The sequence below is a fragment of the Paenibacillus mesophilus genome, from assembly GCF_005938385.1.
Classification (GTDB): Bacteria; Bacillota; Bacilli; order Paenibacillales; family NBRC-103111; genus Paenibacillus_AB; species Paenibacillus_AB mesophilus.
On sequence record NZ_VCRA01000011.1, the window covers coordinates 1 to 57,671 of the forward strand.

Sequence of the window (57,671 nt, forward strand, 5' to 3'; positions counted from 1 at the left end):
CTGTGACTGATTCGTTCGATCTCTTCCGGACTCATTTTCATCAGTGGTCCCCTTTTCCATTTGAACTCGGTTACCCATTATTAACCAAGTTTTCTACGTTTGAAAAGGGGGGACCTAAGTAGTAACACCCCATTTCACTATTACCAAACTTAAGTTCAGTAATAGTTACTCTAGGTTCATAGTTCCTCCAATTACCGAGAAGTGGAGCCAAATAACGCAGAGAAGTTCACTAATAAACAAATTTGGTTCATTGAATGACGAAAGGGTCTTTGGAGTAGAAGTCATTACGAAATAGCCCCACTCCCAACGCGCTAACGTATGGGGTTGCACTCAAAAGGACCGTCCGGGAACCGGACGGTTTTTCTTAGGTGAGTTCGTTGCCGCAACTGAACGGTAGGCTACTGACCGAGATCGGCTTTTATTTTGAGAACGATTTCTTCATCCGCTTCCCGCAGAGCGGAGTTCAAATCTTTTCGGCCCGAGATCACGTCGGCGAATTTCTTTTTCAGCACGGCTCCCGCATCATTCTCATACTTGGAGACGCGCCGAACGCTGACTATACCCCCGATTGCCCTCAATACTTCTTGCGGGTGTTTGCCCGTTTTCGGCAATGCGAAAAAATGCCCTGTCGGCAAAACGGGCTCGTTCGCTGCCGGCTCTTCGAACGTCGGGAGCGTCACTCTGCCGCCGACAAACAACTGCTGCGGAAGGGGCGGGTAGATGAAGTTGCCGGCCCACATCGCCGTATCCTTCTTTTGAATAAATCTGGTCTTGCTCGTATCCCGACTTTCGCTTTCCGCTTCCCCTCCGGGTATTTCGTAAAACGGCTGGAGAACCGAGAGCCATCTGGCCCACTCCCGAAGTTGGTCCGATTCGTCAACGGATTGACATACGGCAATTGAAGGGACAGTTTGTCTAGAATAAAAGAGCGGTCCGCGAGAAAACCGCGATATTGCACGCTTCCCTCGACGCGCGACATGCGAACGGCCAAATCCATCGTCCGACTCCAGGATATCCCTTCCTGAGGGTAAGGGACGGCGAATTTGTCGAACAAGTCTTTATTGTAGTAAAGCGAGGCGCCTCCTCCCGGCGGCAGCAATCCGTAGACACCCGTCGTTCCCAGCAGCTTTTCCGCACCGTTCAGCGGGTCCGGGATCGCCTTGGGAAGGCGGCCGGCGCGGATCATCGCTGCAATTTCATCATCGATCATCTGTTTCATAACCGGCTGAACATCCGTCAAAACTTCCATATCGAGAATGGCCTCGAGCTCTGTCAGCGGAGCAAATATCAAATCGGCATGCTCGGTTGCAATCAATTTGTCCCATTCGGCATTAGCGGGATATGGAAGCGCTTCCACAACCAGATGAGGGTGCCGCTTAAGGACAGGCTCGGAGACAACCGCTCGGAACGTATCCGCTGACATGCGGCTCATATCCAGAACACGCAGCTTTAACGGTTCCCGGTTGCCAGGCTCCGTGCCCGGTGTCTCAGAGGATTCGTTGCCGAACACGTTTTGCCCATCCCGTTTCACCGTCTCGGTGCAGCCTGTTGCAAGCACGGCAAACAGAAGACTATATGCCAATAATGTGAAGCGCGCTTTATACGCTTTTCCGGGTATGGACGATTGCCTTGTCAAACCATTTTCCCCCTTTTATGTCAGTTCGTTGTTATCAACTTAGACGACGGGAGGGGGAAAATAGTTTTACCGCACATTAGTAAATCAGCTTCCACAGCAGCAGACTGAGCAAACAGCATATCCACGAGACAAGGCCGAAGACGATGACGATGCGGTTTTCCGACCAGCCGTATTTCAGACTGTAATGGTAATGGATCGGCGCCATCCGGAATATGCGGAGCTTGGTCCGCTTGTAATACCAGACTTGCAGGATGACGGACAGCTGCTCGGCGAAATAGACGAGAAACAGCAGCGGAATCAAAATCTCGACCTTCTCGATCATGGCAAGGAAGGCCAGCGAGCCGCCTATGGCCAGCGACCCGGTATCGCCCATGAACGCTTTCGCCGGATAGATGTTGTAGATGAGCAGCCCGAGCAGGCAGGCGATCATGGTCAAGCAGAACAGCTTGACTTCCGGATAATCGGATATGACGAAGAAGAAAAAATAAGTCGGGATCGCCACGACGATCAGCAAGCCGTCCAAGCCGTCCGTAAAGTTGATGGCGTTGGCCGAGCCGACGATGAACAGCGACATGACGGCCAAATAAACGACGGGCGCAAGCGCAAGTTTCCAATCCCCGAAGACGACGATATCCGTATGGATCGGCACGATTTGAAACAAGACGGCGATTAACGCGAACGTGAACAAAAACTGCAGCACCAGCTTCATTTTGCCCGATGCGCCGCGCGGGTCCTGATAAGCCGCTTTCTTGAAATCGTCGAGGAAGCCGACGAGTCCGAACAAAATAAATACGGCGCACAAGTACAGGCTGAGCGGACTGGGCGAGAATAGGCTTATGATCAGCACCCCGAGCAGAAAAATGAGTCCGGCCATGAGCGGCGTTCCTTTTTTGGCCTGATGGTCCGCAGGCAATTCGGCCCGGATCGGCTGCGTCAGCCTGAGTGTCCGCAGTCCCCGGATGAGGACGGGCGTAAGCAGGGCGACGGAAGCGAAGGAAAGGGCGGAGATGCCCAGATGGGTCATTTCCATTTTCGGTTTGCTCCTTTTCGATGGTTTGTACCAGTATAGTTGCGGTCTAAGGACAAATATGACAGCTTCCCGGATTAAAGGGGAAAAGGCCGCCCGGCAAAGATGGAGCTTTTGCGGTCAGCCTTGCGTGTCGTTACTGCACAATCGTCAAAATTTCATCCACTTCTTTGCGGGCGAGCCTACCGGGCTGCTCCGACGGATGCCCGAGGGCGATGACCATGTTGATTTGGCGGCTATCGTCAATGCCGAGATAGTCGCGGAGGCGATGCTGCGCAAGCAGCACCGGACCGGTCATCGGGCAAGTCGCGAGACCGCGCGCGTGCGCCGCGAGCATCAAGTTTTGCGCGGCCAGACAGCTGCTCTTGATGCCCTCTTCGGCCCAAACCGCATCTTCAACGAGCGCGATCGGGTCGAATATTCTTTCGCGGAATTTGGAGTTGTACGGCGTAGCCAGCAGCACGATGAGCACCGGAGCGTCCGAGAAAGCCGTGGCATACGGGCCGAACGATTTCGTAAGCAGCCGCGCTTCCCTGCCGAGACCTTTCCCTTCGGCTTCCGCCGCGCGCTTGTGCAGCTCGTCCCATGTCATTTGCTCGATGTCCTTGATCTTATCCCGGTTCATGACCGCGACGAATTCCCAAGTTTGCGAGTTCGTATCGCTAGGCGCGTATCTTGCGCAGTCGATCAGTTCTTTGATGTCCTCGACGGAGACGTCTTGATCCGTAAATTTGCGGACGCTGCGCCGGTCGAGTACGATTTGTTTGAAAGCTTCGTAGTTCATTAACAATTCCGCCTTTATCACGTAATCGGTCGCATGGAAGTGATTAGCCCAATAGTTTAAGACCAGGTACTAATTCCTTTACCATTATAGCCGATCGATCCGCCACTGTCACCCCGCAACGTCCCTTTTGCGAAAAATTGTCCAAGCTAGCGCGATGAAGACGGCGTAATAAAGGATCAACATCGTAATGGAAAAGCCGAGCGTCATGCCCTCGAACGGAGGCTTGCGACTGCCGAAATACATGCCCAGATCGGTGTTGGCGAACAGGATGTACTTCGCCCACTCCTTCTTCAAGGCGATCAATATGGTCATGACCGAGCTCGAAGCGAACATGATGACGAAGGCGAGCGAGATGGCGAGTGCGCTGGAACGGAAGACGGTCGAGATCATGAAGGCGAACGTGACGTTGATCGTCAATTCGACGAGCCGAAAGCCGTATTCCCGCAGCACTCCGCCCATCGTTAACGGAATATCCTTGTTCCCGGCCGTCCCGAAAAGAAGAAATCCGATGACGAGCGAAGAAACGAACAGAAGCGCGAGAAGCGCAAGCATGAACAGCAGTACGGCGATATATTTGGACAGCAGCACCTTCGAACGTCCGACCGGCCGGATCAGCAGAAGCTTGATCGTTCCCCATGTAAATTCCCCCGCGACGATATCGGCTGCGATCACGACGGAGAATATGAACACGAGCATTGTCAGAGAAGACACATTGCTCATATAGGTCAAGGCGGAGATGGAACCGTCCGGCCCAAACGACTTCATTAGAACGGCGAACGTGATCGTGACGGCAAGCAGCAGCGCAGCCATAACCCAGGTGCGGGGGCGGCGGTAAATTTTCATATTTTCGTTCTGGATCAGATTCACCATGTTAGACAATTTGACCACCTCTCGTCAGTTCGAGGAATTGATCCTCGAGCGTCTTGGAAGCCGCTTTGACTCCGTACACCCGAACACCGTCCTGTACGAGTTTGCCGACGAGAACGGGTATATCCTCGTAGGCGACGGTTACGGTAAAACCTCCCGCCTGCACATTCAGCACGGCGTCAGGCATCGCATCGGCCGCCACCTTGGCGGCGCGGTCCGCCGGTTCGGCGACGAACGACACTTCCACGGCACCTTCGGAAGGTGCGACCATATCCCGGACTTGGCGCACGTCTACGAGCTTGCCGTTCTGGATGACGGCGACGCGGTCGCACATCAGCTCCATCTCGGACAGCAAATGGCTCGATACGATGACGGCCGTTCCTTCCTCTCTGGACAACCGGCGCAAATAATCGCGCAGCTCGCGGATGCCTTCCGGATCGAGACCGTTCGTAGGCTCGTCCAGAATAAGCACGTCAGGCTTGTGCAATATGGCTTGCGCGACGCCCAGCCTCTGGCGCATGCCGAGAGAATACGTCTTGACTTTGTCGTGGATCCGGTTCTCCAGCTTGACGAGCGAGACGACTTCGTCGATTCTTTCGCGGGTGACGCCGGGAATCATTCTGGCGAAATGGATCAGGTTCTGGTACCCGCTCAAAAATTTATACAGCTCGGGATTCTCGACGATCGCTCCGACATGCTTCATCGCTTGCTCGAAATGTTTGTTCACGCTGATTCCGTTGACGAGCACTTCGCCCTCGCTCATCGACATTAGACCGACCATCATGCGGATCGTCGTCGTTTTGCCCGCCCCGTTCGGTCCGAGGAAGCCGAACACTTCTCCTCTCGGGACATCGAACGTTAGCCGGTCGACGAGCGTTTTGCCGCCTATTCGTTTCGTTACGCTGCGCAGCTGCACAACGGGTTGTTGTGACATGATTCATCCTCCCGATAATGTGGGTAGGCAAATTATACCATACGACCGACTCCGCACCAAAACAGGTCGACGACATCGGAGGGGGCGACAGGCGAGAAGAGCGGGGCGGATGAGGCGTCCCCGGCACTCCGGCCGCCGAGCATCATAATCGCCGAGAAGGCGTATGCGTATAGAAGAGGATCGCCGGAACGGATCGCGCCGGCCTCGATCTCCAGGCGAAACGCTTCGGCCAATACGACGTGCACCGAATGTTCCGCCTCGCGGATTGCCGCCGTTTGTGCGGCCGTCAAAGAGGATGCCGCCTCGCGCATCAAGCTTTCGAAATCGACGTGAGGGGTTCTCATATGAGCTTCCGCCACGGCCGTCAGCCTCTCTCTCATGGAGCCGGGGGCGGCGAGAATACTTTGCGTGATGCCGGCGATATTCTTCATCATCCGAATGACCGCGGCCGTGAACAGCTCCGCTTTATTCGGGAAATAGTAGTAAACGGAAGCTTTTGTCACGCCGCTGTCCGCCGATATTTGTTCCATGGATACGCTGTCGTAGCCGTACTGCATAAACAGAGCGGAGGCGGTCTGCAATATCGTGGCTTTGACGACGGAGGGCTCGCTTGTTTTGGGGCGTCCGGGCTTTTTCTTGACGTTTGGCGGGGTCGGTTTCATCGAACGTCCGCTCCTTTGCATTAACGTTTTGTGAACTCTTTTAAATGTCGGTTGTGAAATTAACCGTTCGGTATATATAATTGACTTATACTTTGAATGTATCCGAATAGCGGTGAAATGTCGAGTCCGTACAACCCGGGGAGGTCCGAGAATGAGCAAGACGTTGGAGAAGTATGGGAAAAGCGTGACGGGTCCGCGAGGCAAGTGGATTACGCTGGTTTTATGGATCGTCATTACCGGCGCACTGAGCGTGCTGCTGCCTACGGTCAATTCTCAGGAGAATAACAATGCGGCCAATTTGCCGGACTCCTACCCGTCGGTTCAGGCCGAGGCGGTAGCCGAGCGCGAATTTCCGAATGCGGATGGAATACCCGCGCTTATCGTCTGGCATCGCGAGAGCGGGATTACGGACGACGATTTGAAAATGGTTCAGAACATGGCCGAAACGTTCACCGCCAAGCCGCTGCCCGAACAAACGGCATTGCCTCCTTATCATCAAATGCCGCTTCCGGCGCTGAAAGGTCAGCTGTCCGACAACAAGAAAACGCTCGTGACGCCGATCCTATTCTCGAAGCAGGCCGAGTCCGACCGGTTAAAGGAAAACTTCGCGGCGATTCGGCAGCAGGCAGCAGGGCAAGCCGGCTACGATCCGTTCGCCGAGGAGCTGTCTTCGCAGAGGCTGATCGCCAGAGTGTCCGGCCCGGCCGGCATATCGGTCGATGCGACCGCATTGTTCAAAAACGCGGACGTTTCGCTCTTGATCGCCACGGTACTGATCGTGCTTGTGCTGCTGCTTGCCATTTACCGTTCGCCGATTCTGGCGTTCATTCCGCTCATTGCGGTAGGCTTCGCTTACGGCGTAACCGGCCCGATTCTCGGCTTCATGGCCAAGGAAGGGTGGATCGAAGTCGATTCCCAAGCGATCTCGATCATGACCGTGCTGCTGTTCGGCGCCGGTACCGACTATTGCTTGTTCCTGGTCGCGCGGTTCCGTCAGCTGTTGACCGCAGAACCGGACAAATGGACCGCCTTGAAGCAGGCGATCTCCGGCTCGTCGGGAGCGATCGCCATGAGCGGCTTTACGGTCGTGCTGTCGCTTGCCGCTCTGCTGCTGGCCGATTACGGCGCCGTCAAACGTTTCGCCGTTCCGTTCAGTCTCGCCATTCTGATTATGGCGATCGCAAGCTTGACGCTCGTTCCGGCGATGCTCGCCATACTCGGACGCGGATCGTTCTACCCTTTCGTGCCGCGTACGGCCGAAATGATCCGCGAGCGTGCGGTGAAGAAGGGAAAGCCGGTTCCGCAGCCGCGCAACCGGAGAACGATCGGCGCCCGCTTCGCCGACCTGGTCGTCCGCAAGCCGTGGACGGTTATCGTCGTCACGGTGCTCGTGCTCGGAGGGGCGGCCTCGTTCGCGCCGAGCGTCAATTATACGTACGATCTGCTTTCCTCTTTTCCCAAAAATATGCCTTCCCGGGAAGGGTTCGCGCTGATAGGCGAATCGTTCTCTCCGGGCAGCCTGGCTCCCGTGAAGGTGATGGCCGATGCGGAAGGAAAAACGGCCGAGTGGCAAGGAGCGCTCAGGAAGCTGCCGTATGTCGACGAAGTGTCCGCTCCGCAGAAAGGGAAGCAAAACCCGAACATCGTAGCCATGGACGTGCAGCTGAACGTGAACCCTTACGATAACGAAGCGATGGAGCATATCCCCGAGCTGCGGGCCGCCATGGAGGCCGCTTTATCGGATGCAGGCGTATCGGGCGTGCATGATCGCGTGTGGATCGGAGGCCAAACGGCGGAGCAGCACGATACGAAGCGGGCGGGAGACCGCGACGAACTGCTGATCATCCCGGTCGTCATCGGCTTGATCGCGCTGCTGCTGCTGGCCTATCTGCGCTCCGTCGTCGCCATGCTGTATCTGATCGCGACCGTCGTGCTGTCCTACGGTTCCGCGCTCGGCCTCGGCTGGATCGTGCTGCATTTCTTCATGGGAGCGGACGCCGTGGCGGGAGCGATTCCGCTGTACGCATTCGTGTTCTTGGTCGCGCTGGGCGAAGATTACAACATCTTCATGATTTCGAGCATATGGAAGAAACGCAAGGAGAAGCCGATAACGGAAGCGATCCGCCAAGGCGTCAGCGAGACGGGCGGCGTCATTACGTCGGCCGGACTCATCCTGGCGGGGACATTCGCGGTGCTCGCGACGCTGCCGATTCAAGTGCTGCTCCAATTCGGCATCATTACCGCCATCGGCGTCCTGCTCGATACGTTTATTGTCCGCCCGTTTCTCGTTCCGGCTCTTACGACCGTCCTGGGACGCGCCGCTTTCTGGCCGGGAGCGGGTGCGACGCGTACCGCGGATGGGCGGCGGGAAATGGCGTAAACGCGCATCATATCGACCGAACCGAACAAGCCGTCCCCCGTGGGCGGTTTTTTGTCGTACAAAATTGGAGTAATGAGCGTTCGGTGCAAGTTCGAATGTACGGACCGGGAACCAAAATTTACAAAATCTTATTTTGAATAGAAATATCCATATCTATTATGATGAAGCGGTGGAAAAATCCAGTTTTGTCAAATCATCAGGAGGAACCCGTATGAAAATTCATTTCCTTGGTACGGCTGCCGCGGAAGGGTGGCCAGGCGTATTTTGCCGCTGCGAGCATTGTGCCAAAGCACGGAGGCTTGGCGGGAAAAATATCCGTACAAGGTCGTCGGCGATCATTGACGATTGGATCAAGATCGATTTTCCGCCGGATACGTACTATCACGTATTGCGCGACAATCTCGATCTGGCGGCCATCGAGCACTTGTTTATTACCCACACCCATTCTGATCATCTGATGGCCGACGATTTGGAGAAACGGACGCCGGTTTGCGCGCACGGGGTGGAGCAGCCGCTGCATATTTACGGCCACGACCTCGCTCTGCACAGTATTGCAAATGCGATCAATATGAGATCGAAGTTGTACGAGCTTCACCTCGTTCATCCTTTCCAAACGGTGCGGATCGATGCCGATACGCGAGTGACGCCTTTATTGGCTGATCACGACAAGCGCAAACTGCAAACATGTCTGCTGTATTTCATCGAAAGGAACGGAAAGTCGCTGCTGTATGGCCACGACTCGGGCTGGTTTCCGCAGGTGACATGGAGCTGGCTGGAGCGGCAAACGTTCGACGGAGCGGTATTGGATTGCACGAACGGACCTCTGCCGGGTCGCAGCAATCATCTGAACATTGAAGCCGTGTTGGAAATACAAGAGATTTTCCGCAAGAAAGGAATGCTGCGCGACAGCGGGAAAGTAATCGCCACTCATTTCTCCCACAATGGCGGTTTGCTTCACGATGACTTGGAGCAAGTGTTCTCGCCCCACGGAATCATTGTCGCATACGACGGCATGGTGCTTCATTTGTAACGTTCGTACGTCTTTTGAATGGAAATGTAAGTGCATACTAGGAGGCGAGTGTATGTCATTCGAACAACTTGAAAAAGTACCTCTCAGCCGGCGGACATCGACCTTACGGTCGTGTACGGCTCTATCCCTCGTGTCGCTTCTGCTCGTCGCGGGCTGCGGAAAGGCGGCGGCTCCTGCCGCTTCCGTCCCGCCTGCGGAAGAGAAGCATGACCCGGTAAAGGTGACGATCGGAATCAAAGCTTCCGGTTATTTGACCGAAGCGGAATTCAAACGATACATAACGGACCCGGTTCAAAAAAAATATCCGTGGATTACGACGGAAAGAGTCATCTACACAAATAACAATTTGACCGAGATCGTCGCCAGAGGAGACACTCCGGATTTGATCGTGTCGAACAACATCAACGGGTTTCCGCAATTGGCCGAGCTGGGGCTGCTCGATTCGATGGACGATTTGATCAAAAAGCACGGGCTCGATCTTAAACGGTTCGAGGACGGGGCGCTGGACGCGATCAAGCTGGGCTCGAAGCGCCAGGAGCTCGTGGCGCTGCCTTACTCAAGGAGCTTTGCGGTATTGTACTATAGCAAAGAAATATTCGACAAATTCGCCGTGGCGTACCCGAAAGACGGCATGACCTGGCAGCAAGCGGCCGAGCTGGCCAAGAAAGTGACCCGGCTCGATAACGGCGTCCAATACCGCGGCCTTGATCCGAACGTCGCGGAGCGTCTCGGCGCCCAGCTGTCGCTCGCGATGGTCGATTCCAAGACGAATCGCACGCTCATTAATACGGATCCGTGGAAAAAGGTCGTCAGCCTGATGGGCGATATTTACAGCATTCCCGGCAACGGCTCCATTACCGTCAAAAGCGCGGGCGCCGAGCTGCTCGGCAAGAAGAAGACGCTGGCGATGCTCCCGGAAGGAAACATTTTGTTCGGCTTCGGCTTGGACGAGTCGCCGGACATGTGGGATATGGTTACGATTCCCGTCTGGCCGGAAGCCCCGAAGATCGGCATGAGCCCCGACGAGCAAATTATGGTGCTGTCCAAGACGAGCAAGCATAGAGACGATGCGATGCGCGTGCTGTCGGTCGTTCTCTCCGACGAAGTGCAAACCGATATGTCCAAGAACGGCAGGACAAGCATTATGAAGGACCCGGAAATTCAAGCCGCCTTCGCTCAAGATTTAGCGTTCATGAAAGGCAAAAACATTCAGGCGATATTCAAGACGCAGATGGCCAACTACGAGGCGACGCTTTACGATACGGCCGCCAACAACGGACTGGCCGCGGCCGTGAAAAGCATCGTAACCCAAGGGAAAGATGTCAACACCGCCCTCAGGGAAGCGGAAGAATCGGTCAACAAAAAAATTGACGAAACGCTTCGCAAATAAGGACGGTACATCGTATGGAAGTAATGGAAGCGTGCATGATTTCCAAAACGGGAGACCCGCAAACGTGCGAAGACCGCTATTGCGTTACGGAGCATTATGCGTGCGTGATCGACGGAGCGACCGACGTGTCGGGGAAACGGTATGGCGGATTAACTTCCGGCCGGATTATTTCCGGAGGGATCGCGGAAGCGATTCCCACACTGCCCCCGGATGCGGAGCTTGAAACGGCCATGCGGACGATCAATGATCATCTGATCCGTTTGTACAAGGAACGGGACATGTACGACGCGATATGCGAGAATGCTTTCTCGATTCCGTCGGCGGCCATGGCACTGTACAGCCGTAATCGCCGTACCGTGTGGATGGTCGGAGATTGCCAGTGCATGATTGACAAGGAACTGTATACGAATCCGAAGATCATAGACGAGATTACCGCCAATGCTAGGTCGTTATTTCTGGAGGCGGAGCTTCAGCAAGGCAAGACGGTCGAGCAGCTGCTTATGAAGGATACCGGCTTCGAGGCGGTCCGCCCGTTGATCGCGATGCAATATTACATGCAGAACGCCAAGAAGGAGACGCCGTACGGCTATGCCGCCGTTACCGGCTTCGACTTCGAACTGGGCATGGTCAAGACGGTTCGCGTGAAGGAGGAAACCGAGTTTCTCGTGCTCGCTTCCGATGGGTACCCGAAGGCGAGAGCGACGCTTTCGCAGTCGGAAGACGAGCTGCGCTACATTTTGGACAACGATCCGCTCTGCTTTCGCGAATATAAGCTGGCAAAAGGGTTGGTGGCCGGCAACGTCTCGTTCGACGACCGGACTTACTTGAAGCTGAAATTGACTTGATGATAAAACGGCAGCCCTTTCCTCGGTTTTCCGGGAAAGGGCTGCCCTGTGTTCATCGGCGATTTATCATCGCTAATCCCTTAAAGCAACCCAGCTGTCGTATTCATGAATGGCATACCCTGCATAAGAAGGATGGCCCGAGAGAGTTTGAACGACCGTATTCAGCTCGCTCATCAGCTGCGCTCTGCCTTTGTCGTAGAAGCTGGTGTTCGCTTCGTAGTTGTTCATCGTCTCCATTCCGATGATGACCGGCTTGCCCGCCGCTTGGTGCAGCTCTTTCTCGACGGCTTTGATGATGCCATCAGCGTTGTCGATGTAAGCCATCAGCGTAATTTGATCGAGTCTTCCGTAGAACCAGTCTATAAGCGTCGTCGTGCCGCCATTGCCGTCCGGTACGAGGAACCAGTCGAGCCACACCGGGAAGTCGGCGCCGGTCGTCAAGTACGAATCCGACTTCACTTCCTCGACGAAGCCGCTAAGCGTATCCATCCAATACCCGATCATCGTTTCCTGATCGGTGTTCCACTGGGGAAGCACATACGGCTCCACGTCCAGATGGATGCCGCTGAACCGTTCCGCGGAACGGGAGCTGTTATTGTAAGCCTTCACCCAATAAATAAACTTGTAAAGCTCACCTTGCCTGTCCGGAAGCGCCCAATAAGGCTTACCGCCCAGCGCGTGGATTTCGATGCCGCGGCTGCCCGCTTCTTTAATAAACGTGCGGTACACATCGACGGGAATTTCCTCATCGACCTGGAGATATACGAGATTGACGCCGTTCTGGGTCAAATAATCGAGCGTCTTGTCTTTGTCTCTCCAGATGGCGTACGTATTCCACATCCACGTCGCAACGGTGGAACGTTCCTCGGCAGTCGCCGTTTTCGAGCCGCCGGCTTGTGGGGGGAGGAATACGAGAGCTTGTACGATCGCCAAGCATAACAGCAAAGCTTTTGTGCCGAAGCGGGTTGTTTTCATGGTCACAGATGTCTTCTCCTCTTTTCTGAACAAATAGTTCCGCCGGCAAAGGATCGACCTTGCCGGCTTAGTCAGTTACCGTGTGCAAACAAACGTACCGGAATCGATCAGCTCCATCTTCGTATCACATTTCGGCTCCTCCTTTACCTCGGTATACTCGATGCCGTACTCCTTCAGCCGGTTTTTGTTGGAGAACGCGTAAGAGAAATGGGCGGTCACCGGCTGCGCCGCTTGCTTCAGCGCCTGCAGCTGGCCTTTCAAAGCTTTGTTCGACTCGGACTGCAGATCGAAGTAGGAGTACGACACCATGGCGACATTGACGAACAGAACGGCTACCATCAGCCAGCTGACGCCCCGGATCACTTTCCGTTCCTCGAAACTGAAGCCGAGCAGCGCGATGATGAAAGGCAGCAGCCACAAGTGCGGGACGTAGCGCGCCCACCAGGCCGCGTAGTTGATAAATACGGAAGCGAACAGGATGACGAGCAGCCCCAGCACGACCACCGTTCGCGGAATGTTGAACAGAAACGCCATGATCAGGATCAGTAAGGAAAGCACAAGCACGCCGCTGAAAAGCGGACCGAAACCGCCTATCGCTGTATCGGGAATCCCGTAATATTTCAGCTCTTCCATGCTGAACGTAAAAGGCAGCTTCAGCGTCGTCGCGTCCCGCTTCGTACTGTTTCCTTCCGACTGCGAGAAATAGGAGACGGCCGCCTCTTCGAACCGGTTCATCGTCATGAAGCTGGTCGGGGTGAACGCGGCGACTACGTCTTTGGCGTCTTCGCCCGCCAGCGGATAGAACGGATTGTGATACTTCATCGTATTGGTCACATACGGATTGAAGCCGAGAATGGCGACGGCGATAATCGTGCTGGCTGTCATCGCGATCAGCATTTTTTTCAGCAGTCCGTGCTTCTGCGTAATGTACAGCGCCGCTACGAGTCCGATGCACATAATCCCGACATAGGCGATCGCCGTAAATTTGTTGTTGATGGTAAGCATCATGCAGAACGAATAAGCGGCGATCAAATAATGGTTGTACCGGATATAAATCAAGACACTGAGGGCGACCAGGCAGATGAGCAGCGAGCCGAGCTGTCCGTCGACGTAGAAGCTCAAACTTTGGTAAATGCTGACCGGGTTGCAGGCGAGCAGCAGTGCAAATATGGCGGCGAGCCCCCGTTTCTTCGGGAGGCACGCGGCCAGGGCGGCAAAGCTCAGGAAGAACGAGCCTGCGATAAGCAGGAAGTTGAACACTTTGCTCAGCTCGATATGGCCGGTTACCGCATACAGCGCTGCCGCCGTAGTCTCGCCGGCTTTCGCATAGTGGTCGATCCAGATCGCGTAAGGTACCCCTTGTTCTCCCAGCGTCTGGTAGAAAGGATTCCAACCGTCGGCCATCCGGAGAATTCCTTCCTGGTGATACGTTTGTCCGTCATAGCTCAAGTCGTAGAAGGAGCCGCTCACGGCAAGAAATATAAAAAACAACGCGGAAGCGGTAATAAAGCTGATGCCGAAATAAAGCGGGCGGTGATCCGGGAAATAAGCTTTCGCCGCAAACCAGACGAACGCCGCCGTCACGGCCAACGCGATAAACAGATTGGCGGCGGTAATCTCGACATGCACGAGAAACAACAGCGCGGTTACCGCAAAAGTCGCGGCAGTAAAGACCAATAGGGATAAACCCGCGAGCAAGCTTGTGTTCTGTATTCGGTCATTCATCTCTATCTCTCCTTACTCCTAGAAAAAGTTATTGCACCCCCAAGGATGCGATCCAGGCAACGAGCGTTCCGACGGCCAACCCGCCGGCGATTTCGATTCTCGAGTGCCCTTGCTTTTCTCTCAGCTTCGCCGCCTCGCCTCCCGGAGTCCGACTCGACAACACGTTGATCCATCGCGAATTTTCTCCGACCGCCCGTCGCACGCCTGTAGCATCGATCACGACGATCATCGTGACGGCAACGCCCAAGCCGAACATCGGACTGTCCCACCCGGCGGCGAAGCCGATCAGCATCGTGACGGATGAGACGACGGAAGTGTGCGTGCTCGGAAATCCGCCGTTACCGATATGCTCCCGCGCCTTCTTGCCGTGCCTGATGGAATTTATCGCAAATTTCAAGCATCCGGAGACGACCCAGGCGATCATCGGAACGACGGCGAATAAGTAGCTGTAAACCTGCTGCATCATGCGTTTTCCCCCGTCTTCGGTTCATGGTTCAAGTTCTCGATATGAATACGACTCCCAGCAGCACGAAGCCGATTCCCACCCATTTCCCGGCCGTTATCGTTTCGCTGAACAAATAGTAACCGGCGAAAGCAACGACCACATAGCCGAGGCTGACCATCGGGTAGGCTACGCTGATGTTCATTTGTTTTAACGTGAGCAGCCAGAACAAGGAGCTTAGCGCGTAGGAGAACAGTCCCGCCAGCACGGGCCAGGAGCTGAACATCGTTACTAGGCTCGGCCCTTGGTTCCACAGCGGCTTCGGGTTCATGAGCCCCCATTTCATCAATAGCTGTCCGGCGACGCCCAGCAGAACGGACGACAGCAGCCACACGAATTTCATCAACATTCCTCCGTAATACAAAAGTTGAACTTCAGCTTCATCTCGGTTTTTTGGGGATTACTCCAAATAAATCAGAATAACGACAACGGAAAAGGCGTACAGCATAACCGTTACGAGAATGTGGCGGTCCTCGAACAGCACCTTCTCCGGCTTGCCGCCTTTGTTCTCCATATGGATCAAGTACAAGTAACGGAACACCCCGTACAGCACGAACACCAAAGTCCACATCAGATGAATCGTATGGCCGGAAGTGAAGGTGAACAGGGCGTAGCTCATAATCGTCGCCGTCGTCACGATGCTGTTGAGCTGGTTAAGCAGCTCGATCGAATAGAAATCGAGCACTTTCCGGTGCGCTCCTTTGTCGTTTTGCAGCGCATGCACCTCGTGTCTCCTTTTGCTGATGGCGAGGAAGATGGAGAGCAGCAGCGTACAGATCAAAAACCAAGGCGTAAGCGAGACGCCGATCACAAGACCGCCGCCGATGGCGCGCAGCACAAACCCGGAAGCGACGATCAGCACGTCGACGATAACCACATGCTTCAATTTGAACGAGTAGCCGACGTTCAGCACAAAGTAGACGAGCAGCAGCAGGCTGAACAGAGGGCTGAGCGTTAACGCCGTCGTCAAGGAGAAGACGAGCAGCACGGCGCCGAGCAGCAAAGCGGCATAAGGATTAATGGCGCCCGAAGCCATCGGCCGGCGGCACTTCTCGGGATGCTGCCGGTCCGCTTCGCGATCGACGAAGTCGTTCAAAATATAGACGCAGCTCGATACGAAGCAGAACAGGAAGAAGCCCACGATCGAATGGAACAGCATGTCCATATCGGATTTCTTGATCGAGAAAATAAGCGCTGCGAATACGAGCAAGTTTTTGGTCCATTGCCGGGGGCGAAGCTGGATGAAGTACATGTACAAGGAGTAGGGAAAGGGACTCGCTTTTTTCCCTTTGGCGCCCACGTTCGAATTCGGCATGTTCATCAGTCAACCATCCTTTTCTCTCAAATAAAAGCTGGGATACTCCTCTCCGACATAGTCCTCTCTAGTATTGGGATTGAACTCAATAAAGAACACCACGTTTGATTATATAGAACAAATCGTTCTTTATAAAGCACTAATGTAAGGAGGAAACGTGCATTTTCAGCAGGAAAATGGGGGATATCGTTCTTTTTATAGAATTTTGTCGAGATTTTGCTGTTTTTGTTTTTGCGAAATTTGGGTTATACTCATAATTGGTTCTTAACTGAGAACGATTTGCCGGATCGACTCTATCGGCGAACACCCTTCGAAGGGAAAATCTCTTATAAGGATGTCATGAGGGAATGATAGGGAAGCGAGTGAAACAGCTGCGCCTCGAGAGGGGCATCTCATTGTCGGAATTGGCGGAGTGTGCCGGAGTGGCCAAGTCTTACCTGAGCATGATCGAAAGAGATATCCAAACGAACCCATCGATTCATTTTCTTGAGAAGATCGCGAAAGTGCTGAGAGTGAACGTACAATTTTTGCTTTTATCCGAAAGGGGGGATAATCCGCACAGGTTGCCGGAAGAGAAGGAGTCGCTGCCTTCCGAATGGATTCAACTGATTCGCAGTGCGATCCGATCGGGGGTGAGCAAATCGTCGATGGAGGAATTCATCGCATGTCAGCAGAGGGAAATGAGGAGCAAGCATACGACATAAACGCCGGCCAGGGCGAAAATCGGGTTGTGCAGATGACCCGGAAAAAAAGAGATAGATAGATGATTCGGACTAGGAGGGAAACCGTATGACCGAGAACGCTTCGGACATTATCGTTCTGGCCTATATTTTGGTTGTGCTGATCGTCCTCGTCTTTCTCGTATTATTCGGTCTAAGAACGAGGGCGATTTGGCTGGAACGTCAAACCGTACTGTATTTGCACAAGCATCAAGATTACTTTGACTATATCAAATCGCATTTGCATGAGGAGGCCCCGCTGCGGAAGCCGTCCGGAGAGCTTACGAGAACCGAGCTCAAAGTGATTCAAAGCAAGCTGTTCGAATGGATGGAGAAGATCGTCGGAGCCGAGCGGGACAAATTGACCGATCTGTGCAGCGATCTCGGCCTCGTAAAGTTGAATATGCGGCGGCTGCGCAGCGAAATTCATTGGATCCGCTTGGACGCGGCTTATAATCTCGGCGTCATGCAGGCGAAGGAGTCGGTTCCGATGCTGCAGCAGCTTCTTGCAGAGGAGAAATACGGTTCGCCCGCTTTCGTTATCGCCCGCGCCATATCCAAATGCGCCCAAAGCGAGGAAGATGTGGACCGGATGGTCCGCTGCCTGGCCCGCTTCCGCAAGCAGTCGCACCGGCTCGTCGCCGAGGTGCTGGCTTTGTCCCGGATGGAATGCACCCCGCTGCTCATGAGCTACTTGCAGGAGGAGGACGAGGAGCTGGTCAAAATTGCTTTGACCGGCCTGCAAAATCGCACGATTCCCGGCGCTTACGACGTATTGTCGCGGTTCGTGCATGCGGGCGACCCCGAGCTCCGGTTATTGTCCGTACAGGCGCTCGTCAGCCAAGGAACGCAAATGACCGCCGAGCAGATGAGAGAGCTGATGCGGCATGAGGACGACGATGTGCGCGCCGCGGTCGCCGAAGCTTTCGGCCGGCTCCGGATGGTCCATACGGTCGATCTGTTGAAGGAGGGCTTGGCGGATTCCGACCGCCGCGTACAGGTTGCCAGTGCGAGAAGTCTCATTCAGCTGGAGGATACGGGGTTCCGGGCATTGTGCGAGGTGGCCGTGCACGGAGAGCAAACGATGCAGGCCAGCTTGGCTGATGAAGTCATCCAGGAGGAATTGGCGAAAGGCGCGCTCTATTACGACGATTTCGAGCAGGCGGTTTGGCACAACCGCAGGCTTCGCATTTACCGGCAGTTTTTCGGCGGCCCCCCTCCCGCGGAAGTTGCACTCGGCTTCTCGAAAGGAGATACGGCATGAAACAATTGCTGCTGGGCTATGCGCTGTTTTCGCTATATTCGGTTATTGCCGTGTACGTGTTTTATTTGATCATCATGCTGCTCTCGCATAAACGGATCATCGGCATCATCAAGGGGGTCAAATACGCCAGGTACCGCGAGCTGTCCGGTTCCGAGCAGGTGCCTCCGGTATCGATTCTGGTGCCTTCCTATAACGAGGAGCTGACGATCATCGAGAGCGTCCGATCGCTTCTGAACTTGGGATATCCGACCTATGAAGTGATCGTGATCAACGACGGATCGAAGGACGCTACGCTGCAGGTGCTGATAGACGAATTCAATCTGATCCGCAAGACGAACTATATCGCCAGGCAAGAGCTCGAAGCGATGCCGATCAAAGGCGTTTATTATAATCCCCGCTATCCCAAGCTCTACGTCGTCGACAAGGAAAACGGCGGCAAGGCCGACGCTCTGAACGTAGGCGTCAACGTATCGCATTATCCGCTCGTGGCGACGATCGATGCGGATTCGCTGCTGGAGAAGGACGCCTTGATCCGACTTGCCTCCGTCTATATGGAGAACCCCGAGGAAACGATCGCGATCGGGGGCAACGTGCGGGTGGCGAACGGATGCAAGATCGAGAACGGCAGCGTGACGGAAGTGAATTTGCCGCGCAAGCTGCTTCCTATGTTCCAGAACATCGAATATTTGAAGTCGTTCCTCGCCGGCCGGATCGGCTGGAGCGCCATCAACGGGCTCATTATCGTATCCGGCGCCTTCGGCTTGTTCCGCAAAGACTATTTGATCAAGGTCGACGGCTACCGGGACGGGTTTCCGGGCGAAGACATGAATATTATCATCAAGCTTCACAAGCATATGCTCGACCATAACCTCCCGTACCGGATCGCGTATTGTCCGGACGCGGTATGCTGGACGCAGGCGCCGGAATCGATGCGCATTTTGCAAAGCCAGCGCAAGCGGTGGTCGCGGGGCAATATCAAAAATATTTTCAAATACAGCAGCATGATGTTCGTTCCCAAATATAGGGCGGTCGGACTGCTGTCCATGCCCTATACGTTGATTTTCGAAACGCTCGGACCTTATTTGCGAATTACCGGCTACTTGGCGCTGTTCGCGTACATCTCGCTCAATATGGCCGACTACAAGATGATGCTGCTCATTATCGGCGTAAGCCTGCTCGTCGAAATTTTGTTCAGCTGCGGCGCTTTGCTGATCGAGGAAATGGCGTTCAGACGGTATCCGAAGTTCAAGGATCTTGTCAAAATGATGTTCTACTCGCTGCTCATGACGCTCGGCTACAACCAGATTAACGTGTATTGGAAAATTCTCGGACATATCGATTATATCCGCAATGACGACTCCTGGGGAGTCATGGTCCGGACAAGCTGGAAAACCGAAATAGCCGGAACCGGCAACAGCCCGAAGCTTCCGCAGACGAACCCGCAATAACCAAATCCGTTTAAGAGGTGACTAAAGTCATGTCCATGCAACTGCTGCAAGAAAAGATGGAAACCGCACCTTTGTTTTATCGCCTTAGCCGGGTGCTGGTGGAATCGGCCGAGACGGCATGCGGCCTAATTTTCGCGAAGTGTACGTTAAGCGAAGCCCGGCTTGCACGGTTGAAGGAGAAAATTTCCGGCCCGGACCCCGAAGCGCAGTTTTACTACGCCTCGAATTACGGGAGGCTGGCCATCCTGCTGCCGGACAAGAAGCTGAGCTATACGCACTATGTTTCGTTGTCGGTCAAACAGTATCTGCAGGACGGGAACATTCCGGGCGGCGGCCTGCTCATCACGAGCTTTCCGGAATGCGGAGTCCCCAAGGAAGCGGATGTGCAGGCGATGCACGATATGATCGCGGATGAAGCGGACAACGACAACCCGATTCTGATCTACAATCAGCCGGAAGCGAAGACGAAGCAATCGACCATTCTCATCATCGACGAGGACGCCACCGTTGGCGAATTGCTCCATTCGCGGCTCCGGATGAAAGGTTACGAAGTATACACGGCTGATAACGGTCTGGACGGGCTGCGCCTGTTCAAATCGCTGTCGCCGGATCTCGTCATAACGGAGCTGTCGCTGCCCGTATACGACGGCTACGAGCTGATCCGCAGCATACGCGGGGAAAAAGAGCAATACGTTGACTGCAGCATTATGGTGCTGTCGGACAAAAGGATGGAACGGGATATTAGCGCCTGCTTCGAGATGGGCGTGGCCGACTACATGACGAAGCCCTATTCCCCGGTGGAGCTGGAAGCGAGAATTCGCCGACTCCTGCAATAGCGGATTAACGACGACGATACAGGCTTTGCCGTGCAAGGCCGATAGGAGGAGGAATGGGATCTTGAAAGCAACGGAAAGAAGCGGGGATTTGACCGGTCTTCGCCAGGAACTTCTGCACTTTATTTCGGAAGCCCAGAGCAATCGCCACAATCCGTCCGGGTCGCTTGCCAGCTATGTGGGAGAATTGAGAGACATTTTGTTGAAGCATATCGACGCCGGAGTGTATGAAACGTGAAAAAATTCGACGACTATCCGAAAGCATTCAAGAAGATGGTCCGGTACATCCGGCAGGAAGCGACAATCGAACAAATCCGCGGCATGGAGACGATTTTCACCGACACGGTCGCTTGGCGCAAGCTGGCGCTGACGCCGGACGGCGAGGCACGGGACCGCAATTGGAGCAGGAAGCCGCGATAAGTAAGGAGAAAAGTTGCCATTATGAAAAGGAACATAAAGCTGCGCCTAAGCTTGACGATCGTCGCCGTTCTGCTTGCCGGTTATTTCGGCTGGCAGCAATTTCGGCCCCTCAGCGCCGGGAGCGCCTCCGTAGAGAGCGCGAAGCAGGATAACGGAATGAACGTCAAATTCCGCACGCAGGGCGATCAGATCGAAATATTCGAGGGCCAGAAGTGGCAGTCTTTCTTCGCCAAAGGAGTTAATGTCGGGGCTACGGTGCCCGGCCACGACCCGGGGGAGCTCGCGATCGACAAAAAAACGTTTTTGCGCTGGTTTGACGAGATCAAGCAGCTGGGCGCCAACGTCATCCGGGTGTATACGATCCATGAGCCGGTGTTCTATGAAGCTTTGGTCGAATACAACGAGGCGCATGCCGATTCGCCGCTCTATTTCATCCAGGGAGTATGGTCGCCCGAGGCGCAAATGATCAAGACCCATGACGCTCTAAGCCCCCTTGCCACGAAAGAGTTCAAGAAAGAGATCATTTACGCGGTCGGGGCCGTATACGGAGATGTCAGCATTACGAAGGAGAGAGGGAAGGCAGACGGCAAATACAGAGCGAATGCCGGACCTTATTTGCTCGGCTGGAGTATCGGTACGGAATGGGATCCGCCGATCGTGGAGGCGACGGACAAGGCGAACGCGGGGATGGAGCCGTTCCGGGGCGCCCATTTCAAGGCGAAGGACGGGGCGACGCCGTTCGAGAATATGCTGGCGGAGATGCTCGATACGCTGGCCGCGTTCGAGAGCAAGCAGGGCTGGCAGCATCCGCTGGCGTTTACGAACTGGGTATCGACCGACCCGCTTGAGCATCCGGGGGAAATCGACCGCGCCGAGGATCTGGTCGGCGTCGATCCGATGCATATCGAGCCGGTGGATTGGCCGGCGGGTTATTTCGCATCGTACCATGCTTATCCGTATTATCCGGAGTTTTTCCGCAGCGACGAGACGCTGAAAAACATCAAAAACGACAAAGGCGAAATCGACACGTATAAAGCTTACCTCCGTCTGCTGAAGCGACATCATGACGGCATTCCGATTATGGTTACGGAGTTCGGCGTTCCCGCCTCGCTCGGAATCGGGCATATTACCGGCCTCGGCCGGAATCAGGGCGGACATACGGAGGAGGAGCAGGGCAAAATCAATGCCGATCTGCTGCACGAAATCGTTCAGGAAAACTATGCCGGCGCGATCCTGTTCATGTGGCAGGACGAATGGTTCAAGCGGACGTGGAATACGCAAGATTTCGAGCAGCCGGTCGACCGGCGCAAATATTGGCTGAACGTGCTGACGAACGAGAAATTGTTCGGCATTACCGGAATGTATTCGAGCAAGGACGGTCCGCTCTTGATCGACGGCAGCTTGGACGACTGGGAGAAGCTCAAGGACAAGAAGAAGTTCGATCCCGGCGTACCCGGCTGGAACAACATGTGGGTAACGCATGACGAAGCTTACGTATACATTGCCGGCGAGCTCGAGCAAGAGTTCGATCCGGAGAGGCATCTATTGTATATCGGAGCGGACACGCTGGAGGGCGGGAACCGGCATTCGAAGGAATTGGGCAACCGGACGCTGAGCGAAGGCTTAGAGACGCTCGTCACGATCGGCAAAACGTTGGAAAGCCAAGTGAGCATCGCCTCGAATTACGACTTGACGACCCGGCTGTGGGGCGGAATTAACGGGATGGCTCCCGTAGTCGAAGAGGAGTTGATCGACGACTCGGGGGTGTTTAAACCGTGGAAGCTGATCCTCGACATGGAATTCAGCCCGCCGGCAGCCAAGTACTACCGCCCGTACAAGGATGTTGCGGCAGGCCAGCTGAGACGCGGTACGACGGACCCGTCTTCTCCGGATTACAATTCGCTCGCGATGTGGCAGGCGAAAGGGAACGTCATCGAGATGCGAATTCCGTGGATGCTGTTCGGCTTCGCGGACCCGAGCTCCTTGCTGGCGGTCAATTACGAAGAGAAGGGCGGCAAGCTGCAAACCCAGAAGGTGGACGGAATCCGCCTCATTCCGTGGATCGTGGACAGAAGCACGAACGAGATCAAAGGTTTGGGCGACGGCAGCGGCGTAACGGATGTGTCCCGAATGCCCAAGTATAAATGGAAGCCGTGGAACGAGGTCCAATACCAGGAAAGGCTGAAGAAGAGCTACGCGATCATGCAGGAAGCTTTCCGGAAGATCGGCAACGGCAACTGAAAATGAATATCACGACAGGCTTACCCGCCAAGATTTCGACGATCATGGCGGGTTGTTTTGTATAAACGATGGAGGGATATGGATGGCAACTGCAAACGGGGTGATCCGCACGGGCATAACGGTTCTCGCGGCGGCCTCGCTGGTCACCGGCTGCTTATCGGACAAGCATGATGACGGCAAGAAGACGCAGGAGATGAATAGCAAGCAGACGGGCTCCGGGACTGGAGGCGAAGGCAAGTTCGTGCTCGGGGAAACGCCGCTTGCCTTCAGCTTGTTCGGCAACTATGACTGGTATGCGATGCAGCCGTGGGGAGGAGATCCGGCAACGCGTTGGATTAAGGAACACAAAAAGGTAAGCGTTACCAATATTCCGTCCGGGGGCAAAGCCGCGCAAACGTTCAATTCGATGCTCGCTTCCGGAGGATTGCCCGACGTGATTTTCACCGAACGGGGAGCTGACGTGGAACGGCTCCGCAAGGCGGGCAAGCTCGTGGCGCTCGATCCGTACTTGGAGAAATATCCGAATTTGAAAAAGTGGGCGGGGGCCGCTACGCTCAATTTGCTCCGTTCGGAGGACGGCAAGCTGTATTTGTTCCCGAATTGGCATGCGTCCGCTCCTACCGGCAACGGGGGCTACAGCATCAACAACAAAATTTACGGGGAGCTCGGTTCGCCGAAGCTGGAAACGTTCGACGATCTGTACCTTTATTTGCAGCTCGTCAAGCAGAAATATCCGGATGTCGTTCCGTTCGAGGTGACGATTAAGGGGCAGGGGATCGACGTATTGTATTCCGGCTTCGCGAACGACCATCCGACGATGTTTCTATCCCAGTTGGCGGTACCCTCCGGGGATCGGCTGACGTCCATTTTCTCCGACCCGGTCTATAAGGAAACGATGCTGTTCGCGAGCAAGCTGTACCGGGAGAAATTAATGTCGCTGCAGCCGCTTACCCAGACGCTCGAGCAGGTGAGAGACAAGGTCACCTCCGGGAAGGTGGCCGTTATGGCGGCCTATAACGTCACGGACTTGACGCGCCGCGGAAACTTGACCCAAGACGCCTCGGCTTCGGGAGTCGGGTATAAGCTCATTTGGCCGCTGCGCAAAGACGGGGTGGACCGCAATAAAGTGTGGCCGACCCAGTACGATTCGACCGGCTGGAACGCTTCCGTTATCACCACGAGCGCGGCCAATCCCGAAGGCATCTTCGCATACTTGGACTGGCTGACCGGCGAGGAAGGGCAGCGCGTATTGAACTTCGGACCGAAAAGCTTGTACTGGAGCGAAACCGACGAGGAGGGTCTCCCCGTTTTCAAACCGAACTATTACGACGAGATCGGGGAGGTGAACCGGCTGCTCGGCGTATGGGATACGTTTCAATGGGCCGGGAACTCGACTTATATGAGTAAAGCTTGGGAGAGCGTGGAGAAGCAGCGCCCTTCGAGCGGAAACGATTCGAAGCCGAAGCAAACCGCGATCAGCCTGCAGACGTCGTTCAATGCGACCGAATTCGTCAATCTGGAGCCGGATCCGACGTCGGAGGAGGGCAAGATCGCCGAGAACGTGCGGGGCATTTACGACGAAGCGAAGGCGAAGATGCTGAACGCCCGGAACGACGCGGAAGTCATCGCGGTGCTGGCGCAGGCGGACAAGGAGGCGACCGCGGCAGGCTATGGGAAGCTGCTGCAATATATGACGGCCAAGTGGCAGGATAATAGACAGAAGCTGGGCTTGAAGCCGGGTGGCTGAGTCATAGTAATTGGACGGGATAACCGTTTAATAACATTTAGATAATACTTACATTTCTTTAGGTTGATGGAAGCTCCAAAGGATGAGACGACCTTTTGTCCCATACGGATTGTGCCGTCCTCGTTCTTTCGAGGGGGCGTCCGATTAACCGAATATCGCGTTCGCGGGACTATTCTCTTAATTTTATGTAAACAGTCCAAATGATCTATTCTTTTGCCTGTTTCTTTCCGTATAATTCCATTATAACATCATTCGGTCTACATCCGGGAGGAACAGCAAAGTGAAAAGCAAAATAGCGGGGTGTTTCGTATTGATCGCCATCGTACTGTCCATGTCCATGTCGTTTGCCGCTTACGGCGAGGAAGAGAGCGTCTGGCAGGCGAACAATACCGCTTATTTGAACTCTTATTGGTTCAGCGGGGTCATCCCTTTGACGGACGAGCAGATCCGGGAGAAGGTACTGGAGTTGCGGAAATACAGCATCAAATACCAGCTGGCGGATATCGGGGTGCTCATCTCGAGCGGAAACGCCCGCAACGGCACGCTTTCGGAGCAAGGGTACAATCAATTGGCGCGGTGGATCAAAATTTCCAAGGAAACGGCGCCGGATCAGCGCGTTATCGTGCTGGTTAACGACGGCAAACGGACGATATGGAAAAACGGCAAAAAAGTGGCCAATCCGAACTTCGGGAACGCCGTGTACAATACGAATCTGAGAGCGGTCGCCGACAAACTGATCAATCAAGGCGTTGCGTATAACGGCAGCGTGTACAAAGCGGACGGCATCCAGCTCGATATCGAAGGATTTCTGCCGAACGACCCGGTCTTGAAATCGACGGCGCAATACGTACGGGCCGTTCTAAGCGATAGCGTCATCTATTCGATCGCTTCTCCCGCGGATTCGGCCGTATGGTCGGATGCGTACGTCAGCGAGATGGCCGGCATATTCAACATGCTGAACCCGATGATGTACGATCAGATGGGCTATGGTTCCCCCGTTACTTCTCCCGAGACGTACCAGCAATTTTGGAAGGCTACGGTCGTTCGGTACGCCCGTGCGATTGCGCACAGCGGCAACCCGGGTACGATGCTGAATCCGACGATGCCCTCCTATGAGAAGAAGATAGCGGAAGACGGTACGGTATATCACGATCCCGCCGTCGAGAACATATACAATGCCGCCATAGGGTTAAAGCTGGCCAGAGACCAACTGGCTCTCGAACGCGCGGGCGACCCGAGCATCAATCCGAACGGCGTGCACGGATCCGGCATTTTCTGGTGGAGCTCCTTTATTATGATCGAGCCCGATCCGAGAACCGGTTATAATTACGCGCAGGACCGCCAGTGGTGGCTGGAAAGTTGGGTGCAGCAACAATAAAGATAGGTCAGAGCCGTCCGGTGCAGGACGGCTTTTCGCATGTTTAGGAATTTTGCGAAGCCAATTTCTGCGGATAACGGGGGCTCCCCCGGAAGGAATAGGAATAATCAACGAAGCAGATCTTCACTTCTGGGGGATTGGTTCTTAAGTTTATAATCATGCGTTCGGGAAACAATAGAAAAAGTTGGGAGCTCAAGTCGGAAGAAGGTCGGGTCATGAAATTTTTCAAAAAAAAAGCTAACGCTAATCGCTTGTCCATACATGACGCCGAAAACCGGCAACCGGTTCTTGCCGAATCGCTTAAGGCCAGTCTTTCGGAAAATATTCAGCTAATGAAAGAAATTGTCGGGTACAGCGGCGACATCGTGATCAGGGAATTCAGAATCGGCCCCGGGGGGCGGATTCGGGCCGCCATGTGTTATACCGATGGGCTCGTCGATATGAAGTCCGCTCAACAGCATATTATGGAAACCCTCATGGCGGACCCCGATTATAGCGATCCAAATCTGCTGCAGGACATGAAGGAACGCATCCTTTCCGTAGGAGACATTCAGGACGTAACGGAGTTCGGCCCTTTATTCACTTCCCTCCTGTCGGGCGGCGTTATTCTTTTGCTGGACGGATATTCGCAAGGTTTAATAATCGGCATGAGCGGATGGGAAGGCCGCAGCGTGACCGAGCCCGCTACGGAATCGGTCGTGCGCGGGCCGAAGGAAAGCTTTACGGAAAACTTGCAAACCAACACGGCGTTAATCCGAAGAAAGATCAAAGACCCGAATTTATGGCTCGAACGCAAACAAATCGGCAGGGTGACGAAAACGAGCGTGGCCGTCATGTATATTCACGGCATCGTCAATGACAAAACGGTAAAAGAAGTGCGCAGTCGTCTCGATCGCATCGATATAGACGGCATTCTCGAAAGCGGCTATGTCGAGGAATTGATCCAGGATGAAGCCTATTCGCCGTTTCCGACCATCTATAACTCCGAACGTCCGGATGTTATCGCTGCCGAGCTTCTTGAAGGGAAAATTGCCATTCTGGTAGACGGGACGCCGTTTGTGCTCATCGTACCCGCGTTATTTATTTCTTTCTTCCACTCTGCGGAAGATTATTATCAGCGTGCCGACATCAGCAGCTTCATCCGCATCCTTCGTTTCGTGGGTTTCTTTATCGCGCTGCTCGGTCCGTCGATCTATATCGCCATCACCACGTTTCATCAGGAAATGCTGCCGACACAGCTGTTGATCAGCTTGGCGGGTCAACGGGAAGGCGTACCTTTTCCCGCTTTCATCGAAGCGCTTATGATGGAGGTGACATTCGAAATATTGCGGGAGGCCGGTTTGCGGATGCCAAGGGCAATCGGGCAAGCGGTGTCGATCGTCGGAACGCTCGTCATCGGCCAGGCGGCGGTTGAAGCAGGCATCGTTTCGGCCGCCATGGTCATCGTCGTCTCGATTACGGCGATTTCCAGCTTTGTTTTTCCTGCCTCGAACATGTCCATCGCGATCCGTATGCTGCGGTTTCCATTAATGGGACTCGCCGCTTCCTTTGGCATTTTCGGAATTATTATCGGGATCATCGCGCTTGTTTTGCACTTGTGCAGCTTGCGCTCATTCGGAGTCCCCTACATGAGTCCGTTTGCTCCCGTTATCGTCGACGATCTGAAAGACACCATCTTTCGGGTTCCTCACTGGGCCATGTTCACTCGTCCCAGACTGGTCAGCCAGAAGAATGTCCGACGCGGACGAAATAAGCCCCCGAAGCCGGATACCCGGTCATAAGAACATTATGGCTGCCGGTAGTCATGTCGATCGCTCAATAAGGTGGGGTGTTTATGGTACGAAATCTGCTCTTATTGTTTCTATCCGCCGTCCTGCTCGCAACCGCTACGGGATGCTGGAATCGCCGGGAATTAAATACGCTTGCAATTGCAGTCGGACTTGGCATCGATCGAGCAGGGGATAACTACAAAGTATCCGTACAGGTCGTCAATCCGGGACAAGCGGCTTCTCGAAAAGGGGAAAGTCTTCGTTCTCCCGTTGTCCTATACCGGGCCACCGGAGCTTCCATTATTGAAGCGATGCGCAAAATGACGAAGGAAAGTCCGCGAAATATTTATTCGTCCCATGTGCGGGTCGTAGTTCTAGGAGAGTCGCTGGCGAGAGAAGGGATCGGGGAGGTGTTGGATTTCATGTCGCGGGATCATGAGTTTCGCACCGATTTTTACATCGTGGTGGCGAGAGACGACGAAGCGGCAAACCTCCTGTCCATCATGACCTCGTTGGAAAAAATACCGTCCATCGAGCTGTTCGATTCCCTGGAAACTTCGCAGAGAACTTGGGCACCCTCGGTTAAAGTTACATTGGACAAGCTGATTTCCAGCTTGACCACCGCGGGCAAACACGCCGTATTGACCGGCGTCAGAGCGACCGGAGACGTCGAAGCGGGGAAAACGGAAAAAAACATCACTTCCCTCATACAAAAAAGCCGGCTGAAATCGGCAGGATTGGCGGTATTTAACGGCGATAAACTGATCGGCTGGCTGGATGATACCGAAAGCAAGGCTTATAACTTTCTAACCGATAATGTGGAAAACACGATAGGATATGCGAACTGCCCGGAAGGAGGCAGATTTTCGGTGGAGGTCATCCGGTCGAAAACGATCGTCAAAGGAAAGCTTGCAGGCGGCGCGCCGGCGATAGATGTGAACATTCGAACGGAAGCGAACGTGGGGGAAGTCGCGTGCCGTATCGATCTGACCAAAGCGAATTCGATCGAGACGCTCGAAACGATCGGCGAGAAGACCGTAAAGGAGTTTTCGAAGCGACGATCAAAAGGGTGCAAAACCAATATAAAGTGGACATTTTCGGATTCGGTGAAGTGTTCCATCGCACGGAACCGAAAGCCTGGAAAAAGGTAAGGGAAAATTGGGATGCGCAGTTCGCCGATCTCCCGGTAAACGTGAATGTCGATATCCGAATACGACGTCTAGGCACGATAAACAATTCTTTTCTGGAAGAATTAAAAAATTAAGGAGCGTTTCCGATGTGGAAAATTAGCGGGATTCTTGCGGTAACAGCCGTAATCGCGATGCTGGAAGTTCCTTCTCTTTGGAAACAAAAATTAGTGAAGGAGCTGTGGGTATTCGCCATTCTGCTTTTCGTAGGGGCGGGACTCAGCTTTGCGCTGATCATGCATGTGACCCTTCCGAGCCCGCTCGATTTTCTTACATGGATTTACAAGCCGATCAGCGATGTCTTAAAGAAATTTTTGAGCTAAGGGAGTCCGGAGCGGATGCTGGAAAAAGGTAAAATCAATATTCGCCAATTTACGATACTGGTCGCCCTTCTGACCGTTGGCGATTCCATCCTCATCTTGCCCGCCGTTCCCGCTACGGAGGCGAAGCAGGATGCATGGATCTCCGGCATCGTCGGATTGCTCATCGGACTGCTTGTCGTCTATTTGGTCGGAACGGTCGGTCGGAAGTATCCTGGCTTGAACTTGATCGAATACAATGCCAAACTGTTGGGAACATGGGCCGGAACAGCCGTTTCCATCGTTTTCTTGGCGTATATCTTCTATAATGCTGCAGGACTTGTAAGGATTATCGGCGATTTTATGACTACGCATATTATTCCGGAAACCCCCATCGATGCTATCCATATTTTGTTTCTTAGCGTCATCGCCATGGGCTTGAGGCTTGGACTCGAGGCCGTCGCCCGAGCCGGAGAAATCTTTTTCCCCTGGTTTGTGCTGCTCTTTCTCGGGCTCGTCCTGTTTCTAATTCCCCAGATTGATCCCAAACAAGTGCAGCCGGTTTTCGCGGAAGGAATCAAGCCGGTTTTACGGGGATCCCTATTTTCCGCCTCCAACCCCTATATGGAGCTGGTTGCGTTTTTAATGATTTTTCCTTACGTCAATAGGACGGAGAAGATTCGAAAATATTTTGTGTCGGGTGCTTTGCTCGGAGGTATCGTTCTCGTGATCATGATCGCCTTATCCGTTCTTGTGCTTGGCTACGATTATTCATCCAGAAATATGTATCCGAGCTATACGCTTGCCAAACAAATCAGTATCGGCCGTTTTATCGAAAGGCTGGAAGCGATTATGGCCGTCATGTGGATCATTACGTTATTTATCAAAACGTCAATATTCGTATACGTGATTCAACTCGGTCTTGCACAAGTGCTCAAATTGAAAGAGTTTCGCGCGCTCGCCCTGCCGCTCGTTTTTATTATCGCCGCTTCGGCTACTTATTTTTCCCCGAATATAGCGCACTTTAGTCAGTATACAACGGCATATTGGCCTTATTTCGATATGACTTTCAGCATAGGCATGCCTTTGCTGCTCCTTGGCGCGTATGCGGTTCGCCAGAGAGGAGAAGGGATCTGAGATGCTGCAAAAGGGAAAAATCACCATTCGTCAGTTAACGATATTCGTGATGTTATATACGGTCGGGAGCGCCATTCTGATCATTCCCTCTATTCTTGCCGCCAAGGCCAAACAGGATGCCTGGATCGCCGCTTTAATCGGGATCGGTCTAGGTTTGCTTGTTATTCCGGTGTACATGGCTCTCGGGAAACGATTTCCGAACATGACCTTCGCCGAATACAGCGAAGTGATTTTAGGAAAGTGGCTGGGGAAAGCGACTTTTGCGATATTTTTCTTTTATGTGTTTATAATCGCTGTATTAACGCTTCGCAACATCGGGGATTTTTTGACGACTCAAATTATGCAGCAAACACCGATCCAAGCTATTCACATTTGCGTTATGGTCGTTGTCATTATGGGGGTTAAGCTGGGGCTTGAGCCTTTGGCGCGCGCCGCGGAACTATTTTTTCCGTGGGTCATCCTGCTTCTGATGATGTTGTTTGTGCTGCTGGCCCCACAGGTGGAGATGAAGAACATGCAACCCATCCTAGAGGAAGGGTTCTTTCCCGTGCTGAAAGCAACGATCTCCATTTTCACTTTTCCGTTTCTCGGGACCGTCACTTTTCTTATGATCTTACCTGCGGTGAACCGGATCGAGAAAGCCGGAAGAGCCTTATTTACGGGTATGCTTCTCGGCGGGCTCGTTCTTACGGTTATTACGGTACTGAGTATCACTGTGCTCGGGGCTGATCAAGTGGCCCGGAATAGCTTTCCAAGTTACGCGATAGCGAGAAAAATCAACATCGGTAACTTCCTGGAGCGTATCGAAGCGATCTTGGCCATTATCTGGATTCTAACGATCTATTTTAGATTGAGCATCATGCATTACGCGCTTGTTCAAGGCATAGCCGTATCGCTGCGTCTCCGCTCGCACCGGTTTTTGACGATCCCTTTGGGTGTTATAATCGTCGGGTTCTCCATATTTACGGTGCCCAACAGCACCTATTTGGCTACCTTTAATAAAACCACTTTGCCGCTATTCGTATTTACCATCGGCCTTTTACTGCCGTTGCTGCTGCTGCTTGTCGCCGTCTTGCGTAAGGTGAGTCGGGCGAATTAAAGCCCGTGCTTCCGCGCAGCGGCGCCGGAAACGCGGGCTTCACTTTGTAGGACAGGGGGGAGCTCTGGAACTTCTTGGGGGCTTACTGCAGCACGACCGTGTCGCCTTCCTGAAGTCCTTCGAGAACTTCCGTCTTGTCGGCGGTTTCGAGTCCGACCTTGATCGGGCGCTTCACGACGCCTTGAGGCGTCTCCAGCATCACGTAATAGCCGTCCTTGTCGCGCTGCACCACTATCGTCGAGACGGTGAGCACGTTTTTCTTGTTATCCGTTTCGATCATGGCCGTCAAGGTGAGCCCCGCGACGAGATTCTCGTGGGTGTCCAGAGAAATGACGACTTCGAACTGCGCCGGACCGGAATCGTTCGCATTCGCGGCCGCTTTCGGAAATTTCGAAACTTTCTCCACTTTGCCGGTCAGCTTCGTCTGCTTCAAAGCATCGATGTTCACCTGCACGGACATGCCCGGCTGGATGCGGAACACATCGTATTCCCCTACGGAAGTCGTCATTTGCAGCTTGGAGACGTCGACGATTTTGCCGACCGCTTCGCCCTCCGTCACCTTCTGCGGCTTGGTCGTTCCGGCGAGCAGGAAAATGCCCGATTCCGGTGCGGTCGCCTCCGCCTGCGCCAGCTTATTCCGCTTCGTCTCCAGCTGGGCACCCGAGATCGAACGGTTCACCTGGTCCAGCTCCTCCTGCACATCAATGGAAGCCGTCTTCGTGAAACGCTGCAGCGCCTCGCCTTCGTTCGCGGCGATCTTCTCGCCGGTTATCGCGGCGGCGGCCTGTTCCGCCGTCTTCAGCTTCGCCTCCAGCTCCGATTTGCGCATATTCGCCGTCTGTTGGGCGATTTCCTCGCGCAGTGTCTTATCGTCCAGCTTGAATAACGGATTTCCTTTGTTGACCTGCATGCCGTCGCTTACGGTCCATTGCGTTACGTCCGCCGAGAAGGGAGCGTACACGATCGTTTCCTTGACATAGGATGACTTCCCCTTTACCTCGACTGTGTTGGACAAGTCTTGCTTCTCCGCCTTGAATGTAAGCGAGCCGCCGCTCGGGCTTACTTGCGGCTTGGGCGCCCCGGGGTGGCTTTGCACATACAGCAAACTGCTTATGGCGAACAACAGAACGACGATGGCGACGTACAGCCACGTTTTCTTTTTACGCATCATGCTTGCTCCTTTGTTTGACGTCACGGAAAGTTTAACTTCGTTTTATGTACGAGTCGCTATTCTCGCTTGATAGCGGTCAGCGCGTCGGTTCTCGAAGCTTTGATCGCCGGGAATATGCCGGACATGATGCCGGTCAGCATGGCGAAGAACAGCCCGAGGGGCAATATCCAGAAGCTGATGAACAAAACCTCGGCGTCTTGTCCGGATTCGATGCTGCCGGTTTTGAGCAGGATGACGTTGATCCCCCATACGACCCAGTACGCGAACAAAATGCCGGCCAGCCCGCCCATTACGCCGAGCAGCGCCGATTCGACGACGAACATGTTGCGGATTTGCTTCAGGTTCGCCCCGAGCACCTTCATGATGCCGATCTGGCGCCTCCGTTGATGGGTCGACATCGTCATGGCCACGATGATCGAGATGGAAGCGACGAACAGGATGAATAGCCCCGCCCCCCCGAAAATGATCCGCACGATGACGAATTCCTTGCTCATGCTTTCCTGCCGGCTCAAATTGTTCATCGTCCGCAGCTTGAGCGATTGGATCAGCTTGTCCGTCTCGGCGACGTTGGCCGCCTGATCGACCTTGACCTTGACGTTGTTGAAGTGGCTTTCCGCGCTGGCCGATAAGGAGCCTTTTCCGGTGAGTGCAGCTTCCGCTTCGCGGATTTGCCTTGCCAGCCCCGGCGAAATATAAGCCGTTTTTTCCGAGAAAAAAACGCTTCGGTCCGACATGCCTTCCGAACGTTTCTCGATGGCGACGACCCGTACGGGAAATTCAAGTGTCCTTGAGGTACCGTCCGTCATTTGGACCGTCTTGAGCAGACGAACTTGCTTGCGGTACAGCGGATAAGGGACGATCGGCGGCTTCTCCCGGCCCTGGATAATATCCTGCTCCAGTTGGGCCTGCTGCCTCCGGGCCGAATCGGTTAGTGAAGTTTGCCGGTCTCGCAGCCCTATCGTCGCCGTATAGCTGAGCACGATCACATTGTCTTGATCGACAGGGGCTCCCTGCTGAAACTCCAGGCCGAAATCGGTCAACGATTCCAGATCGGTCGAGGTGACGTTCAAAAAACCGGTCTTCGACTCGTCTACGACGAATTGTAGTTGGCCGACGTCTTCGAAGCTGGCGGCCGTTTTCACATGGGGGAGCGATTTGATCAAATTCAGCTTCTGCTTCGTAATGCCGAAATCGTCGACAGCGCTCGTTTGAACTGCCCCGCCGCCCCGGTTGTTCATGACGGTAATCTCGTCCGTCTTCAAATAGTAGCTCATCTGCTTGACGCTGTAATGGGAGATTGATTCGCCGAAAGCGAGCGCGACGACGATCGAGGCGGAGCCGATCGCGATACCCATGACGCACAGCAGCGTAACGACCTTACGGCGCCGCAGCTGATCCCAGCCGAGTGCGATATAATCGCGGAATCTCATCTTGATCCGACTCCCTCCCGCCGATCGGCATGCTCGCCGGTTTCGTCTTCGGCGTCGACCAGGCGGCCGTCTCTCAGTTGAATGATCCGTTTCGTCCGTCGGGCTACTTCGTGCTCGTGCGTTACGATGACGAAGGTGATGCCGAGGTTTTGGTTCAGCTCGATCAGCAGGTCGATGATTTCCGCTTCCGTCTTCGTGTCCAGGTTGCCGGTCGGTTCGTCGGCAAACACGACGGCCGGCTCCGTTATGAGCGAGCGGGCGATGCTGACGCGCTGCTGCTGGCCTCCCGACAGCTGCGACGGGAACAGCTCCGTCTTGCCCGCGAGACCGACGCGCGTAAGCAGGGCAACCGCCTGATCGCGGCGGACTTTGCCCTTCACGCCTTGGAACACGAGCGGCAGCTCGACGTTCTCGCGCACCGTCAGATGGGGAATCAGCTCGTACGATTGAAAAATAAAGCCGATGTGCGTACGCCGGAACACGGCGAGCTCGTTCTCGCTCATTTTCTCGATCGGCCGTCCGGCTATAAGAATGCTGCCCTCGGTCGGCTTCATCAGGCCGGCCATCAAATTCAGCAGCGTCGATTTGCCGGAGCCGGAGCTGCCGAGCAGCGCGACCATCTCGCCGCGTTCGACCCGGAAGTCGATGCCGGCGAGCACTCGGGTCGATTCCGTTCCGTTCAGGAACGAATGGGAAAGCTGTTGAACGACTAGCACGATACCCCTCCGTATGGTTGGTTGGCCTGGCGAACGGCCCATGACCGAAGCCGTCCGCGCGGACAGCTTCGTTTACAAAACCAATCATACACGATGGTACTTAACAGTTTTTCAAGAAATAATGAAGTTTTTCTTAATTGTTCAGGAAGTGCCTAGCTGCGATCGATCGCTTGGATGGATGGAGGCGAAAACTAAATCCCGGGAAGTAAAGAGGTTGCGTTGGGAGCGCTGCCAAATATTAATGGCACGATTTTTGCGTCTTTTCCTGTATGATGATAGTAAGCATGAAATTGAGGCTAGGCAGGTGCAGACAATGATGATGAACTCCACGCTCGGCCAGACGCTAACCCAGCAGCAACACTTGTCGCCGCAGCTGCAGCAGTCGATTCACATTTTGCAAATATCCGCGGCGGAGCTGGCCGATTATTTGCAGGAGCAGTCGATGGGCAACCCGCTTCTCTCCGTCACCTGGCAGTCGCCTGGAGAGCGGAAGCGCAAGTCGGCTGCCGGCATGCGGCCGGACATCGGCGACGACGTTCTGAGCCGGGTCCGCAGCACGGCGGATACACTCGAATCGGAGCTGCTCGGGCAGCTGCGGATTAGCGGAATCGACGGGCGGCATTTGCGGATCGCGCGGTATTTGGCCGGCAATGTGGACGAAAGTGGGTATGTGGCCGTCGGATTGGAAGAAACGGCCGCCATTCTCGGGGAACCGCTCGAGGAAATAGAAGAGGCGCTGCGTCAGCTGCAGTCGCTGGAACCGGCGGGGATCGGAGCCAGAGATCTCCGGGAATGCTTGCTGCTGCAAATAGCGGCAGACTCCGACGCGAACGTATGGGCGTCGGCCGTCGTAAGCGAATGCTTGGCGGATGTCGCCGGCGGCAGGCTGAAGAAGATCGCCGGGAAGCTCGGCATTACCGGAGAGCAGGTGAATCAGGCGATCGATTATATTCGCGGCTTGGACCCGAGACCCGGGCGAAGGTTCGGCATTTCGACCGGCACATACATTCAGCCCGATGCTTACATCCGCAAAATCAATGGAGATTACACCATCGTGCTGAACGAATCGCTGCTTCCGAAAATGTCGATCAACCCATACTATGAGAATCTGCTCCATGATAACGATTGCAAAGAAGCGAAACCGTTTCTGAGCGGTTCCATGCAGTCCGCCAAATGGCTCATCCGCAGCGTCGAGCAGCGGAATGCGACGTTGTACCGCGTATTGGAAACGATTGTCGAGAAACAGGTCGATTTTCTGGAGCAGGGTGTTCAGCATTTGAAACCGATGAATCTGAAAGCGATTGCGGATCGTCTGGACGTGCACGAATCTACGGTCAGCCGTGCCGTCCGGGATAAATATGTACAAACGCCGCAAGGACTGTTCGAGTTGAAATATTTTTTCACGACCGGATTGCCGACTGCTGGCGGAGACAGCACATCCGCGGAGACGATCAAGGCTAAGATCAGACTGTATATCGACGGCGAAGACAAAAGAAGTCCGCTCTCCGACCAGCAAATGGCCGATATGCTCGCCGCCGAAGGCATCCGCATATCCCGCAGGACGGTAATGAAATACCGCGAGGAGATGCAGCTGCTGTCGTCCCGTTTAAGGATGGCCGGCACAGCAGCAGCCGGCGGACGGCCATAAGGTACAAATGAACACTACCGGGGTGGATATAACGGCAGCGAGTCGAAATAGTGTTCAAATGTACCTTAAGTGCTCGGTTGATGTGCGATTTGACCGAGTACCGGAGTACATGGATAAGCATAAGGTATAAATGAACATTAACGGAGTAGAATACCGCCAGCGAGCCTAAATAGCGTTCAAATGTACCTAAAGCTAGTGCACCCGCAGGCCTCCGACATACACCCGCGGCACCCGGCTCCCGATCGAGCAGACGACTTCATAATGGATCGTGCCCATCAGCGCGGCTGCTTCACCGGCGGAGATGCCTCCGTCTCCACCTTCTCCGAACATTTCGACCTCGTCGCCGATTCGCACTCCCGAAACCTCCGTGACGTCCAGCATCGTTTGATCCATGCACACCCTTCCCGCGAATGGAACGCGATGTCCGTTTACGAGAGCCGCTCCTTTGTTGGACAGCCGTCTGGATAACCCGTCCGCATAGCCGATCGGAACGGTGGCGATAAGGGTATCCCGATCGGGAACGAACGTGCAGCCGTAGCCGACGGGCTGGCCTGCGGGCGTAAGCTTCAAGTCCGAGACGGTCGTCATGAGGCGCATGGCGGGCCGGAGCGGATAGGAAGGCAGCCGGGTATGTTCCGAAGGATACAATCCGTACAAGGCGATGCCTACGCGAACCATATCCAGATGCATGGACGGGTAACGGATCGCTGCCGCGCTGTTGCAGCAATGCTTCAGCGGCACTTGTATCCCGTCTTCCGCAAGTGTGGAGACAACCGATTGGAACGCGCCGAACTGCCGCATCGTATATACCGGATCCTCCCCGTCGGCGTCGGCGAAATGGGTGAAAACACCCTCCAGCTCGATGTAACGGGCTTGCATCGCCTTCCGGGCCAGCGCAAGTACGGCTTGCGGGTCCGATAGGCCGATCCGGTTCATTCCCGTATCAACTTTGAGGTGAACCCGGGCTCGTTTATGCAAAGCTTCCGTCCAGCGTATCACCTCATCCAATACTTCATCGGAGAACACGGTCAAGCCGATCTCGTGCTCTACAGCCGCCCGGACGGAGCCGGGAGGCGTATACCCGAGCACCAGCACCGGGTGACCGATCGATGCCGCTCTCAATTGGAGCGCTTCGTCCAGGAAGGCGACGCCCAATATGTCGGCACCCGCCGTAATGGCGGCACGGGCGACTTTCACGGCTCCATGGCCGTATCCGTTCGCTTTGACGACCGCCATTAATGCCGTGCTCCTTGGTATGTTTTCTTTAAACCGTTTCGTATTATGTGCAATCGCTTCCAGACTGATTTCCGCCCAAGTGTGGCGGTACCCGATCGGCGGCCGTTCGCCGGTAATGGATGGCGTCATCGTATTCTCCCGCGTAGTGGATTTTCATATAGGGTAAGTATAGTTCCCGCCGACGGGGGTGTCTTCGTTAAGGCTAACAAATTAGCACGTCCGGGTTTGTCGGTCATCACAACAAGCGTATGCCGAACAGCGCGCTGCACATTTCGCGGACCGCTTTTTCTATATTGTCCCATGTCCTATTTATACCTATTCCGCATCTTATTTCTGTTGTCTACAATATGTCTATAATCGGTATACCGATTGTATATTATGGAAAGTCCATTTATAATTGGGCTTAAGCATACTATGTAAGCGGATGCAAAAACTTGTACCGTATCGGCGAAGCATACGTTGTTTCGGTGGATATTTACGCCAACTCCGATATGAAAGTTCGGAATTTTCCTGTTATCCACTTTAGTATAACGCGGAAAAGGAATGCGACTTGTTGGGAGGTGATGCGTGTCGGGGTTTGTGCTTAAGAGTAGTGGAAAGCTGAAAGGTGAACGTATCGCAGGGGGCACTGATTCGCAGAAGCAGCCTCAACGTCCGCATTATTTATGAAAGCGCTAACAATATCATGCAGCGGTCGCGCGGGAGTATGAACGGACCATAAGGGAGGATTACGGATGTCGGTAATTTCACGCAATGTCAAGGTGACAACAATGCTGCTGGTGTCAGCGGGGATAGCGGCCGGATGCGGCGGTAACGGCGGGGAGAAGGCAGCTGCCGTAGTGGAAAAGAAAGAGCCTTTCGAGATGTCCCTCTATGCGGCGGGTGTAAGCGTCAAGGAATTTGACGACAGGTTCAGAAAGACGCTGGAGGCGAAGTTTCCTCACATTACGTTCAAATACCGGACGAACCAGCCGGGCGCTACGATTACGGAGTTTGTGGCTCAGGGGGATATTCCGGATTTGATCAGAACCGATATCCCGACGCTGAAGACGCTTTACACCGATTTGGGAATCGCTTACGACTTGCGTGATATGGTCAAAAAGTATAAGTATGACTTGACCCGGTTCAATCCCGTATTTACACAGGAAATTATCGATGTTATGGGTACGGGTGTCATGTATGGCCTTCCCGTCCCTCCCTACTTCCCGCAGGTCATGTATTACAATAAAGATTTGTTCGACAAGTTCGGGGTCGCGTATCCGAAGGACGGCATGACGCTGGACGAAACGTATGAGCTCGCCAAGAAAATGAGCAGAGCGGACGGCGGCACGGTGTATCGCGGATTCAGTGCCAACACGATGGCGTTTTTGCGCGACAACCCGTTCTCGCATCCGATTCTGGACCCGAAGACGGATGCTCTGGCCGATCAGGAAAGATGGAAGAGCTTGTTCACGACGCTGAAACGGTTCTACGATATTCCGAACAATGCGATCGGCAAGACGGTGGCCGAAGAGAACAATGCGTTCGCCAAAGGCAATGTGGCGATGCAGATCAACCAGCACAGCGTTTATCTCATTATCCCTCCGGAAGTCAACTGGGACCTTGTCTCTGCGCCGCTTATAGCGGGAGCGCCGAAGATGATGGGACAGCGGGGACCGGCATACTGGTCCATTACGAACCAGAGCAAGCATAAGGACGAAGCGTTCCAGGTCATTATGGAGATGCTGTCCGACGAAATCCAGATGCAGGATTCCAAGAACGGCATTCCGACGACGCTGGCGAGCAGAGAGATAATGGCCGCCCTGGGTAAAGATCACCCGGTTTACAGCAAGAAAAACATGAAGTCGCTTACATTGTACCCGCCGATTGCGGCAACGCCGAAGCGCCAGTCCGGACTCGTGGACGTCGCCCTCGGCACGCAGCAAAATACGATGTCGGGTCAATTCCAGAAGTTCGCCATGAACCAGATGGACCTCAACAGCGTCATAAGAGAGGCTGACGAGCTGATCAAGAAAGAGGTTCAGAAGGAAAAGGAGAAAAAGGGCGTTAAATAAAACCGGGTGCCTACTGCAAGGCATGGGTATAGGAGTCGGGGAGGAAGGACCGTTGACCGGTCGCCCTCCCCGATTTTTTGTCCGAAGCGAAAGGGAGGCCTTGCTTGTTGAGATATGGGCTGAGGTGGCATATCATATAGAGGATAGGTAACCGATACTGCATAGTTACAAGGAGGAACGGTTAGTGGAACTGCGCCCTTACCGGCAATCGGATCACGAGCAAGTGGTAAGTCTGCATGAGCTTTCGCCCCGGGATGCGGGTGATCATCAAGGAGCTGGACAGCCGGACGATGATCTGCGCGATATCGCAGCGGCCTATACCGCCGACGGCGGCGAATTTTGGGTCGGCGAGATCGACGGCAGGATCGCGGCAACCGGCGCTTTCCGCCAAACGCCAAGCGAGACGGCGGAAATTACGCGGCTGCGCGTTGCTCCGGAATATCGAGGCCGAGGCTATGGCGGGCTCATGCTGGACAAGCTGGAGGAGCGGGCGAAGGAGCTCGGATACGAGCTGCTCCATCTGGAGTCGCCCGAAGGAGAAGAAGCCGCCCGGAAGCTGTTCGATCGTGCGGGGTATTCGATGCATGAGAGAAGAGTGGTTGACGGGGATGTTCGCCTGATGTATTTGAAATGGCTCGCTCCTCCGGAGGCCGCGAAAGAGATGACTCCCGAAGAGGAGGCGGCGTTTTATGCCGATTGGGACGTCTCGCAGGAAGTAACGGAATATGCGAAGAAGCTGCTGCGGGAAGGGGCGACGCCGGAGCAGGCGATGGAGCGGGTGCTCGCATCGGAGCTTTACGCCGTTTGGTGCGGAAAGAAACGTTGCTTCGCCGTGGGGTACGACTCACTGGAATTGTATGAGGATTTGCACAGCTCGGTTAGGTCGGATCAATATATCGGGTCTATCGAGGAAAAAGCGGCCGCCCACTTCGACGCGGCAGCGGCAACTACGTCTGAACCGGCCCCGGTCTCGGATGCGCCGGAAGAGTCGGACGAGCCCGTATTCGCGGAAATGGGAATGCGCATAAAGCCGTCCCGGCTGGCGGTAGAGATGGCGGCGTTTTCCCGTGCGGTCGGGTTGAGCCGTCCGATTCGATACATCCATTTCCTCGCCTTATTCTCGGGAGCGACAATTGTAGGGATGGAGCAGGAAGAGCTGGACCGTTTGGTGGCGAATAAAGATTTGGCCGTGGAGCTGGCCCAAGCTTTTGCCGATTTGTACGGGGATGATACGGCTGGAGAGTCTGTGGAGCGGGTTCAGGGATAGCCGCGCCACGGGAGCCGGCTATCGCGTCGGACGCTATGCGTATAGCGCTCCGGCGGCTGCCGGCTCCATCAGGCGTCTCACAAAGCTTCAAAGATTAGGGGCGATGCCGGATTTCCTCCATCCCGTACATGTACGGCCGCAAGGCGGGCGGGATATAGACCGAGCCGTCCTCCCGCTGATGGTTCTCGAGCAGCGGGATGAGGATGCGCGGCGAGGCGACCGCCGTATTGTTGAGCGTATGACAGTATTGCAGCTTGCCTTCCGTATCGCGATACCGGATGTTGGCGCGTCGAGCCTGGAAATCATGCAGGTTCGACGACGAGTGCGTCTCGCCGTAGCCGTTCCGGCTCGGCATCCACGTCTCGATGTCGTATTGCTTGTAGTTTTTTTGCCCCATATCCCCGGTACAGACGGCTACGATCCGATACGGCAGCTCAAGCAAAGCAAGCAGCTCCTCGGCGTTGGCCGTAATGTGCCGGAGCATCCGCTCCGACTCGTCCGCCTCTCCGCGGCACAATACGACCTGCTCCACCTTCGCAAACTGGTGTACCCGGTACAGCCCGCGCACATCGCGGCCGGCCGAGCCGATCTCGCGGCGGAAGCAGCTCGAGACGGCCGCGAGCCGGATCGGCTGCGACACGTCGACGACTTCGTCGGCATAATACGAGACAAGCGACGCTTCCGACGTACCGACGAGCCATTTGCCGTCGCCCGGCAGCTCATAGGTCTGTTCCCGGCCTCCGGGGAAAAATCCCGCTCCTGTCAAAGTGTCTTCGCGCACAAGCAGCGGCACGTCCATGGGCGTAAAGCCTTTCTTCACAAGCAGATCGAGAGCCAACTGCTGGACAGCCCGATGCAGATGCAGTCCGGCTCCGAGTAAATAGTAATTTCGGCTGCCGGCCGCCTTCACGCCGCGTGCGATGTCGATCAGGCCGAGCGACTCTCCCAGGGCGACATGGTCAAGCGGCTCGAAGCCGAACGCGGTGGGCGTCCCGACGCGCTCGATCTCCACATTGTCGGCGTCCGAGGCGCCGATCGGCGTATCCGGCGAAACGACATTCGGCACGAGCAGCATCAGCTCCTTGCAGCGGTCATCCAGCGTCTGAAGCCGCGGCTCCACCGCCGCAAGCGACTCGCCGATCTCCTTCGCCCGCGCTTTGAGCCGTTCGGCTTCTTCCCGCTCCCCGGCGCGCATGTGCCGTGAAACCTGCTCCGACAGCCGGTTCCGTTCCTGCCTCAATCGTTCGACATCCGCCAGCGTCCGCTTCCGTTCGTCGTCCGTGCGCAGCAGCTCGCCGATCGGCACGGTCAATCCTTTCCGCTCCGCCGTCTCCTGCAGCAGTCGTTCATTTTCCCTAATAAATCGGATGTCCAGCATTCGGGTCCACGTCCTTTTCTCGTAAAATGACAAAAAGCGCCCTTCGTCGTTTGGGACGAGGAGCGCTTGGACCCGCGGTGCCACCCAATTTGGCCGGTTATCCGGCCCGCTTGGTTCCGCGGTAACGGGGCGGTTCCCGGTAAGCTTAGAGGACGCTTGCATCGCAACGCAGGCCGAAGCCGAACGAACGTATACGAAAGACCGCTCATGGAGACGATCAACGCGAAGTCCCGGTCGCAAACGCCTCGGAGTTGGATTCTCGTCATCGGCATAATGCGCATGTTTAATTGTGCAGTAGTATACCGCACCCGGCGCGTTCTGTCAAACGGGAGACGGCACACGCGGCCCACGAGTCGTGAAACCTGCCGCACGTTCCGAGCGTATATATATCGGCCCGATAATCGGCGGGCGGTGTGACGAAAATCGCTTGCGGAACCGCTGAAAGCGGGGCATAATGAGGTAAAACTGGTCCCCCGAAAGCGAAGATAAGATTCGCGGCGTAATCCGAGTACTTTTGGGGGAGCCCCCTGATGTCATCATAGGAAAGAGGTGCAACGCCCCATGAAATCGATAACGGTTCAAGACTTGGTCAATCGCTTCCATCTGGAAATCCTTGCCGGCCATACACAGTTGCACCGGACAATAGACAAATCCCGGGTTCACCGGCCGGGGCTCGAATTCGTCGGCTATTTCGATTTTTTCCCGCAGCAGCGTGTTCAGGTGCTCGGACGTAAGGAAATCACGTATTTGCATAAGCAAACCGAGGAGGAGCGCGATTCCAGAATCGGACATGTCGTACAATACCACCCGCCGTGCTTCGTGGTGACGTGGAATCAGGAGACGGAGGGGCTTCACTACCTGATCACGCATTGTGAGAGAGAAGGCATCCCGCTGCTTCGTACGCCGGAATCGACGACGAAATGGATCGGCATGGTCGATGCGTTCCTGACGAAATCGATGGCGCCGGAAATCCAGGTGCACGGCGTATGCGTCAACGTGGCGGGGATCGGCATTTTGCTGCGCGGCAAGTCCGGCATAGGCAAGAGTGAAACGGCGTTGTCGCTGATCCGGCGCGGTCACCGGCTCGTCGCGGACGATGCCGTCGTTCTGAAGAAGTTGGGCCCGGAAACGATTCTCGGCACCCACGACGGCAAAACGAAGGAGTTCCTCGCGCTTCGCAGCGTCGGACTTATCAATGTGGCCCGCATTTACGGCCGGGGCGCATTTCAGGACGAGACCCGCATCGTGCTCGACATCGAGCTGACGCAGTGGAAAGAGAACGAGCTGTACAACGCGCTCGACGTGGAGCCGCAATTTACGACTTATATGGATGTGAAAATTCCTCATATTCAAATTTCGCTCCAGCCGGGACGCGATGTCGCCGGTCTGGTCGAAGCGGCGGCCAATAACTGGTCGCTCAGGCTGCAAGGCTACAGCGCAGCGGAGGAATTCATGCAGCGGATCGAAGCTTTTGCGCAGGCACAGCAACAGCAGCAGAAGCATTGACGATTGTTCGCATCCCCATACCGGCAGCCCTGATCCCGTTCCGTAAGAACGGGATATTTTTTGTCTGGAGATGTAGACGTCCATTTTATTCCCGGATGTTCGAGCAGAAGCGGCAAAAGTCAATATTGTACAAAAGCAAACTTCAATCGTCGGCTGAAAGGGCTTTCATAACGAGCTTGTCCTGCGCCATCTTATGAATATCCTCTAAAGACTGGAGGACGAAAGACGTGTACTGTATGGGTGTAACGCTATTTCAACAATTGAAGGGGGATTGTGATGAAACATTTCGGTCATACCGTTCTTATTGTTGTCTTGATTGCCGTTATATTGAGCGGCTGCGGCAAAAGTGCCGGCCCGGTTTCGCCCTCCGGGGACGAGAACAAACCGATCGTTGCCGAGCCTGTTACACTGACGCTGTACATGCCAGCGGCTTTTCCGATCCAGGAGTATATCGTAAGCGCGGTCAAGAAGAAATATCCCCATATCACGCTTCAGCCCGTAGTGCGGGGCGCCGGCAAGCTGCCGCAGGAGCTCGTCTCGGCGGGATCGTTCCCGGACTTGATCTACCAGAGCACTCCGTGGTATGCGGAGCTGCTGGATCTGAATTTGCTCCATGACCTGAACGAGCTTGTGAAGAAGAATAAGCTCGATCTTGCCAAGCTCGACCCGCTTGCACTGGACGCGATCAAAATGTGGGGGGCGAAAGGAGAGCTATATGCGCTGCCGTTTTACCGGAATTTCGGGGTTTTGTATTACAATAAAGATCTTTTCGATAAATTCGGGGTGTCCTATCCGAAAGACGGCATGACGTGGGAGGAGGCCGCCGAGCTCGCCCGGAAAGTGACGAGGACGGACGGCGGAACGGAGTACCGGGGATTGGATGCGAGCGGCACGTATGAAGGGGTTTCCCAAATGTCGGCCAACTTCGTGAACGAGGCGGGGAAAGCGAATCTGCAAGCGGAGAGCTTCGTCGCGGCGCTGAACAATTTGAAGACGATTTACGGCATTCCGGGCAACAAGAGGGGCAAGAACATGCAAGATTTTTATAAAGGAACGGTTGCGATGTCGGCCTTCTGGAACGTGCTCGGCAATTTCGAAGATATGTACAAAAAAGGAACTCCGATGAACTGGGACATGGTCGCGATGCCGACCTACAAGCAGGCGCCGGGAAGATCGTATCAGGTCGATTCGCACAATTTGAGCATCTCGACGCTAAGCAAGCATAAGGAAGCGGCTTTTCAGGTGATCGCCTATTTGACGTCCAAGGAGGTTCAAGCCGAGATCGTCAAGGACGGCTACGTGTCCGCCCTGACGGACCCGGAATTGGAGAAGACGTTCGGATCCAACATGCAATCGCTGAAAGGGAAAAACATCCAAGCGATCTTCAAGCTAAAATCGGCGCCACTGTACAAAGTGACGAAGTACGATCCGACCGCGCAGGAGTTTCTCGAGAAAGCATTGAACGAGGTCCTGACAGACGGAAAAGACGTGAACACGGCGCTAAGGGAGGCGAACGAGAAGGCGAATCAAAAAATCGAGACGGTCAAAGTAAAGTAATACGCGGCAGCGGCAGTCCGGGACATTATTCTAGCGTCCTAGACTGCCGCTGTTTCTTTGTGCGAATCACTCCAAACAAAATAACAAACGAAGGCGAACAATCGGGCATTCATCCTTTTGGTCCCGACCGCTATGATGGAAACGAATCGAGTTAGAATATTAGCCGAAATCAAGCACGAGGAGGGATTGGCCATTGAAGCGAAGCTTGCCTAACAAGATAAGCAGAAGAAAATTGTTGACCTTGGGCGCGGCTGGAGCAGTTGCGTTTACAGGGACTTTGTGGAGCAGAGGCACTACGCTGGGAAGCAGTGTGACGAACAACGTATACGGAAATTCAGCGGATGGCAAAGAAGGCAGTGACCGCAACGCGGCAGGCATTCGCCGGATCGCGGAAGAAGTCGTACAGGAATATGCGCAGGAAGTTTCAGAGCAGTTGGCGGATAGAGCGACATACGTGGATCGAGTAACCGATATGAAAGCGATACTTGGCTTTACAGAAGGTGAAATCGTCGTCACTTTAGGTTATTACGAGCCTGGCGACGGAGGCGGGGGCGAATATGTATTGGTCAACGATCCGTCATTGGTTGATGACGGCGGTTCGGTTCACCCTATGCAAAATGGGCTTAAAGCCAAGCTGATCGTAAAAAATAGTACGATTAACTTAAAACAATTTGGCGGAAGTGCCGGCATTCCGAACAATGTTCCCTATATCCAAAGCTGTCTGAACTATTTGGATTCATTGGGTGGAGGCTATCTAGAGATTCCTCAAGGAACTTATTACGTAGTTGCCTCAACCCGAACAATCATTCTAAAATCCAACGTGACGATCAGAGGGGTACACCGCGACTTATCCATCATCAAAATTCACGGTTCTACGGGGGATTGGGGAGAATTATTTACCCATCCCGTACCGAATAAACTGCTGCGAAATATTGCGTTCCAACATGTAACTATGGATTGCAACGTCGATAATGCCGTGACGAGTTCCGCAACGTGGAAAGCTCACCGTACCTTTATCAATGGCGGAGAGGGTTACAATTACTTGCTCGATAACGTTAAATTTAAAGGAAACGGCGTATGGATCATTAGGGCGGATATTAACAACAGTACACTGCGGAATTGCGAGGTCGTCTATGACTTCACCAACTTTCCTCTCTCGTGGTTCGATATTTCCGCTTTTTGGATTGCCGGTGAAAACAATCATATCGAAAACAATTTATTTTACAGTCAGAACTTGACGACATTCACACCGGAGACTTGCATCGAATTTCAAGGTCATAACAGTCATTGCAACGATAACATCTGTCTAGGGTTTACGAACGGGATATTGGTTACGCCGTCTACTTCCTACGATAATCAGCTCATCCAACTGGAAGCGGGCGGCCGCGGCTGCAAAATTTACAACAATACGATCGAATCCTCCAACAAAGGCGTATTCATATGGCCGATGAACCTGCCAAGCGGTTACTTGGAAGATTTGCGGGTGTATAACAACAGCATTTATATTAACGATCAACAGCAAGGTCATCCGGAACCTAACGCCGGTATTGACGTGAAGCTGCAAACGCCGACATGGACACAAACTACGCCTTTGAAGAACATAAGCTTGTACAACAATTATATCGAGTATAAGTCCCGGACCGTTTCCGACAGTCTTTACTCGGGCGATGCCGGTATCAAATTTTATATAAACGTGACGGCGAGAGGGTTGGACATTCGCAATAACACCATTGTCAACTGCGGAGGAAACGGGATCGCGCTTCATATGGATACGGGAAGCAACAACTGGATCAAGCAAGTTACGATATTGGACAACTTATTCCAAAACACGAAGCTGCCTATATGGGTGAACCGTAACGTATCGGAAGTGCTTATCAAAGGCAACGTATTCAAGCAAGATGAAATGTACGCTACGGATACAATCAATATGAAGACGACTATAAAAACGCTGAATAATGCTCATCCTTCGAATGCCGATTTCAAAATAATAGGAAATGAAGTCAGATGTGCAAACGGAGTAAAGCCGTATTACCCTATCTTTGATTTGTCCGATATCGATAACAATTCGGGATATAAATATTCGAGAGGCATGGTGCTCGAGAACAATACGCCGGAAACCAGCATGATCGTGGAACCGCCTGCCGAGCTGGGCGCCGTCACAACGGTAGCGAAAGGGCAGTACATTCGCAGACTGGACGGCAAATTATATAAGACGAAATACAACTATCCTTCCACGATAGGCAGCTTAAAGGGAGGTGACGGAAAAACGGATGTTACGATTGTGAGATGGATATCGACTTCGAAGCTGGAATTATCGGATACGACTAACATTAAACCAAATCAGGCGCTGCAGCTGGATTGGCGAATATTGTTCAAAAGCGCCGTGTTCTATGTAGAATCCATAACGGGAAATATCGTAGAAACGTCCGCGGGATTGGGTGCGGCTCTTAATACGGGCATTACGGCGGATCAAGTGGCAGGTTCCGTATTGACCTACTATACGGATTTGATAGAGGTTAAATAGAGCAGTGGATCGAACCGTACAAAATAACAAATCAAGCCGAACATTCGGGCATTCATCCTGATTGCCCCGGCGATTATGATGGATATGTGAAAAGTTTATGAGAACATAGGGGTGGGTGTAGATGCAGCATGCAACGGCACAAGAAAATTTGCTGCCGGGCACATTGGATTGGCAAATGACGCGGTTCCGATTCGATTCCGCGGATACGGTTCAAACGTCGCTGATCGCCGGGCTAAGGTCCTCGACGATAGAAGGATACGCTTCCCGCACGAGCGTCTATCCGGGAGAAACGATTGACCTTATGGTGAGCGTCCAGCCCGCCTGCCGCTTTACGATGGACGTATACCGGCTTGGGTATTACGGCGGAACCGGCGGCCGGCATATGTGCAGTCTCGGTACGTTCGACGGCGAACCGCAGCCGGTGCCCGTAGAGACGGTGGAGCGGCTGCGGGAGTGCAATTGGCGGCCCAGCACGACGCTGCAGATTCCGGACGATTGGGTGAGCGGCGTTTATTTGGTCAAGCTGACGAGGCAAACGCACTCCCGCGCGCAAAGCTATATCATCTTCGTCGTGAAACAACGGAAGAAGGCGGACGTTCTCGTCCAAATGAGCGACCTGACGTGGCAAGCCTACAACAAATGGCCCGGTTTGAACTCAATCTACGACGACGGAACGCCGCAGCTATGGTATATGGGGCCTAACGTCAGGGTCAGCTTCGATAGGCCGTATTCGAAATATTGCCAAATTGTCGATTCTCCTTTGTCCTGCGGCTCGGGCTCGTTTCTGCTGTGGGAATTTCCGCTCGCTTATTGGCTGGAGGCGGAAGGGTACGATGTCGCGTATTGCTCGAATCTCGATCTTCATGATGACCCCGGCTTGCTGGAAACGTGCAAAGTATTCATCTCTGTCGGCCACGACGAATATTGGACCAGAACGATGTATAACAATGCCGCCGCTGCGAGAGATGCAGGAGTGAGCTTGCTGTTCCTTAGCGGGAATTCGATCAATCATGACGTTATTCCTTACGAGAATCAGATTACGGGGGCACCTTTCCGCGCATTCGCCCGCAAAGAGCGGTTTCTGGACGAATACGAGCTGATGGGAGCTACGACCTTCGGTCCGGGATATGGCGATTGGACGGTATCGAATCCGGACCATTGGGCGTTCGAAGGGACCGAGATGAAGGAGGGCGACTGCATTCCGGGCTTGGTCGGCTGGGAATACCACGGTGCGCCGTTCAAGCAGATCGAAGGGTTGGAAATGCTGGCGCATAGCGAATTGGTTGGCGTAACTCCGCCTTCGGCAAAGCAAAAGCACGCCAGTCCGAGAGTAGGAGACGGCAAGCATGCGGCCGTTATATACCCGGGACCGCTCAACAATTGGGTGTTCAACGCAGGCACGATCTGGTGGGCGCAAGGGCTGAGCAATCCGCCGGGCCATATTCCTGCAAAAGGCTTCTTCGGCCGTGTACAAGGCCCCGATCCGAGGGTGCAGCGCATTACCCGCAACTTGCTCGCGAGATGCATCGGGAGGCAGAGAGACTAGAATAGGAGCGGGTCGATCCCGCGCAGGTTGTTTTGCAATCGCTTTCTAAAAGTCCGGTGAAACTTAGCGGAGGGTCTGAAATGATGCTGGAGAAGCGCCAGCGGTCGCATTTGTTTCCGGATTTTTACCGATTAAGGGCTTATTGAATCAAAAAATCTGGGAACAACGGCGATCGGAAGCATATTTCAGACCTGCAGCGGAGTTTACCGGACTTTTATATTAGCTTTCTATGAGCCAAGGAGGATTGCCATGAGAAAAGAATGGGTTGTAATGCTTGCCGCTATAGGGGTGGCGGCGACTGCCGCGGGCTGCTCGGGCGGCGGCGGGAAAGAAGCCGACCGGTCGAATACGGCTCCCGCCAAGCCGGCGGAAGTCCAGAAGCCGCTCGAGCCGGTCACGTTAAAGGTGCTTGCACCCGATTCGTATCTGAATGCAGCCGATTTCCAGGCGCTTGTTGCCGAGCCCGTCAAGAAGAAGTATCCGCATCTTACCGTCGAGAAGATTACGGGAAATTTGGTCGATCTTCTGACTGCGCGAACGCAGCTTGACTTTTGGGTCTCGTATAACGGCGAATTGTCGAATCATCTGGATCGGGGCATTTATACGGATATTATTCCGCTCGCCAAAAAACATAATTTCGACTTGAACCGGTTCGATCAGGCGGCGCTCGATGTCATCAAGCAGTATTCGGACAAAGGGGAGCTGTACGCGCTTCCTTATGCCGAAAACGTAGTCGGCTTGTATTACAATAAAGACCTTTTCGACAAATTCGGGGTCGGCTACCCGAAGGACGGGATGAATTGGGACGAAGCGATCGAATTGTCCAGAAAGGTGTCCCGCCAAGAGGCCGGCATCGTGTACTCCGGTTTGCAATCCACGGGGCTTTCGCTGATTTCCCAACTGTCGCTCCCGTATATCGATCATAAAACCGAGAAAGTGCTTGTAAATAGCGAGCCGTATAAAAAAGCGTTCGAGCTGGGTAAGACGATCTATTCCGTCCCGAACAATTCGCACTTCGGAACGCTGCAGGCGATGTACGACCGATTCATGAAGACGAAGACGCTCGCGATGATATCGCCGCAGGGCAACCTGTTCTCGATGCTGAAGGATGTACCGGACATGAATTGGGATATCGTCCAGAAGCCGTTCTACAAGGAGCTTCCGAACATAAGCGGCTGGTACAATCTTCATCTGATGATCCCGACCAAGATAAGCAAGTATCCCGACGACCAATTGCGGGTGATGGAAGTACTGTTCTCCGATGAAGTGCAGACGGCGATGGCCAGGAAGACGGCGAGAAAATCGGCGCTCAAAGATCCGAAGTATGTTCAAATGTTCGGTGCGGATATGGTGGAGTTGAAGGGGAAAAATGTAACGGGCATGTTCAAAGGCAAATCCGGCCCGGCTCCCCAGCTGTCGCGGCATTTCAGCAAAGCTACATCGCTCATGGAGGCTGAATTCGCAAACGTAGTGAAGGATGGCAAAGACATCAATACGTCGCTTCGCGATCTGGAAGACCAGATCAAGCAGTATATCGCATCGCAAGGAAAATAAGCCGTAGCTTTGAACGAACATGCCGGCCCGGACTGCAGCGGGCTTGCGTGTTCGTTATTTTTTTGCATGACAACGGTTTGGGTACGTATGCTAGAATGGAAGCACAGGTTCACCATGAGAGAATAACGGGGGCAGGGGAGCTTTGATGCGCGGTTTGAAAGAGTATGCCAGCGAGTATGCCAAGATGGCGTTCTACAAGCCATCGACATTAGAGAAAGCGATCGGCATTTGTCCGATATTCGCCGGTCGAATGGTAGCGAAGCCCCATTATCAGACGATACCGCGAACGTACCCTTACTTTATCATTCAATTTATACTGGACGGACAGATGATGTATAGAGCAGGCGGCGAGTCCGTGTTTCTGGACAAGGGGGACATGTTCTGCCTGTTCCCGGACGTGATCGCCCAATATGGCGTCATTCCGGAGAAGCCGCAGCTTCAATTGACCTGGTTCGGCTTGGAAGGGGAAGGCGTAAGGGCTTTGCTGCAGAGCGTGGGATTGACGGAGGAGCAGCCGTATATACGCAAAGTATGCATACCCGGCATGCCGGGTATGCTGCATCAGCTTCTGGACGAATTCCACCTGCTGAAGTCGGGCAAAGGCAGCTACTACCGGTGGAAAAGCAAGCTGTACGAAATATTCGACCATCTTGCCGCCTCCAACCCTTCCCGTCAGCTGCAGGCGCGGGAAAGAAATTCGTATGAATGGGTTAAAGACAGCGAAGCCTTTATGGGAATGCATTACACCGAGGACATTACCGTTCAGGATGTGGCCGATTACGTCGGGATTCATCGCTCCCACTTCACCGTGGCTTTCTCCAAGCTGTTCGGCATTTCGCCGGGGCAATATTTGCTGCGGCTGCGAATGACGAATGGGGCGCGAATGCTTGAGGAAACCGACTTTTCGATTACCGAAATCGCGCTCTCCCTCGGATACTCGGACATATTCGCCTTTACCCGGGCATTCAGTAATTATTACGGAAAGTCACCCAGTCTGCATCGAATGAACCATCGGGTGCAGAACGACAGCCCCGGTTCGACGCCGGAGCGATAAACCGGATCGTCTAGCCGGACACTGGATTGTCAGCCGGTCGGGCAGCCGGAGATATTCCCGTCCGTTTCTCCTCGATTTGATCGGCCACATATTCGGCAAACGCCAGCGAGCAAGTAAATGCGGGCGATACGGCATTCAAAATATGGATCGACCGGTCATCGCCCTCCAGCACGAAATCCTGGACCAATTCAAGCGTAGCTTTATCGAGCAGCTGGGCGCGGATTCCCGGCTGCATGAAGTCGCCGAACGACCGGGCATCCAGCTCTTTAACCATCCTGGACGACAATCCGATGAAGTTCGATTTGCGGTACTTCTTGATTTCCTCATAGGCAAGCCGGCGAAAATGAAACGAATTCGTAACGAACAGCTTCGCCTCATAATAAAGGATTTGCAGAAACTCGCCGATCCGGAACCGGTGCCATCCTTTATAGTTTTCCCGCCAAAAAGCCGGAATGGCGGTCGGACCGATCTTGATGCCGCCATCGACCGTTTTCGTAAAATGAACACCCAGGAAAGGGTTGTTCAAGTTGGGTACCGGATAAATGTTCGTTCGGACGTCGGTTTTGTTTTTGGCATATTTCAAGTAGATTCCTTTGAAAGGAATAATGGTGTATTTGGTCCCGAAGCCGAAGTCGTGTGCGATCCGATCGGCATACAGCCCGGCCGAATTGATGAAATAGCCGAAAGTGAAATTGGTTTTATTCGTCTTAACCGTATGCTGGGCATGACTGATGTACCGAGTTTCGAAAAAGAAGTCTACGCCGTACGACATCGCTTCCTTCTTCAAGCATTGGCACACCTGTACCGGATCGACCGACGCGGTGTTCGGAGAATACAGCGCTTTCTTGTACGTTCTCGCATTCGGATCGATTAGGGCGGCTTCTTGTTCGTTCACCCAGAGGAGCTCGACGCCGTTCCGCTCCGCACGCCTCTTCAGCTCCTCGAGCCCTTTCAACTCCGACTCGTCCGCCGCGACGACCAGCTTGCCGCAATAGTTGATGCTCAAGCCGTGTTCCTCGCAGTATTGCTTCATGGCGCGGTTGCCGTCGCGGGTAAATCTCGCCTTCAGACTGTCCGCCGTATAATAGAAGCCGGCGTGCAGAACGCCGCTGTTCCGTCCGCTGGCATGGCTCGCGACGTCCGGCTCCTTCTCGATCACCGCAATCCGGGCGTCCGGCTCCCTCAGCTTCAGCTCTCTTGCAATCGTCAGACCGATAATACCGGCGCCGGCGATCAAATAATCGTACCGCATTTGGACTATCCCTCCATCATCGCCGGCTTGTCTCGATCGTTCCGCGAGCTATTGCCGGTTTCTGCGAAAAGAAATGAAGTCGACCGGTTTTCCTTGCGACTGAACGGACTCCACGGACAGCGGGAATACGGAGCTCCAGGACACCGCATCGTATACGTCGATCAAAGGCCGCCGGTTCTCGGCAATCGCCGAGGCGAATTCGTCCAGGACGAAGAAATCGCTGCCGCCGTGTCCGGTCTGCTCGATTTCGTTCCGCCACTTCCGCCACAGCTCATGCTCGAACGATTCCGAATAGTTCCACAGCGATTCCCATTTCGCCTTCGGCTCTTTCGGGATGTGCGGCGAAAAGCCGGGAGAGAGACCTTTGATCCAGACGATAGGGTCTTCATCCTGATGCCTTCCCGCCAAGAAAGCGCCGTTCGCCCCTTGCAGGCCGTAATGGGTTGCATTCATCGGGCGGGCGGACTTCACGTCGTACCGGAGTTGGATCAGCACGCCTTTTTTCGTTTTGATCAGCGCTACGGCGGAGTCGCCCTGCTGCCAATAGTCTCGATCGGCCCCGGGGTGGTTGTCGCCGAACAGCTCGCGGAAATAGTGATGATTCGCTACTTCCTTTGATACGAGAGAGGTCATCGATTCGAACTCGTCTCCGCCTTCTTTGTTCACGTTCAGCCAATGAGCGATCGGACCGAGCGAATGCGTGGGGTACACCATTCCGTTGAAATCTCTCCGCAGACGCCCGCGCCAAGTCAGAGTTCCTTCCGCATCATGCATCAAATTCCGTACGTCGTGGATGTACGCGCCTTCGGCGAATGAAAGCTCCCCGAATACACCGGAATGGGCCATCCGGGCAACCATCATATTGGAGCGGGTAAAGACGCAGTTCTCGGCCATCATATAAGTCAGGCCGGTTTGTTCCACCGCTTCCACAAGCGCCCAGCTCTCTTCGATCGTAGTCGTTGCGATGACTTCGCACAGCACATGCTTGCCTGCGCGCAGCGCCCGAATCGACTGATCCGCATGCAGAGTGAACGGGGTCGCGAGAAAAACCGCATCCACGTCCGGACTTTCCAGCAGACGCTCGTAGCTGGAAAAGGTGAGGAGGTCGGGGCGCTCCTCTTTCCATTTGCCGACCAGCTCTTCTCTTTTGTCGCAGAAGGCGACGAGTTGTATTTTGTCGGACAAGGGAGCGAGCACTTTGAGAAAGGCGGAGCCCCTGCCGCCGCCAACGATAGCGAGTCTTACCGGATTGCGCGCCAAATGTTATACCTCCTGACTTTTTGATCGATATGGTTTGTTCCGCCCCTATCATAAACTTTTTCCGCCGCGGGATGAATGTCACATTGTTCGGTCGGGATTGTCATTTTGTGCGCTTCGGCTCCGGTCGTCCGCTATAAGTTGACAAACCTTATGCCGAACTTTAGTCTAACAATAAGTGAATCGAACGAAAAGCGAATACAAATAAACACGGATATGCGCAAATTATGAGGAGGTTCGTTCATTGCTGGCAGCGGAGAGGAAAATACGCATCGTCGAATATGTGAAGCAAAATCGCGTCGCTTCGGTCGCGGCGCTTGCCCAGGCGTTCCAGGTTCATGAGGCGACGATACGCCGGGACTTGGCGGAGATCGAGCAGGAGGGGCTGCTGAAACGAACGCATGGCGGCGTTATTGTCGATCAGGGGGCGAACAGCGAGCCGTCCTTCACGGAACGGGCGCACGAGCAGCTGGAGCAGAAGCAGCGGATCGGCAAACGGGCGGCCGAGCTCGTCGAGGACGGGGACCACATTATTTTGGATTCGGGAACGACGACGCTGCATATTGCCCAGCATCTCGTGGACCGTTCGAATATTACGGTCGTAACGAACGATATGAACATCGCCGCGGAGCTGCGCGACTCCAAGGGCATTTCCGTCATCGTGACGGGAGGCTCGTTGTATCATTCGAGCTACATGCTGAACGGGATGTTTACGGACCATGTGCTGTCGACGCTCCATGTGCAGAAAGCGTTCATCGGCACGCCGGCGATCCATTCGAAGTACGGCCTCACGCACCCGGAAGCGCAGCTCGTGCCGACGAAGCAGGGAATGATCCGCGCCGCGCAGGAAATTATCGTCGTGGCCGACGATACGAAGATCGGAAAAGCTTCGCTGCACGCGGTCGCTCCGATTCACGCGGTCCATACGTTCATTACCGGAGCGGAAGCGTCGGAGGCGCAAATCAAGCTGTTTCGCGACGCCGGCGTCAACGTGATATCGGTATAAAAAGTGCGGCCCGATTGCCGGAATCGGGCCGTTTGCTGTTTGCGGCACGTCCGCCTGTATCGATTAGCCGCCGAACCTTTTGCGGAAGTCTTTCGGGCTCATGCCCAGCGACGCTTTGAACACGCGTCCGAAATGGGACAAGCTTTCGAAGCCGACGCTTTCGGCTACCTCCGTCACGTTCATCTCCCCGGCCGCGAGCAGCTTCTGCGCTTCCTTCAGGCGCACGAGGTTGACGTATTCCACGAACGAGAATCCCGTCACTTTATTGAAAATGCGGCTCAAATAATGCGGATTGATATGGAACAATCCGGAAAGCAGCGTAAGCGACAGCTCCTCCGCAAAATGATCGTTTATATAGGCGGCGACCGAAGCGACGCGCTCGAACATCGGATTGTCCGGCTCGGTTCGCGACAAGGCGTTTGCCTGCTCTCGTATGCACCGGCCGGCGAACAGCAGCAGCTCCATGAGCGTGATTTTGATATAAACCGGAGATTCGGGCGACTGCAGCTTGCTTTCTTCGAGCAGTCTTTCGAGCAGACTTTCGGCAACCGCCTGCTGTTTGATGTTCAAGCGGATGACCGGCTGCTCGAATACGGACCGGTGGTCCCAGCCGGAGCTTTCGAAGATCGGATCGAGGAAGCCGTCGCGATAATGAATCAAAATCCGTTCGTGGCCGTTCGTTATATTTTGCGTTTTGTGCAGCACATGCTTGTCGATCAGCACGAGGTCTCCGGGCTGGACCCGGTACGTCCGGTCTTTGATAAAGTAATACCGTTCTCCCGAGCACATGTAATAGATTTCGTATGCGTCGTGGTAATGGTTGAGCGGCATATTGAACGGAGCGGTCCGGTGCGCCTTGTGGATGGAAAAACCTTTCGGCACCGGGTTCAACCGTTCGCTGGACGGTTCGCGCATTGGTGAGGAGGCCTCCTTTCCGGTGATTGCCGAGCTGCATGAAGACAAGAAATGTATAGGAAATGGGCGGATTCAACAAGAATCAAGTAGATTCTGTACGTATTATTACATTTAATCATAGCAGAGATAGCGAAGGATGAACAGGCGGGGTAGAGGGCGTATCGTATTCGATTTTCGTCCGCATCCACTTCATCCACGCTATTATAGTTCAAATTTTTTTGAACTAAAATTAACTATGTATTCTATCATTCCTTACACTATAATGTATTGTGGAAAATAGCGAAATTTGTCACTTTGGGAGAGGAAGGCAGCAGGGTATGGGACTTAATTGGAAAGGAACTCGATTTGGAGGAAGAGGGGTTTCGCTGTTATTATGCTTTGTTTTGGCTCTTGGGGTTCTTGTGCCGTTTGGAGGACAGCGCGCGTCAGCTTCTATCGATTTTGAGCAAGTTGGCGGGGATATAGGGTCACCCATGACTCCGGCATTGTTTCCATCAATAATGGAATACAACGGCGAGCTGTATGTTGCGACGTTATATTCAGAACTATCCAATCCGACGGTGAGAGTGTTCAAGTATACCGCGCCAACATGGACGGACATATCCGGAGCCGGTCTTCAAGAATCACCTCAAGTATTACCAGTCGGGACAGGCATGACTCCCAGATTGGTTGAACATAATAATGTGTTATATGCTTACTGGACGGAAGGAATTGGACTTAACGCGAAATTACGGGTGAAAAAGTATGAAAATGGAAACTGGCCCTTGGCGGACGGCGGGACAGGATTGAGCGTTGATAGCAACTCAGCCACTTCAGGCGCGTATATGATTAGCTATGGCGGGGCGTTGTATGCATTTTGGAATGAAACTCTGCTGGCACCCAATACACAAGTTCGTGCCAAAAAATTAGTCAACGGCGTATGGGAATCTGCGGACGGTGGCGTCCCGCTGGGCAATTTGATCATTGGCGGGACCTCATCGCCGATCG

Annotated in this window: 49 protein-coding genes; 29 read left to right on the forward strand and 20 right to left on the reverse strand. The window is 54.1% G+C overall.

From position 1 onward, the window contains the following. Positions 1 to 398: 398 nt before the first annotated feature. The 7 genes from FE783_RS19880 to FE783_RS19910 form a co-directional block, all read right to left on the reverse strand. A complete protein-coding gene (locus tag FE783_RS19880; RefSeq protein ID WP_138881145.1) occupies positions 399 to 740 on the reverse strand; it encodes a hypothetical protein in 342 nt (113 codons plus the stop codon). Beyond that, on the reverse strand, positions 677 to 1,636 hold the full coding sequence (locus FE783_RS19885) for a type 2 periplasmic-binding domain-containing protein (protein ID WP_138881146.1): 960 nt from the start codon (positions 1,634 to 1,636) through the stop codon (positions 677 to 679). Before FE783_RS19885 ends, FE783_RS19880 begins: the two co-directional genes overlap by 64 nt. Before the next feature lie 76 nt (positions 1,637 to 1,712). Then, positions 1,713 to 2,666, reverse strand: a complete 954-nt coding sequence (gene mraY / locus FE783_RS19890) for a phospho-N-acetylmuramoyl-pentapeptide-transferase (RefSeq protein WP_138881147.1) — start codon at positions 2,664 to 2,666, stop codon at positions 1,713 to 1,715. A gap of 133 nt (positions 2,667 to 2,799) precedes the next feature. Next, positions 2,800 to 3,447, reverse strand: coding sequence for a nitroreductase family protein (locus tag FE783_RS19895; protein ID WP_138881148.1), 648 nt, complete (start codon positions 3,445 to 3,447; stop codon positions 2,800 to 2,802). 108 nt (positions 3,448 to 3,555) lie between these two features. Then, positions 3,556 to 4,317: an ABC transporter permease gene (locus FE783_RS19900; protein WP_238403177.1), complete on the reverse strand. Its 762-nt coding sequence runs from the start codon at positions 4,315 to 4,317 to the stop codon at positions 3,556 to 3,558. A 1-nt stretch (position 4,318) separates the two neighbouring features. Beyond that, positions 4,319 to 5,248, reverse strand: a complete 930-nt coding sequence (locus FE783_RS19905) for an ABC transporter ATP-binding protein (protein WP_138881150.1) — start codon at positions 5,246 to 5,248, stop codon at positions 4,319 to 4,321. Positions 5,249 to 5,280: 32 nt separating this feature from the next. Then, complete coding sequence (locus tag FE783_RS19910) at positions 5,281 to 5,910, reverse strand: TetR/AcrR family transcriptional regulator (protein WP_158301921.1); 630 nt, start codon at positions 5,908 to 5,910, stop codon at positions 5,281 to 5,283. A 151-nt stretch (positions 5,911 to 6,061) separates the two neighbouring features. Here FE783_RS19910 and FE783_RS19915 point away from each other — a divergent pair, with 151 nt between their 5' ends. The 4 genes from FE783_RS19915 (at position 6,062) to FE783_RS19930 (ending at position 11,555) form a co-directional block, all read left to right on the forward strand. Further along, on the forward strand, positions 6,062 to 8,290 hold the full coding sequence (locus FE783_RS19915; protein ID WP_138881152.1) for an MMPL family transporter: 2,229 nt from the start codon (positions 6,062 to 6,064) through the stop codon (positions 8,288 to 8,290). A 211-nt stretch (positions 8,291 to 8,501) separates the two neighbouring features. After that, positions 8,502 to 9,320, forward strand: a complete 819-nt coding sequence (locus tag FE783_RS19920; RefSeq protein WP_138881153.1) for an MBL fold metallo-hydrolase — start codon at positions 8,502 to 8,504, stop codon at positions 9,318 to 9,320. Between the two features lie 52 nt (positions 9,321 to 9,372). Continuing rightward, on the forward strand, positions 9,373 to 10,710 hold the full coding sequence (locus FE783_RS19925) for an ABC transporter substrate-binding protein (RefSeq protein ID WP_158301922.1): 1,338 nt from the start codon (positions 9,373 to 9,375) through the stop codon (positions 10,708 to 10,710). Between the two features lie 14 nt (positions 10,711 to 10,724). After that, positions 10,725 to 11,555 carry a hypothetical protein gene (locus FE783_RS19930; RefSeq protein WP_138881155.1) on the forward strand — a complete coding sequence of 277 codons (831 nt, stop codon included), beginning with the start codon at positions 10,725 to 10,727 and terminating at the stop codon, positions 11,553 to 11,555. Positions 11,556 to 11,627: 72 nt separating this feature from the next. Here the strand turns inward: FE783_RS19930 and FE783_RS19935 are convergent, their stop codons facing one another. From FE783_RS19935 to FE783_RS19955, 5 genes are all read right to left on the reverse strand, one after another. After that, on the reverse strand, positions 11,628 to 12,536 hold the full coding sequence (locus tag FE783_RS19935) for a hypothetical protein (protein ID WP_138881156.1): 909 nt from the start codon (positions 12,534 to 12,536) through the stop codon (positions 11,628 to 11,630). Between the two features lie 69 nt (positions 12,537 to 12,605). Continuing rightward, complete coding sequence (locus tag FE783_RS19940) at positions 12,606 to 14,255, reverse strand: hypothetical protein (protein ID WP_138881157.1); 1,650 nt, start codon at positions 14,253 to 14,255, stop codon at positions 12,606 to 12,608. A 28-nt stretch (positions 14,256 to 14,283) separates the two neighbouring features. After that, entirely contained in the window at positions 14,284 to 14,721 is a 438-nt protein-coding gene (locus FE783_RS19945) for a divergent PAP2 family protein (RefSeq protein ID WP_238403169.1), read from the reverse strand. Between the two features lie 28 nt (positions 14,722 to 14,749). Next, complete coding sequence (locus FE783_RS19950; protein WP_158301923.1) at positions 14,750 to 15,100, reverse strand: EamA family transporter; 351 nt, start codon at positions 15,098 to 15,100, stop codon at positions 14,750 to 14,752. 57 nt (positions 15,101 to 15,157) lie between these two features. After that, positions 15,158 to 16,009: a decaprenyl-phosphate phosphoribosyltransferase gene (locus FE783_RS19955; RefSeq protein WP_420799754.1), complete on the reverse strand. Its 852-nt coding sequence runs from the start codon at positions 16,007 to 16,009 to the stop codon at positions 15,158 to 15,160. 410 nt (positions 16,010 to 16,419) lie between these two features. Here FE783_RS19955 and FE783_RS19960 point away from each other — a divergent pair, with 410 nt between their 5' ends. From FE783_RS19960 to FE783_RS20020, 15 genes are all read left to right on the forward strand, one after another. Further along, entirely contained in the window at positions 16,420 to 16,776 is a 357-nt protein-coding gene (locus FE783_RS19960) for a helix-turn-helix domain-containing protein (protein ID WP_138881160.1), read from the forward strand. Between the two features lie 85 nt (positions 16,777 to 16,861). Then, positions 16,862 to 18,055: a HEAT repeat domain-containing protein gene (locus FE783_RS19965; protein WP_138881161.1), complete on the forward strand. Its 1,194-nt coding sequence runs from the start codon at positions 16,862 to 16,864 to the stop codon at positions 18,053 to 18,055. Further along, the gene (locus FE783_RS19970; protein WP_138881162.1) at positions 18,052 to 19,503 is read left to right on the forward strand and encodes a glycosyltransferase family 2 protein; all 1,452 of its coding nucleotides are present in this window, start codon (positions 18,052 to 18,054) and stop codon (positions 19,501 to 19,503) included. The genes FE783_RS19965 and FE783_RS19970 overlap by 4 nt, the downstream gene beginning before the upstream one ends. A 29-nt stretch (positions 19,504 to 19,532) precedes the next feature. Beyond that, entirely contained in the window at positions 19,533 to 20,339 is an 807-nt protein-coding gene (locus FE783_RS19975) for a response regulator transcription factor (RefSeq protein WP_138881163.1), read from the forward strand. 61 nt (positions 20,340 to 20,400) lie between these two features. Then, entirely contained in the window at positions 20,401 to 20,574 is a 174-nt protein-coding gene (locus tag FE783_RS37645) for a hypothetical protein (protein ID WP_158301924.1), read from the forward strand. After that, on the forward strand, positions 20,571 to 20,756 hold the full coding sequence (locus tag FE783_RS19980; RefSeq protein ID WP_138881164.1) for a hypothetical protein: 186 nt from the start codon (positions 20,571 to 20,573) through the stop codon (positions 20,754 to 20,756). The genes FE783_RS37645 and FE783_RS19980 overlap by 4 nt, the downstream gene beginning before the upstream one ends. A 21-nt stretch (positions 20,757 to 20,777) precedes the next feature. Continuing rightward, positions 20,778 to 22,997, forward strand: coding sequence for a hypothetical protein (locus FE783_RS19985; protein WP_138881165.1), 2,220 nt, complete (start codon positions 20,778 to 20,780; stop codon positions 22,995 to 22,997). A gap of 82 nt (positions 22,998 to 23,079) precedes the next feature. Further along, positions 23,080 to 24,744 carry an extracellular solute-binding protein gene (locus tag FE783_RS19990; protein ID WP_138881166.1) on the forward strand — a complete coding sequence of 555 codons (1,665 nt, stop codon included), beginning with the start codon at positions 23,080 to 23,082 and terminating at the stop codon, positions 24,742 to 24,744. 280 nt (positions 24,745 to 25,024) lie between these two features. After that, the gene (locus FE783_RS19995; RefSeq protein ID WP_138881167.1) at positions 25,025 to 26,122 is read left to right on the forward strand and encodes a hypothetical protein; all 1,098 of its coding nucleotides are present in this window, start codon (positions 25,025 to 25,027) and stop codon (positions 26,120 to 26,122) included. A gap of 215 nt (positions 26,123 to 26,337) precedes the next feature. Beyond that, positions 26,338 to 27,903, forward strand: coding sequence for a spore germination protein (locus FE783_RS20000; protein WP_138881168.1), 1,566 nt, complete (start codon positions 26,338 to 26,340; stop codon positions 27,901 to 27,903). Positions 27,904 to 27,956: 53 nt separating this feature from the next. Then, a complete protein-coding gene (locus tag FE783_RS20005) occupies positions 27,957 to 29,042 on the forward strand; it encodes a Ger(x)C family spore germination protein (protein ID WP_338015879.1) in 1,086 nt (361 codons plus the stop codon). After that, positions 29,003 to 29,155, forward strand: a complete 153-nt coding sequence (locus FE783_RS38855; protein WP_476638928.1) for a Ger(x)C family spore germination C-terminal domain-containing protein — start codon at positions 29,003 to 29,005, stop codon at positions 29,153 to 29,155. The genes FE783_RS20005 and FE783_RS38855 overlap by 40 nt, the downstream gene beginning before the upstream one ends. Positions 29,156 to 29,167: 12 nt before the next feature. Beyond that, positions 29,168 to 29,401: a hypothetical protein gene (locus FE783_RS20010; RefSeq protein WP_138881169.1), complete on the forward strand. Its 234-nt coding sequence runs from the start codon at positions 29,168 to 29,170 to the stop codon at positions 29,399 to 29,401. A gap of 15 nt (positions 29,402 to 29,416) precedes the next feature. Next, positions 29,417 to 30,514, forward strand: a complete 1,098-nt coding sequence (locus FE783_RS20015; protein ID WP_138881170.1) for a GerAB/ArcD/ProY family transporter — start codon at positions 29,417 to 29,419, stop codon at positions 30,512 to 30,514. Position 30,515: 1 nt separating this feature from the next. Then, positions 30,516 to 31,613 carry a GerAB/ArcD/ProY family transporter gene (locus FE783_RS20020; RefSeq protein ID WP_158301925.1) on the forward strand — a complete coding sequence of 366 codons (1,098 nt, stop codon included), beginning with the start codon at positions 30,516 to 30,518 and terminating at the stop codon, positions 31,611 to 31,613. An 82-nt stretch (positions 31,614 to 31,695) separates the two neighbouring features. On the opposite strand, the gene FE783_RS20025 is transcribed toward FE783_RS20020, so the two are convergent. Genes FE783_RS20025 through FE783_RS20035 form a run of 3 tightly spaced genes read right to left on the reverse strand, consistent with a single transcriptional unit; the run spans position 31,696 to position 34,930 of the window. Further along, a complete protein-coding gene (locus tag FE783_RS20025) occupies positions 31,696 to 32,784 on the reverse strand; it encodes an efflux RND transporter periplasmic adaptor subunit (protein WP_238403170.1) in 1,089 nt (362 codons plus the stop codon). Positions 32,785 to 32,840: 56 nt separating this feature from the next. Beyond that, positions 32,841 to 34,214, reverse strand: a complete 1,374-nt coding sequence (locus tag FE783_RS20030) for an ABC transporter permease (RefSeq protein ID WP_138881173.1) — start codon at positions 34,212 to 34,214, stop codon at positions 32,841 to 32,843. Next, on the reverse strand, positions 34,211 to 34,930 hold the full coding sequence (locus tag FE783_RS20035) for an ABC transporter ATP-binding protein (protein WP_138881174.1): 720 nt from the start codon (positions 34,928 to 34,930) through the stop codon (positions 34,211 to 34,213). The genes FE783_RS20030 and FE783_RS20035 overlap by 4 nt, the downstream gene beginning before the upstream one ends. A gap of 313 nt (positions 34,931 to 35,243) precedes the next feature. Between FE783_RS20035 and rpoN the strand changes: the two genes are divergently transcribed. After that, positions 35,244 to 36,578 carry an RNA polymerase factor sigma-54 gene (gene rpoN / locus FE783_RS20040; protein WP_158301926.1) on the forward strand — a complete coding sequence of 445 codons (1,335 nt, stop codon included), beginning with the start codon at positions 35,244 to 35,246 and terminating at the stop codon, positions 36,576 to 36,578. A gap of 192 nt (positions 36,579 to 36,770) precedes the next feature. On the opposite strand, the gene alr is transcribed toward rpoN, so the two are convergent. Then, on the reverse strand, positions 36,771 to 37,943 hold the full coding sequence (gene alr, locus FE783_RS20045) for an alanine racemase (RefSeq protein WP_138881176.1): 1,173 nt from the start codon (positions 37,941 to 37,943) through the stop codon (positions 36,771 to 36,773). A gap of 605 nt (positions 37,944 to 38,548) precedes the next feature. Between alr and FE783_RS20050 the strand changes: the two genes are divergently transcribed. Together FE783_RS20050 and FE783_RS20055 are read left to right on the forward strand one after the other, a co-directional pair. Next, positions 38,549 to 39,868, forward strand: coding sequence for an ABC transporter substrate-binding protein (locus tag FE783_RS20050; protein WP_138881177.1), 1,320 nt, complete (start codon positions 38,549 to 38,551; stop codon positions 39,866 to 39,868). Between the two features lie 184 nt (positions 39,869 to 40,052). Next, entirely contained in the window at positions 40,053 to 41,135 is a 1,083-nt protein-coding gene (locus FE783_RS20055; RefSeq protein ID WP_158301927.1) for a GNAT family N-acetyltransferase, read from the forward strand. Between the two features lie 94 nt (positions 41,136 to 41,229). Here the strand turns inward: FE783_RS20055 and serS are convergent, their stop codons facing one another. After that, positions 41,230 to 42,513: a serine--tRNA ligase gene (gene serS, locus FE783_RS20060; protein ID WP_138881179.1), complete on the reverse strand. Its 1,284-nt coding sequence runs from the start codon at positions 42,511 to 42,513 to the stop codon at positions 41,230 to 41,232. Between the two features lie 561 nt (positions 42,514 to 43,074). Here serS and hprK point away from each other — a divergent pair. From hprK to FE783_RS20090, 6 genes are all read left to right on the forward strand, one after another. Beyond that, on the forward strand, positions 43,075 to 44,019 hold the full coding sequence (gene hprK, locus FE783_RS20065; RefSeq protein ID WP_138881180.1) for an HPr(Ser) kinase/phosphatase: 945 nt from the start codon (positions 43,075 to 43,077) through the stop codon (positions 44,017 to 44,019). 276 nt (positions 44,020 to 44,295) lie between these two features. Continuing rightward, entirely contained in the window at positions 44,296 to 45,576 is a 1,281-nt protein-coding gene (locus FE783_RS20070; RefSeq protein ID WP_138881181.1) for an ABC transporter substrate-binding protein, read from the forward strand. A gap of 193 nt (positions 45,577 to 45,769) precedes the next feature. Further along, positions 45,770 to 48,100, forward strand: a complete 2,331-nt coding sequence (locus FE783_RS20075; protein ID WP_138881182.1) for a hypothetical protein — start codon at positions 45,770 to 45,772, stop codon at positions 48,098 to 48,100. A 121-nt stretch (positions 48,101 to 48,221) separates the two neighbouring features. Continuing rightward, positions 48,222 to 49,646, forward strand: a complete 1,425-nt coding sequence (locus tag FE783_RS20080; protein WP_138881183.1) for a N,N-dimethylformamidase beta subunit family domain-containing protein — start codon at positions 48,222 to 48,224, stop codon at positions 49,644 to 49,646. Positions 49,647 to 49,895: 249 nt separating this feature from the next. Continuing rightward, on the forward strand, positions 49,896 to 51,200 hold the full coding sequence (locus FE783_RS20085) for an ABC transporter substrate-binding protein (protein ID WP_138881184.1): 1,305 nt from the start codon (positions 49,896 to 49,898) through the stop codon (positions 51,198 to 51,200). Between the two features lie 145 nt (positions 51,201 to 51,345). Then, positions 51,346 to 52,254: an AraC family transcriptional regulator gene (locus FE783_RS20090; RefSeq protein ID WP_138881185.1), complete on the forward strand. Its 909-nt coding sequence runs from the start codon at positions 51,346 to 51,348 to the stop codon at positions 52,252 to 52,254. 10 nt (positions 52,255 to 52,264) lie between these two features. Here FE783_RS20090 and lhgO read toward each other — a convergent pair whose 3' ends face one another. Together lhgO and FE783_RS20100 are read right to left on the reverse strand one after the other, a co-directional pair. Then, positions 52,265 to 53,506 (reverse strand): L-2-hydroxyglutarate oxidase, encoded by a 1,242-nt coding sequence (lhgO, locus tag FE783_RS20095; protein WP_138881186.1) that lies wholly within the window; start codon positions 53,504 to 53,506, stop codon positions 52,265 to 52,267. 48 nt (positions 53,507 to 53,554) lie between these two features. After that, positions 53,555 to 54,766: a Gfo/Idh/MocA family protein gene (locus FE783_RS20100; RefSeq protein WP_138881187.1), complete on the reverse strand. Its 1,212-nt coding sequence runs from the start codon at positions 54,764 to 54,766 to the stop codon at positions 53,555 to 53,557. Positions 54,767 to 55,007: 241 nt separating this feature from the next. On the opposite strand from FE783_RS20100, the gene FE783_RS20105 reads away from it, so the two are divergent. Continuing rightward, positions 55,008 to 55,769, forward strand: coding sequence for a DeoR/GlpR family DNA-binding transcription regulator (locus FE783_RS20105; RefSeq protein WP_138881188.1), 762 nt, complete (start codon positions 55,008 to 55,010; stop codon positions 55,767 to 55,769). Between the two features lie 63 nt (positions 55,770 to 55,832). Here the strand turns inward: FE783_RS20105 and FE783_RS20110 are convergent, their stop codons facing one another. Beyond that, complete coding sequence (locus tag FE783_RS20110; protein ID WP_138881189.1) at positions 55,833 to 56,684, reverse strand: helix-turn-helix domain-containing protein; 852 nt, start codon at positions 56,682 to 56,684, stop codon at positions 55,833 to 55,835. Positions 56,685 to 57,671 lie beyond the last annotated feature (987 nt).

Excerpts from the sequence above, each read along its gene's own strand:
- FE783_RS19905 (WP_138881150.1), bottom strand. The coding sequence starts at position 5,248 with ATGTCACAACAACCCGTTGTGCAGCTGCGCAGCGTAACGAAACGAATA.
- FE783_RS19945 (WP_238403169.1), bottom strand. The coding sequence starts at position 14,721 with ATGATGCAGCAGGTTTACAGCTACTTATTCGCCGTCGTTCCGATGATC.
- FE783_RS20000 (WP_138881168.1), top strand. The coding sequence starts at position 26,338 with ATGAAATTTTTCAAAAAAAAAGCTAACGCTAATCGCTTGTCCATACAT.
- FE783_RS19910 (WP_158301921.1), bottom strand. The coding sequence starts at position 5,910 with ATGAAACCGACCCCGCCAAACGTCAAGAAAAAGCCCGGACGCCCCAAA.
- FE783_RS20080 (WP_138881183.1), top strand. The coding sequence starts at position 48,222 with ATGCAGCATGCAACGGCACAAGAAAATTTGCTGCCGGGCACATTGGAT.
- FE783_RS19955 (WP_420799754.1), bottom strand. The coding sequence starts at position 16,009 with ATGTACTTCATCCAGCTTCGCCCCCGGCAATGGACCAAAAACTTGCTC.
- FE783_RS19950 (WP_158301923.1), bottom strand. The coding sequence starts at position 15,100 with ATGAAATTCGTGTGGCTGCTGTCGTCCGTTCTGCTGGGCGTCGCCGGA.
- FE783_RS19900 (WP_238403177.1), bottom strand. The coding sequence starts at position 4,317 with ATGGTGAATCTGATCCAGAACGAAAATATGAAAATTTACCGCCGCCCC.
- FE783_RS19970 (WP_138881162.1), top strand. The coding sequence starts at position 18,052 with ATGAAACAATTGCTGCTGGGCTATGCGCTGTTTTCGCTATATTCGGTT.
- FE783_RS19990 (WP_138881166.1), top strand. The coding sequence starts at position 23,080 with ATGGCAACTGCAAACGGGGTGATCCGCACGGGCATAACGGTTCTCGCG.
- FE783_RS19940 (WP_138881157.1), bottom strand. The coding sequence starts at position 14,255 with ATGAATGACCGAATACAGAACACAAGCTTGCTCGCGGGTTTATCCCTA.
- FE783_RS19915 (WP_138881152.1), top strand. The coding sequence starts at position 6,062 with ATGAGCAAGACGTTGGAGAAGTATGGGAAAAGCGTGACGGGTCCGCGA.
- FE783_RS19930 (WP_138881155.1), top strand. The coding sequence starts at position 10,725 with ATGGAAGTAATGGAAGCGTGCATGATTTCCAAAACGGGAGACCCGCAA.
- FE783_RS19920 (WP_138881153.1), top strand. The coding sequence starts at position 8,502 with ATGAAAATTCATTTCCTTGGTACGGCTGCCGCGGAAGGGTGGCCAGGC.
- hprK (WP_138881180.1), top strand. The coding sequence starts at position 43,075 with ATGAAATCGATAACGGTTCAAGACTTGGTCAATCGCTTCCATCTGGAA.
- FE783_RS20025 (WP_238403170.1), bottom strand. The coding sequence starts at position 32,784 with ATGATGCGTAAAAAGAAAACGTGGCTGTACGTCGCCATCGTCGTTCTG.
- serS (WP_138881179.1), bottom strand. The coding sequence starts at position 42,513 with ATGCTGGACATCCGATTTATTAGGGAAAATGAACGACTGCTGCAGGAG.
- FE783_RS19895 (WP_138881148.1), bottom strand. The coding sequence starts at position 3,447 with ATGAACTACGAAGCTTTCAAACAAATCGTACTCGACCGGCGCAGCGTC.
- FE783_RS19960 (WP_138881160.1), top strand. The coding sequence starts at position 16,420 with ATGATAGGGAAGCGAGTGAAACAGCTGCGCCTCGAGAGGGGCATCTCA.
- FE783_RS20005 (WP_338015879.1), top strand. The coding sequence starts at position 27,957 with ATGGTACGAAATCTGCTCTTATTGTTTCTATCCGCCGTCCTGCTCGCA.
- FE783_RS20020 (WP_158301925.1), top strand. The coding sequence starts at position 30,516 with ATGCTGCAAAAGGGAAAAATCACCATTCGTCAGTTAACGATATTCGTG.
- FE783_RS19975 (WP_138881163.1), top strand. The coding sequence starts at position 19,533 with ATGTCCATGCAACTGCTGCAAGAAAAGATGGAAACCGCACCTTTGTTT.
- FE783_RS19965 (WP_138881161.1), top strand. The coding sequence starts at position 16,862 with ATGACCGAGAACGCTTCGGACATTATCGTTCTGGCCTATATTTTGGTT.
- FE783_RS19880 (WP_138881145.1), bottom strand. The coding sequence starts at position 740 with ATGTGGGCCGGCAACTTCATCTACCCGCCCCTTCCGCAGCAGTTGTTT.
- FE783_RS20070 (WP_138881181.1), top strand. The coding sequence starts at position 44,296 with ATGAAACATTTCGGTCATACCGTTCTTATTGTTGTCTTGATTGCCGTT.
- FE783_RS20085 (WP_138881184.1), top strand. The coding sequence starts at position 49,896 with ATGAGAAAAGAATGGGTTGTAATGCTTGCCGCTATAGGGGTGGCGGCG.
- FE783_RS20015 (WP_138881170.1), top strand. The coding sequence starts at position 29,417 with ATGCTGGAAAAAGGTAAAATCAATATTCGCCAATTTACGATACTGGTC.
- FE783_RS19985 (WP_138881165.1), top strand. The coding sequence starts at position 20,778 with ATGAAAAGGAACATAAAGCTGCGCCTAAGCTTGACGATCGTCGCCGTT.
- lhgO (WP_138881186.1), bottom strand. The coding sequence starts at position 53,506 with ATGCGGTACGATTATTTGATCGCCGGCGCCGGTATTATCGGTCTGACG.
- FE783_RS20030 (WP_138881173.1), bottom strand. The coding sequence starts at position 34,214 with ATGAGATTCCGCGATTATATCGCACTCGGCTGGGATCAGCTGCGGCGC.
- alr (WP_138881176.1), bottom strand. The coding sequence starts at position 37,943 with ATGACGCCATCCATTACCGGCGAACGGCCGCCGATCGGGTACCGCCAC.
- FE783_RS20090 (WP_138881185.1), top strand. The coding sequence starts at position 51,346 with ATGCGCGGTTTGAAAGAGTATGCCAGCGAGTATGCCAAGATGGCGTTC.
- FE783_RS19925 (WP_158301922.1), top strand. The coding sequence starts at position 9,373 with ATGTCATTCGAACAACTTGAAAAAGTACCTCTCAGCCGGCGGACATCG.
- FE783_RS20010 (WP_138881169.1), top strand. The coding sequence starts at position 29,168 with ATGTGGAAAATTAGCGGGATTCTTGCGGTAACAGCCGTAATCGCGATG.
- mraY (WP_138881147.1), bottom strand. The coding sequence starts at position 2,666 with ATGGAAATGACCCATCTGGGCATCTCCGCCCTTTCCTTCGCTTCCGTC.
- FE783_RS20050 (WP_138881177.1), top strand. The coding sequence starts at position 38,549 with ATGTCGGTAATTTCACGCAATGTCAAGGTGACAACAATGCTGCTGGTG.
- FE783_RS20110 (WP_138881189.1), bottom strand. The coding sequence starts at position 56,684 with ATGCGCGAACCGTCCAGCGAACGGTTGAACCCGGTGCCGAAAGGTTTT.
- rpoN (WP_158301926.1), top strand. The coding sequence starts at position 35,244 with ATGATGATGAACTCCACGCTCGGCCAGACGCTAACCCAGCAGCAACAC.